The 57,671-nt window shown below is 43.8% G+C and carries 30 protein-coding genes and 8 pseudogenes (1 of these 38 running past the window's edge); 30 read left to right on the forward strand and 8 right to left on the reverse strand.

The genetic code is table 11. The features are described from left to right. The 6 genes from JCM10512_RS09120 to JCM10512_RS09145 all read left to right on the forward strand — a co-directional run. The coding region (locus tag JCM10512_RS09120; protein WP_044162407.1) for a family 43 glycosylhydrolase at positions 1-505 on the forward strand (505 nt) is incomplete at its 5' end. A gap of 41 nt (positions 506-546) precedes the next feature. After that, complete coding sequence (locus tag JCM10512_RS09125; RefSeq protein ID WP_044162408.1) at positions 547-1,941, forward strand: IPT/TIG domain-containing protein; 1,395 nt, start codon at positions 547-549, stop codon at positions 1,939-1,941. 21 nt (positions 1,942-1,962) lie between these two features. Beyond that, complete coding sequence (locus JCM10512_RS09130; RefSeq protein ID WP_044162412.1) at positions 1,963-5,067, forward strand: SusC/RagA family TonB-linked outer membrane protein; 3,105 nt, start codon at positions 1,963-1,965, stop codon at positions 5,065-5,067. A gap of 14 nt (positions 5,068-5,081) precedes the next feature. Next, positions 5,082-7,184 carry a RagB/SusD family nutrient uptake outer membrane protein gene (locus JCM10512_RS09135; RefSeq protein WP_044162414.1) on the forward strand — a complete coding sequence of 701 codons (2,103 nt, stop codon included), beginning with the start codon at positions 5,082-5,084 and terminating at the stop codon, positions 7,182-7,184. Between the two features lie 18 nt (positions 7,185-7,202). Then, positions 7,203-8,219: a DUF4973 domain-containing protein gene (locus tag JCM10512_RS09140; RefSeq protein WP_044162416.1), complete on the forward strand. Its 1,017-nt coding sequence runs from the start codon at positions 7,203-7,205 to the stop codon at positions 8,217-8,219. A gap of 555 nt (positions 8,220-8,774) precedes the next feature. Next, positions 8,775-9,692 carry a glycoside hydrolase family 43 protein gene (locus JCM10512_RS09145; protein ID WP_044162529.1) on the forward strand — a complete coding sequence of 306 codons (918 nt, stop codon included), beginning with the start codon at positions 8,775-8,777 and terminating at the stop codon, positions 9,690-9,692. Between the two features lie 812 nt (positions 9,693-10,504). On the opposite strand, the gene JCM10512_RS09150 is transcribed toward JCM10512_RS09145, so the two are convergent. Next, positions 10,505-12,325 (reverse strand): glycoside hydrolase family 2 protein, encoded by a 1,821-nt coding sequence (locus JCM10512_RS09150; protein ID WP_044162419.1) that lies wholly within the window; start codon positions 12,323-12,325, stop codon positions 10,505-10,507. 243 nt (positions 12,326-12,568) lie between these two features. Here JCM10512_RS09150 and JCM10512_RS09155 point away from each other — a divergent pair. The 19 genes and pseudogenes from JCM10512_RS09155 to JCM10512_RS09250 all read left to right on the forward strand — a co-directional run bounded on the left by JCM10512_RS09155 (position 12,569) and on the right by JCM10512_RS09250 (position 41,626). Further along, positions 12,569-14,247 (forward strand): annotated as a pseudogene (locus JCM10512_RS09155) (arylsulfatase). A 67-nt stretch (positions 14,248-14,314) separates the two neighbouring features. After that, positions 14,315-15,865: a sulfatase family protein gene (locus tag JCM10512_RS09160; RefSeq protein WP_044162421.1), complete on the forward strand. Its 1,551-nt coding sequence runs from the start codon at positions 14,315-14,317 to the stop codon at positions 15,863-15,865. Positions 15,866-17,528: 1,663 nt separating this feature from the next. Beyond that, a complete protein-coding gene (locus JCM10512_RS09165) occupies positions 17,529-18,533 on the forward strand; it encodes a family 43 glycosylhydrolase (protein WP_081741265.1) in 1,005 nt (334 codons plus the stop codon). Between the two features lie 397 nt (positions 18,534-18,930). After that, positions 18,931-20,186: pseudogene (locus JCM10512_RS09170) on the forward strand (glycoside hydrolase family 76 protein). A 77-nt stretch (positions 20,187-20,263) separates the two neighbouring features. Then, positions 20,264-22,429, forward strand: a complete 2,166-nt coding sequence (locus tag JCM10512_RS09175) for a hypothetical protein (protein ID WP_044162423.1) — start codon at positions 20,264-20,266, stop codon at positions 22,427-22,429. A gap of 22 nt (positions 22,430-22,451) precedes the next feature. Next, a pseudogene (locus tag JCM10512_RS09180) lies at positions 22,452-24,928 on the forward strand (glutaminase domain-containing protein). Between the two features lie 12 nt (positions 24,929-24,940). Further along, positions 24,941-27,225, forward strand: a pseudogene (locus JCM10512_RS09185) (GH92 family glycosyl hydrolase). 5 nt (positions 27,226-27,230) lie between these two features. Next, complete coding sequence (locus JCM10512_RS09190; protein ID WP_148298338.1) at positions 27,231-28,691, forward strand: glycoside hydrolase family 125 protein; 1,461 nt, start codon at positions 27,231-27,233, stop codon at positions 28,689-28,691. A 12-nt stretch (positions 28,692-28,703) separates the two neighbouring features. Continuing rightward, positions 28,704-30,707 carry a GH92 family glycosyl hydrolase gene (locus tag JCM10512_RS09195; protein WP_044162428.1) on the forward strand — a complete coding sequence of 668 codons (2,004 nt, stop codon included), beginning with the start codon at positions 28,704-28,706 and terminating at the stop codon, positions 30,705-30,707. A 470-nt stretch (positions 30,708-31,177) separates the two neighbouring features. Then, a pseudogene (locus JCM10512_RS09200) lies at positions 31,178-32,183 on the forward strand (glycoside hydrolase family 43 protein). A gap of 37 nt (positions 32,184-32,220) precedes the next feature. Next, a pseudogene (locus JCM10512_RS09205) lies at positions 32,221-33,350 on the forward strand (aldose epimerase family protein). A gap of 2 nt (positions 33,351-33,352) precedes the next feature. Then, positions 33,353-35,408: pseudogene (locus JCM10512_RS09210) on the forward strand (beta-L-arabinofuranosidase domain-containing protein). A gap of 241 nt (positions 35,409-35,649) precedes the next feature. Beyond that, positions 35,650-36,444 (forward strand): hypothetical protein, encoded by a 795-nt coding sequence (locus tag JCM10512_RS09215; protein WP_044162429.1) that lies wholly within the window; start codon positions 35,650-35,652, stop codon positions 36,442-36,444. Positions 36,445-36,772: 328 nt separating this feature from the next. Continuing rightward, positions 36,773-37,213 (forward strand): DUF4369 domain-containing protein, encoded by a 441-nt coding sequence (locus JCM10512_RS23720; protein WP_244437065.1) that lies wholly within the window; start codon positions 36,773-36,775, stop codon positions 37,211-37,213. Next, positions 37,206-37,598 carry a hypothetical protein gene (locus tag JCM10512_RS23725; RefSeq protein WP_044162431.1) on the forward strand — a complete coding sequence of 131 codons (393 nt, stop codon included), beginning with the start codon at positions 37,206-37,208 and terminating at the stop codon, positions 37,596-37,598. The genes JCM10512_RS23720 and JCM10512_RS23725 overlap by 8 nt, the downstream gene beginning before the upstream one ends. A 191-nt stretch (positions 37,599-37,789) precedes the next feature. Then, a complete protein-coding gene (locus JCM10512_RS09230) occupies positions 37,790-38,287 on the forward strand; it encodes a hypothetical protein (RefSeq protein ID WP_148298341.1) in 498 nt (165 codons plus the stop codon). A 35-nt stretch (positions 38,288-38,322) separates the two neighbouring features. Next, entirely contained in the window at positions 38,323-38,988 is a 666-nt protein-coding gene (locus JCM10512_RS09235) for a hypothetical protein (RefSeq protein WP_044162435.1), read from the forward strand. A gap of 904 nt (positions 38,989-39,892) precedes the next feature. Further along, positions 39,893-40,351: pseudogene (locus JCM10512_RS09245) on the forward strand (DUF2059 domain-containing protein); the annotation flags it as partial. Positions 40,352-40,435: 84 nt separating this feature from the next. Next, positions 40,436-41,626, forward strand: coding sequence for a TlpA disulfide reductase family protein (locus JCM10512_RS09250; RefSeq protein ID WP_244437066.1), 1,191 nt, complete (start codon positions 40,436-40,438; stop codon positions 41,624-41,626). A gap of 79 nt (positions 41,627-41,705) precedes the next feature. On the opposite strand, the gene JCM10512_RS09255 is transcribed toward JCM10512_RS09250, so the two are convergent. Continuing rightward, positions 41,706-42,773: a M20 family metallo-hydrolase gene (locus tag JCM10512_RS09255; protein ID WP_044162443.1), complete on the reverse strand. Its 1,068-nt coding sequence runs from the start codon at positions 42,771-42,773 to the stop codon at positions 41,706-41,708. 114 nt (positions 42,774-42,887) lie between these two features. On the opposite strand from JCM10512_RS09255, the gene JCM10512_RS09260 reads away from it, so the two are divergent. From JCM10512_RS09260 to JCM10512_RS09285, 5 genes are all read left to right on the forward strand, one after another. Continuing rightward, positions 42,888-44,693 (forward strand): AMP-dependent synthetase/ligase, encoded by a 1,806-nt coding sequence (locus tag JCM10512_RS09260; RefSeq protein WP_044162446.1) that lies wholly within the window; start codon positions 42,888-42,890, stop codon positions 44,691-44,693. Positions 44,694-44,764: 71 nt separating this feature from the next. Then, a protein-coding gene (prfB, locus tag JCM10512_RS09265; RefSeq protein WP_148298343.1) for a peptide chain release factor 2 occupies positions 44,765-45,881 on the forward strand; the annotation gives its coding sequence in 2 pieces (ribosomal slippage) (positions 44,765-44,827 and positions 44,829-45,881; 1,116 coding nt in all). Positions 45,882-46,268: 387 nt separating this feature from the next. Then, a complete protein-coding gene (locus JCM10512_RS09275; protein WP_044162449.1) occupies positions 46,269-47,321 on the forward strand; it encodes a porin in 1,053 nt (350 codons plus the stop codon). A gap of 394 nt (positions 47,322-47,715) precedes the next feature. Continuing rightward, a complete protein-coding gene (locus tag JCM10512_RS09280) occupies positions 47,716-48,195 on the forward strand; it encodes a CYTH domain-containing protein (RefSeq protein WP_044162451.1) in 480 nt (159 codons plus the stop codon). A gap of 35 nt (positions 48,196-48,230) precedes the next feature. Beyond that, positions 48,231-49,526, forward strand: a complete 1,296-nt coding sequence (locus tag JCM10512_RS09285; protein WP_044162454.1) for an MgtC/SapB family protein — start codon at positions 48,231-48,233, stop codon at positions 49,524-49,526. Between the two features lie 593 nt (positions 49,527-50,119). On the opposite strand, the gene JCM10512_RS09290 is transcribed toward JCM10512_RS09285, so the two are convergent. The 6 genes from JCM10512_RS09290 to JCM10512_RS09315 all read right to left on the reverse strand — a co-directional run. Then, positions 50,120-51,319, reverse strand: a complete 1,200-nt coding sequence (locus JCM10512_RS09290; protein WP_044162456.1) for a DNA/RNA non-specific endonuclease — start codon at positions 51,317-51,319, stop codon at positions 50,120-50,122. A 130-nt stretch (positions 51,320-51,449) separates the two neighbouring features. Further along, a complete protein-coding gene (locus tag JCM10512_RS09295; protein WP_044162458.1) occupies positions 51,450-52,457 on the reverse strand; it encodes a DUF5689 domain-containing protein in 1,008 nt (335 codons plus the stop codon). Positions 52,458-52,483: 26 nt separating this feature from the next. Beyond that, positions 52,484-55,231 (reverse strand): carboxypeptidase-like regulatory domain-containing protein, encoded by a 2,748-nt coding sequence (locus JCM10512_RS09300; protein WP_044162460.1) that lies wholly within the window; start codon positions 55,229-55,231, stop codon positions 52,484-52,486. Positions 55,232-55,248: 17 nt separating this feature from the next. Further along, positions 55,249-56,283: an endonuclease/exonuclease/phosphatase family protein gene (locus JCM10512_RS09305; RefSeq protein ID WP_044162461.1), complete on the reverse strand. Its 1,035-nt coding sequence runs from the start codon at positions 56,281-56,283 to the stop codon at positions 55,249-55,251. Between the two features lie 11 nt (positions 56,284-56,294). After that, on the reverse strand, positions 56,295-57,461 hold the full coding sequence (locus tag JCM10512_RS09310; RefSeq protein ID WP_244437068.1) for a DNA/RNA non-specific endonuclease: 1,167 nt from the start codon (positions 57,459-57,461) through the stop codon (positions 56,295-56,297). 121 nt (positions 57,462-57,582) lie between these two features. After that, positions 57,583-57,671, reverse strand: partial view of a DUF5689 domain-containing protein gene (locus JCM10512_RS09315; RefSeq protein WP_052517158.1) — the 3' portion only. Its footprint extends 2,557 nt past the window's final position; 89 of the gene's 2,646 nt are visible here — the last part of the coding sequence; the start codon falls outside the window, past its right edge; it ends in the stop codon at positions 57,583-57,585.

Below are 57,671 nucleotides of genomic sequence, written 5' to 3' on the forward strand. Positions count from 1 at the left end.
GGGAATCTATGTGACGGAACTCACCGATGACGGACTGAGCGTCAAACGAAATGAGAGTGGACTCCCTACCTTGAAGAAGAAAATCTGTGGTAACGCTTTCGAGGGTACCAATATTTATAAGAAGAATGGCTACTACTATTTGTTCGCTTCCATTGGCAGTTGCTGCAACGGCGTTAACAGCAGTTATAAAGTCGTAGTGGGACGTTCTACCGATCTACTTGGCCCGTACGTTGACAAGAAAGGAAAAGGAATGCTTGATAATAGTTGGGAATTAGTTCTGGAAGGCAATATGCAGAAATGGATAGGCCCCGGGCATAACTCGACTATTATCCAGGATGATCAAGGTACGGATTGGATGATTTATCATAGCTATCTGAAAACAGGCAATGAAGTCGGAGGCCGCCTGGGAATGCTGGATCGTGTACAATGGACAGATGACGCATGGCCATACATCAAGAACTGTATACCATCCAATTCAGATTTGATACCCGTGTTTAATAACTAAAAAATAAAGCATATTAATTAATCTTTTAAAATCCATGTATTATGAAATTAAAAACAAGAAGTGATGGATGGCGTATCCAATGGATATTGTTCGCATTGGTCACCCTGTGCTTTGCAAGCTGCAAAGATGATGACGGGCAGGCGGAACCTGCTTTCGATCCAAGCAAACCGATTGTTATAACAGACTTTACACCTAAAGAAGGTGGATTAGGTAGCCGTTTAGTGGTGTATGGAGATAATTTTGGAAATGATATTTCTAAGATCAGAGTAACCATTGGCGGGCAAAAGGCAAATGTAATTGGAATTAAGAATCAAAGTTTATATTGTTTTGTTCCGGCAAGAGCTTATGATGGAGGAATTGAAGTGAGCATTGTTGGAGATGAAGGAGAAGAAGTTGCTTATACAGAAGCAGAGGAGAAATTTGTCTATAAGAAAAAGATGTTAGTAACAACTCTTCTAGGAGTAACAAAGCCGGAAATAACAGACGAAAATTCAAATTTTGATGTGAAGAATGGTCCATGGACCGATTGTGGTGGACTAGAAAAAATGGAATGGATGGTTTTTGATCCCAACAACAAAAATCGATTGTACGTTTGTGGTGGAGCGAAATCGCATCGAATAGTTGATTTTGATGAAGAAACATTGGGGACGATCTCTTTTAGTGGGGGAGCTTCTGGAAATGCTAATATTTTGAGTTTCACAAACGATGGTCAGTTAATTGTTGTTCGGGATATAGCCAATGAGACGACCAATGCTCTATTTTTCTTTTCACCCGAATCTAATTTTACAGCACAAACAAAAGCCATGACTGCCCGTGGGTGCAGAGCGGCGATTCCTCATCCTGTCAATGGAGAAATCTATACATCCAGGTATGATAAAGGATGGATAGGCAGATATGATCCGGTAACAGGAGAGAACGAACCCAGTAAGATACAAATGTATCGTGCGAGTATCGAATTGTTTGTAGCAATCCATCCGACAGGAAACTATATGTATATCATGGTGAGAAACCGGCACGTCATCTATCGGGCTGATTATAACTGGGAGACAAAAACATTTGGTACTCCTTACCTGGCATCTGGAAAAGATGGTGAAACTGGTTGCGTAGACGGAGTGGGTAGTATGGTTCGGATGAACCAGCCGCAGCAGGGATGCTTCGCCCCAAATCCCGACTATGCAGGACAGGCGGATGAGTATGACTTCTATTTCGTAGACAAACAGAATCAATGTGTTCGAGTCATGACACCGGCGGGAAAAGTTACCGTATATGCCGGACGTCCGAATGGTGATGGCGCGAAAGGTTTTAATGACGGCGATTTGCGTACACAAGCTCGTTTTAATTATCCGGCAAGCATCGTGTATGATGAAGTGAGAGGATGGCTTTTGGTGGGAGATTCCAATAATCACCGCATCCGTAAAATTGCTTATGAAGAATAATTAATGATAAACACACATAATATGATTAGAAAATTTTTATCAACATGTTTGTTATTACTGGGATTCTCTGTCTGCGTTCTTGCCCAAGAGAATATCGTAGTAACAGGTATTGTGACTGACACAAATAAAGAGCCCATTATTGGTGTGAATGTGTCTATTGCAGATATGCCGGGCTTGGGAGCTATTACGGATATATATGGAAAATATATGCTTAAAATGCCACCTTACCATAAGCTGATTTTCACTTCTATTGGATATGATAAACTGGAAGTTTTGGTAAAAGAACAGCGGGTGGTCAACGTTGTTATGAAAGAATCTGAGGCTACAAGTCTTGACGAAGTCGTAATTACAGGTACCGGTGTGCAAAGGAAAATAGCCGTAACAGGTGCAATTACCAATGTAGATGTCGAGGAGTTGAAGAGTACACCTAGTTCATCCATGGCAGATGCTTTGGCTGGTGTTGTACCCGGCATTCAGGCGATGCAGAGCAATGGACGTCCGGGTACGGTATCCGAATTCTGGATACGCAGTATTTCTACTTTTGGAGCCAACAGTTCGGCTTTGGTTTTGGTTGATGGTTTTGAGCGCGACCTAAATGAAGTAAACGTAGAGGACGTAGAATCTTTTAGTGTATTGAAAGATGCGTCTGCTACTGCTATTTATGGTAGCAAAGGTGCCAATGGGGTTATTTTGATCAATACTCGCAGAGGTAAAGAGGGCAAAATAAACATTAACGCCAAGATCGAAGGCTTTTACAGTATGCCTACTAAACTCCCCGATTTTGCGAATGGATATACGTACGCATCTATGGCAAATGAGGCAAAAATAGCCCGTAATCAGGAGCCACTCTATCAGCAAGAGGAACTGGACGTTTTCCGCTTGGGGCTTGATCCCGATATATATCCCGATGTAGATTGGATGGATTTAATGTTACGCAAAACTTCTCAGAGTTCTCGGGCTTCATTGAATATGACCGGAGGAGGTAAAACTGCGCGTTACTACGTAGGAGGTAGCTACCAAAATCAACAAGGTATATACAAAACAGATAAGTCATTAAAAGATTATAATACCAATGCCAATTTCCAGAAATGGACTTATCGTATGAATGTAGATATCGATATTACCCAATCAACCCTTTTGCAAGTTGGTGTTTCCGGTTCGTTGCGGAAGCAAAATGACCCCGGAGTTGGTACAAATGCTATTTGGACAGCACTTATGGGAATTAATCCCATTTTGATGCCAATAGAGTATTCGAATGGATATATACCAGCTAACAAGGATAATGATGATAATAATGATAACGATATCGATCGTTTTAACCCCTATACTCAGGCCACGCAAACTGGTTACAACGAAAGCTGGCAAAACAATATCCAGACCAATGTTACACTCGAGCAAAAACTGGATTTTATAACCAAAGGGCTTAAGTTTATCGGCAGATTCGGATATGATACGGAGAACTCAAACTGGATTAAACGCGTGAAATGGCCGGAGATGTGGACTGCCCGTAGCTATCGTGAGTCTGATGGAACATTGAACTTTGACCGTGCCAAGGAGGAACAAAAAATGACGCAATCATCTGGCTCGAATGGATTGAGAAACGAGTTTTTCGAATGGGAAATGCACTATAATCGTGGTTTTAAAGATCATCATACCGGAGCTGTGATAAAATATACACAATCGTCGAAAGTATTCAATCAGGGTATCGGTACAGACCTGAAAAATGGCGTTGCTCGTCGTAATCAAGGTTTGGCAGGACGTGTTAACTATAATTGGATGTATCGCTATTTTATTGACTTCAATTTTGGATATACCGGTTCGGAGAACTTTCACAGAGACAACCGTTTTGGCTTTTTTCCTGCCGTATCCGGAGCATGGAACGTAGCGGAAGAATCTTTCATCAAGAATAATCTGAAATGGGTCAATATGTTTAAGATCCGCTATTCCTGGGGGAAAACAGGTAATGACAATTTAGGAGACATCCGTTTCCCTTACCTATATACCATCGAAACAATGATGACGGATGAGACTACGCCTAAACCCACGGGAGGCTACCAATTTGCGGACCCTGGCTACGACAGATACTATGGTGGTATGCGCTATTCTAATGTAGCTTCAGCCAATGTCTCTTGGGAGATTTCCACCAAGCAGGATTTGGGTATTGATTTTTCACTTTTCGACGATAAACTGACCGGTGAAGTTGATTATTATAAGGAAAAAAGAGAAGGTATCTATTTGGGGCGTGACTATCTACCTTGGATCACAGGTTTGGAAAGCACTCCATCTGCTAATGTGGGTATCGTGAAAACTGAGGGATTTGATGGTCGTTTCTCGTTTAAGCATAAGCTTGATAAGGTAAATCTGACGATACGAGGCAACGTGACTTATGGTAAAAACGAAATTGTGGAACGCGATGAAGAAAATAGTATCTACTGGTATAAGAAGCAAGCAGGTCATCGTGTGAATCAAGCTATGGGATTGGTAGCGTTGGGCTTATTCAAAGATTATGAAGAGATTCGTAACTGGCCGTCACAATTCGGAGAACTAATGCCGGGGGATATTAAGTATAAAGATATTAATGGAGATGGCGTGATCGATGATAATGACAGGGTGGCTATTGGAGCTACTACGAAACCTAACTTTACGTATGGTTTCGGTATATCTGCCCAATGGAAAGGATTGGACGTGAACGTACACTTCCAAGGAGTCGGCAAATCATCTTATTTTATAAATGGCTCTACGGTTTATATGTTCTCATCAGGTGACTGGGGAAATATTATGCAAGAAATGGCGGAAGGCAACCGATGGATTCTAGGTGTAAATGAAGATCCGAATGCCGATTACCCCCGGTTGACTTATGGGAATAACAGTAACAATAACCGTGCTTCTACCTTCTGGCTTAGAGATGGAGCTTATCTCCGTCTAAAAACGTTGGATGTTGGTTATTCACTCCCGAAATCTTTGGTTCGCAAGGCCCATATGAATACAGTACGCTTTTTCTTTACCGGTACCAACCTGTTAACTTTCTCCAAGTTTAAACTTTGGGACCCGGAAATGGGAAGCTCGACCGGAAAGACATATCCGCTTACCAAAACCCTATCCTTGGGTGTGTCTGTTAATTTATAAAAAGAAATACACATATGAAAAAGATAATAGCGATTTTATCCTTTGCAGCAGGACTTGTTTCCTTGACAGGGTGCTCTGACTATTTGGACTCAGACTATATTTTTGATGAGCGCATGTCCATAGAGGATGTATTCAGTAACAAAGATTACACCAATGAGTGGTTGGCGCGAGGCTATGCCTTTCTGTCCAACGGTTACTTGCAGGATGTAAGTAGCAAAAAATTTGTACCTTTCAATTTTGCAGATGATATGTATTATTGGGAAGATGGTGGCGCCGATGGTTACAGAAAGTGGAAAAGTGGTCAATACAATGAAAACGGAGTATACGGTTCAAGTCAGGGCATCTGGCAGAATGCGTATAAAGGTATTCGCCAAGTGTCTGTCTTTCTGAACTACATCGATATGAACAAGGAGTTCACACCGGAAGAAATAACCGACTTTAAAGGTCAGGCACATTTCTTGAGAGCTTATTTCTATTGGTTGATGCTTCGTGCATACGGTCCGATACCTCTAATTCCGAACGAAGGGATCGACTATACCAAAGAATACGCTGAGATAGCATATCCACGTGGCTCATACGATGAATGTGTGGAATATATCACCGGTGAATTGTTGATGGCAGCTAATGCCTTGCCATCTAGCTATCAACGTGCGGTACAGGATATCAACCGTCCCACGAAGGGAGCTGCGCTTGCCCTGCGTGCCAAAGTACTTTTGTATGCAGCCAGTCCGTTGTTTAACGGTAAGGCGCCCGAAATGGTTGCCTCGGCTTTGGTCAACAAAGATGGAAAACGTCTGTTACCGGCTACTTATGACGAGTCGAAATGGGCAAAAGCTGCTGCGGCTGCTAAAGATGTAATGGATCTAGGTGAATATCATTTGCATGTAGCCAATTATAATGCTAATATAGGTGATGTGGCTTACCCCCATACAATTACGCCACCGGTTGACAACGATTTCTCTGAGCAGGATTGGCCGAATGGTTGGAGAAACATAGACCCGTTCCAATCATATCGTGAGTTGTTCGATGGCTCGATCATTGCCAGTAACAACGAAGAATTGATTTTTACCCGCGGTACAAATCAAGGTAGCGAAGGGGTAGGTGTTATGGTGCTTCATCAATTACCCCGCAGCGGTGGAGGAGGATACGGCTCGCATGGTATGACACAAAAGCAATGTGATGCGTATTACATGAACGATGGTACGGACTGTCCGGGTATGAATAGCATGTATCAGGGCTATGCCGGATATGAAGGACGCTACAATACAGAACCAAGACCCGCCGGATATGTGACGGCTACTGAGCTTGCCCAATATCCGGAACTTGGACCTATCGGTACGGATGTATCCAAGCAATACGTACAACGCGAACCACGTTTCTACGCCTCGGTAGCTTATAACGGAAGTACATGGCATTTGCTGAATGCATCACTGGACGCAAGTGAGGCTAAAAACATTCCGATATTCTATTATCGGGGTGGATATAAGGGATACAACAACGGATATACAAGTGGTTATAGCCTGCAAACCGGTATTGGGGTGAAGAAGTATGTGCATCCGGATGACATTAGTAACACGGAGAAAACGTCTTATGACCAGAGCCGCATAGAAAAAAAGGTTGATCCGGCCATTCGCTATGCAGAGATTCTGCTAATCTACGCAGAAGCTTTGAATGAGTTAACGGGAACCTATGAAATACCTTCATGGGATGGAAGCAAAACACATACTGTCAGTCGTGATGCCAACGAGATGAAGAAAGGCATCCGCCCGATTCGTTGCCGTGCCGGAGTGCCCGATTATAGCATGGACGTGTACAGCAATCAAGATCAATTCCGTATCAAGGTGAAGCGCGAATGGCAGATCGAGTTCTTTGCCGAAGGACATCGTTACTTTGATCTTCGTCGTTGGATGGATGCTCCGGTGGAAGAGGCTGTTCCGGTATACGGATGTAATATGTTAGCTTCCGAAGCAATGAAAGACCAGTTCCATATTCCGTCGATGACTACTACATTGCCTACAATCTTTGCCAACAAGATGTGGTTGTGGCCAATCAACCATAGCGAGTTGAAGCATAACGAAAATCTGGTTCAGAACCCGGGATGGACAAACCCTGAATAACCCTTTAGAAACCGAAAAATGAAGAATATACACTATTTATTTTTAGGCTTGGTGGCCGCAATAGGCCTTACAGCCTGCAACAATGAGTGGGAAGACGAACAGTATTTGCAGCAGGCGTCTTTCAAAGCGAATGTAAATGATCAAGGAGTGACAACGACTTATGTTCGTTTCAGACCCGGTGGAGTCGTCAAGTATGACCTGCCGATCCTGATGAGCGGGTCGACTGTAAATAAGCAGAACCGTATCATTCATGTCGGTCTAGACCCCGATACTTTGGCTATACTGAATAAGGAACAGTATGGACATCGGGAGGAACTCTATTTCCGGCAACTGTCCGAGCAATACTATAATATGCCGGAAACTGCTGAAATGCGAGCAGGAGAATCCGTGACAGTATTCCCCATCGAGTTCACGCTAGACGAAACGCTGGATCAATCGGACAAATGGGTGTTACCGTTGCAGATATTGGAAGACCCGTCTTATGGCTATCAGGCTAATCCCCGCAAATATTACCGAAGAGCGATGCTGCGCCTACTTCCGTTTAACGACTATTCGGGTACGTACGATGCGAGTCAGTACAAATGTTATCTTGAAGGTGACAAAGCGAAACCGTTAACTGTGACATCACAGCGGGCATTTGTGGTAGACGACCATACTATCTTCGTCTATGCAGGAACAAGAGACATTGACTTCCTCGACCGCAAGCAATACAAAATATTCATCCGCTTCACAGACGAAATTGTCGATTTACAGACTAAGAAACTTGAGATATGGACGGACAACCCTAATATCAGTTTTAATACGAAGGATGCTGACGGCAAGGAGTGGGTACAGAGCTACTCTATGAGTGAGAGCATGGACCCATTGAAGGTCTACCTGAAGAAGATCTTTATCAGTCTCAATCTGCACTACACTTTCAAGGACATTACGCAGATCCCCGGACAGAAGATCAATTACGAAGTAGAAGGCTCGTTATCTATGGAGCGTAAGATCAATACATTGATCCCGGATGAAGACCAGCAGATCGAGTGGTAATGGAAATTTCGCTCTAAGTCTGAAATACTCTAAAATAAAGTCTTACCCTTTTTTATAGGGGGATTATACAATTGAGCTTTTTGACAATTAGATCATAACAAAACTCAGGAGAGTGCCCATTCCGGAGCACTCTCTTGTAATTTTAAAAGAAGACAGATGAAAAGAAAAATGATACAAATGATTCAGAGAATAGGCTTCGTTGCAGGCGTTGTTTGCCTGATGGCATGCGGAGGAAGCGACGACTCATTGCCAACCGGCGAAGAACCGGATAAGGGAGAGCCGGTACCTACGATCGCAGAACCGGTCACTAACCTTACGGCCAGAGAGACTGCCAAGGCCAATGAATTACAGTTAGGATGGAAGAACCCATCCGGTACGGCAGCCGTGGAGATCACCTACGTGTCGGAGGTTGAAAATAGTACTCCCACAACCCTCTATGCACGCACGAACGGAGCGGGAAGCATGACCTACCTACTCAAACTGCCGACCTACGAAATCTACCGGATCGATGTTGTAGCCATTGATAACCGCGGGAAACGGTCTGAAAAGACAACTATCACAGGGAAACCAGCCAAAGAAGATGCGATAGATCCTAGTGTAATAGTAGATTATACATTGCCGATTGCCGATCCCTTTGTGTTGTATCATGGGGGTAAATATTATGCTTATGGTACTCGTGTCAACGGTTTCGAAGTGTATATCTCCAAAGACCTGAAGCAGTGGAAGCGGAATGACATAAAGGCTTTATCGCCCGAAAACTCTTGGGGTACAAGATGGTATTGGGCTCCAGAAGTGTACTATGTAAAATCAAAGAATCTGTTTTATATGTTCTATTCTGTTGACGAGCATATCTGCGTAGCTACCGCAATAAGCCCCGAAGGCCCTTTTGTTCAGAGCATAAAGAAGCCTATCGTTGAGAATGAGAAAGGCATCGACACCTCGCTCTTTATAGATGATGACGGAACAGCTTACCTCTACTATGTACGCTTCACGAGTGGAAACGTTATATGGGTGGCCGAAATGAATGATGATTTACAAAGCATTAAAACCGAAACGTTGACCAAATGTATCAGCGTGGAAAGCCCTTGGGAAAAAATACAAGGAACCATTGCCGAGGGTCCTTCCTTACTTAAAAGAGGAAGCACGTACTACCTGATCTATTCGGCCAACCACTATGAGAGTCAGGACTATGCTGTGGGATATGCCACGTCAAGTTCACCTAAAGGTCCATGGAAGAAATATACGGGTAATCCGATTCTGCGAAGAGACAAACCTGCTGCTTCCGGACTAGTCGGTACCGGGCATGGGGCGCCGTTCATTTGTGCAGACGGAAGTTATAAATACATTTATCATGCGCATGGCAGCACCACCAGTGTGGGACCGCGTACCTCTTATATCAATGACTTCAATTTCTCGGAGAATGGCACAATCAGCATCAGTGGTGAAGCCATCAAGCCTGTAGTAGTCAAGTGAGAGAACTCGCATTCTTGTGCTATTCCTTCTGAAGGAATTCAGGTAGCACGAGGTGGGAGATAGACAAGCCTTTGGTATTGCGGTACAGCCCTCTATACAAAGGTTTGTTTTTTGCTTTCAGCCTTCAGTTTCTTGTGCAAGTAGTTGTTGCTCAGTGAGATGAGGCTGAAGCCCGGGCTGAAGGTAAAAAGCCCGGCTTCAGCCTTAACCTTTTATGTACTAGTCGATTAATGTGAAAGCTGAAACCTGAAAGACAAAATCGGAACTTCGTTTTTGGGGCTGTTTTTGCCCAGCGTCTCCGAGGAGATTATTTCATTTTCTTGTTTGTGAAAGCAAGATTGCTTGTAATACTGAGGGGTGGAGGGTGTGAAAAACAGCATTCAGAAGAGAGATTCGAGAGCTGTTTCTCCTAATTTTTTTTCAGAGTAAGTTCTATTTTGAATAAAATAAAGCGGTTGTTTGAATGAAATACCCCTGATTCTCTGGAAGTATAACACTGTCTATTTGGAAAGGAACTCAGACAACATGGGAGTGCCCCGCTACTCGATTCAAAAGCCCTGGGCAATGACATGAAACGCCCTGGGCATTCGAGTGGAATGCCCAGCCCATTTGAGACCAATGCCCAGGGCATTTAAACCAAGTCGAGCGAAGAGTGACTTTACCTGCATTATCTTATCTCCTGAAAGGTAACCTAACCGGCGAGAATTGGATGCATGTTGGGTAAAAAGGGCAGTGGAAAACAAAAAGACAAACAGCGCTCCCCATGGAAAAAAGAGCACTGTCTGTCGAGATTCAACAAGGAAAAGAGTTTCTTATCTATTCAAAGAATGGCAGACCTTTTGATTGATTGCTTTAATTTTCGCTTCATCTACTTTGATTACTTTCCGGTCGTATGTAAGCAAGCCATTCACTTCCTCTTCTACATCCGTAATTTGCGTATAAACGGCGGCTGAAAACCCTTTTTCGATTAACTCCAATAGATGTTCTGCGTATTTTATATATTCGGCGGTCACTTCTTCCGGTGTATTGAACTTTACATACCCCCAGTTCTTGTCCGGCATCCATAAATGATCTTTTAGCGCCATACCGATTCCTCCGTATTCGCCGAGTACTGTGGCGCGTACAGGATCATAAAGGTAAAGGTTTGGTCCCGGATAGTTGTGTAAGTCTAAGATATCACCACAAGTATAATGATTGCCGCCACTAGCCGGATTCACCAGACGGCTCGGGTCGTACTCCTTTGTCCAAGCGGTGATCTCCGGAGTTTTGAACTGTCCCCATGACTCGTTGAAAGGGACCCACACGCCAATGCTCGGGTAAGAATAAAGGAAATCGATAATTTCTTTCCACTCTTTGCGGTAATTGGCTTCCGAAGCAGCCGATCGGATTGCATCTGCACCGTCATAGTATTTCCCACCTTGCCATTCGGCCGGTCCGCGTCCTCCGTTTGGCATATCTTGCCAAACAATCAATCCGAGCTGATCACAATAAGTATACCAACGTGCCGGCTCAACTTTCACATGCTTGCGTACCATATTGTAACCGAAATCTTTGATCTTCTTCAAGTCATATACTAATGCTTCATCGGTAGGAGCAGTGTATAGACCGTCGGGCCACCAACCTTGATCAAGAGGGCCGAATTGAAAGTAATCTTGGTTGTTTAGTTGCAGGCGAGTGATGCCATTTTTGTCTTTATGCGTTGAGAACTTGCGAAGCGCTGTATAGCTTTTCACTTGATCGACTTGCTTACCATCTTTGTAGAGAGTAACCTCCATGTTGTAGAGAAAGGGAGATTCCGGCGACCATAGCTTGGCATCTGCCGGCATACCCAGATCAACAGCCACTCCATTGAGTGCTGCTCCCTTGGCAACCTGTGTTTTCCCGTCGAAGAGTCTCACTTCGATCTTATCTGTCGAGTTCGTGTTTGCTGTTGTGACTTCTACTTTAATTGTTTTCTTGTCAATGTCGGGAGTCGTTTTAAGGTGAGCGATATGCTGAGTCATTACTGGTTCCAACCAGACTGTTTGCCAAATACCTGTGACGGGCGTATACCAGATACCTCCGGGCCTTTCCACTTGCTTTCCTCTCGGCTGCTCTCCCCGGTCGGCAGGGTCCCATACTTTTACGACAACCTGATTGTTTCCTTTTTTGTTTAAAACCGAAGTAATGTTGAACGAGAATGGGGTGAACCCACCTGTATGTTCGCCTACTTTGATGTCGTTTACCCAGACATCGGCTTTCCAGTCGACCGCACCGAAATACAACAGGATTTCTTTATTGTGCCAACCGGATGGAATATCAAAGGTGCGTTGATACCATAACTCTTGCTGTTCGCTCACAGTTTTGCCGACTCCGGACAAGCCCGACTCAATGGCAAACGGAACTAATATTTCCCCCTGATAGCTAGCAGGAGCAAATGTGCCTTTCGGAGTAATGGCATACTTCCAACTTCCGTTTAGGTTTTTCCATTCGCTACGTTCCATGATTGGACGCGGGTATTCGGGTAATACATTCTTAGGATTCAATTGGTCGGCCCACGAAGTCTTTATTTTGTCACCGGCTGGGCTCCATTGAGCGAGTAACGGACTGCATAGGGCTAATGCAAATAGCATTGTCAGAAAGTTCTTTTTCATGGTAATGTTTATATAATGAATAAAAGCTTATAAAAGTCTGCTGCAAAGAAAGGGCTAACGGGGGTGAAGAATTGAAATTTACTGGTCAATAAAAAGCAATATTTCGCCTTATTTATGTCGTTTGTGTGCTATTAAAAGGCTAATGGTCAGTTTTTGTTATTTATTGAATAGACACTTTTATTCGGTGTCGACTATTTTCCAGATTTTTGTGAGGTAAGGATCTACTATTAAAATCTAATATTCATGAACTCAAAGCTTCTTCTTTTTCCGGCGGCTTTGATCGCTACAGGTACTTCCGCAATGAGTAGGAAGGATCGAACGACCGATAAACGGCCTAATATACTTGTAATTCTAGCTGATGATTTAGGGTATTCGGACCTAGGTTGTTACGGGAGTGAGATACACACACCGAACTTAGACAAACTTGCTCAACACGGGGTTCGTTTCAATCATTTCTACAACGCCGGGCGCAGTTGCCCAACCCGTGCTTCGTTACTGACCGGGCTTTATCAGCACCAAGCCGGTATCGGACGCATGACCTTCGACGAACATCTGCCTGGCTATCGCGGTACACTTTCTCGCGATGCCGTGACCATAGCCGAGGTCTTAAAAGAAAGTGGCTACATCACCAGTATGATTGGCAAATGGCATGTCGCTGAAACCCCTTTGCGTGAAGATCAGCGGGAGTGGTTGGCGCATCATGTGTCTCATGAAACCTATTCCGACCTTTGTAATTACCCTGTCAATCGTGGCTTCGATTCCCATTACGGAACGATTTACGGTGTAGTAGATTACTTCGATCCATTTAGTCTCGTCGAAGGTGAAGTACCTGTCAAAGAAGTTCCCAAGGGTTATTATATCACCCAGGCACTCTCTGATCGAGCGGTTAAAGAGGTAAATGAATATGCTCAAAGGAGTAAGCCATTCTTTATGTATCTGGCATATACCGCTCCTCATTGGCCCCTTCAGGCATTACCTGAGGATATTGAAAAATATAAAGATACCTATCAAATTGGTTGGGAGGCAATTCGGGAAGCTCGTTATAAACGCCAGCAACAATTGGGGATATTCCCCGGTATGCGTAATTATCTCTCGGATCGCCAGTTTCAGGATAAATGGGAGGAGAATCCCGATGCGGAATGGGATGCTCGCGCGATGGCTGTTCATGCGGCTATGATCGATCGTATGGATCAGGGAATTGGACAGGTTATCGCTGCTTTAGAGCGCAATGGGCAATTGGACAATACGCTGATTCTTTTTCTATCGGATAACGGCTGCAGCAACGAGGATTGCCAAAACTACTCGCCGGGTGAAAACGATCGTCCCGACATGACCCGTTCGGGTGAAAAGATCGTCTATCTTCGGCAGAAGAAAGTACTTCCGGGGTCTCAAACAACGTATGCTTCCATAGGAGCCCGTTGGGCAAATGTAGCCAATACCCCTTTTCGCTTTTGGAAAGCAAAGGCGTATGAAGGAGGTATTTGTACACCTATGATTGCACATTGGCCGAGAGGAATAAAGAAGAATCTGGGTAAAACGACATCTGAGATAGGCCATGTGATGGATATCATGGCAACGTGCGTCGATCTGGCTGAAGCTCGGTATCCGCAAACTTATAAAGGGCATACTATCATTCCTTTGGAGGGTGAGAGTCTGGTTCCGATTTTAAAACCGGCAACCGACAAGGCCACAATTACTTGGGCTTTGAGCATTTCAATGAGCGGGCTTTTCTCTCGAAAGATGGTTGGAAATTGGTCCGTCCGGGCGAGCGTGCTCCTTGGGAACTCTATAATTTGGCAGAAGATCGGAGCGAGTGTCACAATCTGGCTGAACAGTACCCGGAAAAGGGTTCAGAAATGGTGAAGGCCTATGAGAACTGGGCAAAACGTTGTATGGTTGAACCGTATCCCGGACAGAAGTGATAGGCTCTTTTCTGCTCCATTTATAGTTATCAAGAAAAAGATTAAGCTTTTTACAAAACATCATCGTATGAACAAAAATATATATTTATCCTTATCGGCACTATCCGGTGCACTGGGTGTTGTTTCCGTATCGGCTCAAACGAGTAAGCCGAATGTAATCATCATCATGACCGATCAGCAGCGGGCCGATCTCTGCGGTCGCGAAGGTTTCCCAATGGCTGTTACTCCTTTTGCCGATTCGCTGGCGTTGCACAATGTCTGGTTCGACAAGGCGTATACGGTTGCCCCCGCCAGTACGCCGGCTCGCTGTTCCATGTTTACCGGCCGCTATCCTTCGGCCACCCATGTGCGTACAAATCACAATATGAAAGATATCTATTACACGAAAGATATGTTAGAAGTGTTTAAGGAACAAGGATATAAAACGGCTTTGGTGGGTAAGAACCATGCACATGTCAAGGAGAACGATTTCGACTATTACGACGAATATTCCCATTGGGGAAGAAATCGGCGTGATACGAAGCAAGATAAGGATTTTGCCTCTTTCCTGAACGATGAGGCTCGCGGACAGTATTTGGAGGCAGCTCCTTTCACAGCTGAGGAGCAGAACCCGGTGCAGATTGTCAATAAGGCTTTGTCTTGGGCCAAGCAACAGAAGGATTCCGCTTTCTTTATGTGGATCTCGATGCCCGAACCTCACAATCCGTATCAGGTTTCGGAACCATACTTCTCGATGTTCTCCCCAGATAAACTACCTGCCACTCTGACTAGCCGGAAAGATTTGCATAAGAAAGGAAAGAAGTATGAGATATTGGCCGAATTGGAAGATCAATCTTGTCCTAATCTTCAGGAAGAACTTCCCCGCTTACGTGGAAATTACTTAGGAATGATTCGTTTGATAGATGATCAAATGAAGCGTTTGGTAAGGGAATTGCAAGCTTCCGGGCGCTATGAGAATACAATTTTTGTGATTCTATCAGATCATGGAGATTATTGTGGAGAATATGGTTTGATTCGCAAAGGGGCAGGAGTGGCTGAGTGTCTAACTCGTATTCCAATGATCTGGGCGGGAGGAGGAGTTCAACCGCATACAGGTGCTATGGATGCGCATGTGTCGATAGCCGATATTTTCCCGACTCTTTGCACAGCCATTGGTGCTGACATACCTTTAGGTGTGCAAGGGCGCAGCCTATGGCCCATGTTGACAGGGAAACCTTATCCGCGGAAAGAGTTCTCGAGTATAATGGTACAGCAAGGGTTTGGTGGCGAAGACTTTACTCGGGATGAAACGTTGACTTTTTCTGAAGAAGGCGCATTGACTCCGAATAAAATCGCTCACTTTGATGAGCTGAACACTTGGACGCAAAGTGGAATGCTGCGTATGGTTCGACAAGGAGACTGGAAGTTGGTGCTCGATAGTTACGGTCGCGGCGAACTCTATAACCTAAAAGCTGACCCTTCCGAGATCAACAATCTATATAACAATAAAAAACAAGCTGCCAGACAAATGGAATTATTGGCTGAGTTAATGACTTGGGAATTGCGGGTGCAAGATCCGTTACCGGTGCCGAGATCGCGTTATCACTTCAAACGGAATCCATACAACTATCATTTTTAGCATATAGATCGGAAAGAATAAAGGTTTGTGTAATAGTCAGAAAACAGTACAGCTATTCTGTGTTCCTAATTTCATCATCGGGGCTTGACAGAAGCACTTTGCACAATGATACAATACGCTCATGACTAAATCACTTTTTCGCATATTATTCAGTAGATCAGTTAATTGCAATGCGCCTTCTTTTTTGCAATCACTTTATTCTAATGAGCGATAGTTATTGCTTATTTTCTTTAAAAACCGAGTTCTCAATTCATCAAATAAGTCCTTTTATGAACCGTATTGTGCGCAACTATTCGTGGATTTAAATAGTCTTTGTTTATATTTATTCCCTACTTTTTCCTGTTTCACATTATGTGCGACGCCTGTTCCACATTATGTGCAACAGCTGTTCCACAATAGTGAGTCAGCCGTTCCACATCTGTGGAACAGGAAATACAATGGACAAAAATGTCTTTAACTAGTTGTTTTCTAACACTTAATGGGACGTTTTTGCTAAGTACTCAGTCTTTGGAAATCGGTATTATCTATTGAGTATATCAGTATGAGAAAAGTGGACGCAATATATCAAATTATCAATCAGCTGTTTACGGCAAAAAGTGACTATGACGAGATGTCGTTTGCATTTTGTTACTCGCTTCAATTTCATGTTTTATCGGTTACTTAGTTTATAGATACAGGCTATTTTCCTATATCTCAGGTTGATTTCAGTTAAGGGGAATAATGAATATCCTCTTATTATTGTATGGATTAACGAAGATATAGGCATAATTCCTATAGTTTTGCAGGTGATCCACCTTTTGGGGTTTGCATAGTAATCTTGCAGAAGGCGAGTAGCGTATTATGTGCCATTCACCGTTTTTATAAATTAGCTTTCGCTTGTCTCGTGGATTGTCTTATAGATTGCATACTAGCAAGTCAAGTGCTAAGATGTACTGTGTAGCAAGGCAACAGATTTGTGAAAGCTAAAACACTGTCACAAACTCTCTGCGAAAATAAAGCCCTGTCTAAGGCAGAATACAGCTAAAAAGAATGAGAGATCCCTCAAAAATGATGAGAGATACGTCCAAAAAGGGGTGAAAATGCGGGAAAATGATGAGAGATCCCGTATTTTAAAAGTATCTCTCATTGTGTAAAGTATTGATTTGTTAGCCGTTAGGTGGAAGACAATGAGAGCATGAGAGATGAAATATTTTTTCTTGTATGTAGAGAGGAGGGAAGTATGATTTCAAATGAGTGATCAATACATCCGAATACCCTCGAAAATTATCTCTTTTGAGAAAACAGGCTTGCACCTAAATTGACGAGAAACAAAGCAACTTCTAAGAGAGGAAGATGAATGGAATATGCTCATAAATCGGTATGTGATTTTTATTTGGAACCCTAGATGTATATAGCAGACCGACAAATGTGTTTCGAATAGGCTTTATTACTTGCAAAGGAAAGTAGTCACCGGGTTTTGCGAGTGCTCGGCAATACTCCTTTCTTTTATATTTTTGCTTTTTAAAAGGATGAAAGGATAGTCTAAGAAATACATAAAAAACTAATAAAGGAGCCAATTGTTGGTAGAATGAACAGTTATTATTATTAATTGAATGGCAATTGCGGGTACATTCAACTGCATTTGCGCATCTTTGCAAGATAGAAACATAAAATAAATCAAATCATGAGACTCGCCCATTTTATTTTTGCAGTGTTGATTAGTTGTTCGACAGTTATCTTAGCTCAATCCAGTGGCATTACTAAAGAAACCCTATTAAAAAACTCATATCGCAATCCGGTAATTGACCAGAGCCTTCCCGATCCTTCCATCATCAAAGGAGATGATGGGTTTTATTATCTGTACGCAACCGAAGATATCAGAAATCTCCCTATTCATCGATCAAAAGACTTAGTTCATTGGGATTTTGTAGGGACTGCTTTTACGAAGGAAACCCGTCCGAGTTTTGAACCCAAAGGAGGTTTATGGGCACCCGATATCAATAAGATTGGTGATAAATATGTCCTTTATTACTCGATGTCCGTTTGGGGAGGCGAATGGACTTGTGGTATCGGAGTAGCCACAGCCGATAAACCGGAGGGGCCTTTCACCGATCAGGGGAAAATGTTTCGAAGCAATGAAATTAAAGTACAGAATAGCATTGATCCGTTCTATATAGAAGATGGTGGTAAGAGATACCTGTTTTGGGGAAGTTTCCGCGGCATTTATGGAGTTGAGCTGACATCGGACGGACTTTCATTGAAAGAGGGAGCAACACCGGTTCAGGTAGTTGGTACGGCTTACGAAGGAACTTATATTCATAAGCGCGGAGGATACTATTACCTGTTTGCCTCTATTGGAAGTTGTTGTGAAGGCTTGAAGAGTACCTATACGACGGTGGTCGGACGCTCGAAGAAACTATTTGGGCCTTATTTGAATAAACAGGGGCAGTCAATGTCTGACAACCACCACGAAGTTCTGATTAAGAAGAATGAAGCATTTGTTGGAACCGGGCATAACTCGGAAATTGTAACCGATAAGAAGGGAGGCGACTGGATGTTATATCATGCAGTGAGTGTGGCCAATCCCGGTGGGCGTGTCTTAATGTTAGATCGTATCCATTGGAAGAAAGGATGGCCCAGTGTAGAAGGAGGTACCCCCTCATTAGAGTCAGCAGCTCCCCGTTTCTGATAATCTATCACTATTTTATAGGCTCTAAGTAGATACGAAGGAGTTGTGGAAAGAGATACATCTTCTACAAAGGATGGATTCATCTCTTTTCGCAACTTTTTCTATATAAGCATATGGTAATATAAGCCTGCTTCCATACTCGAATTGAGATTTAGACGCACCTCTCATGGCTATCTACGATTGTGATGGTAGGGGTAAATAGATACTTGTCTGGGGAAATACGTCTGGATGTGAGTCGTAACTATAATTCGTAACAGCAGGAGCACATTCTGTTCAGTAGGGTTCAAAAAGATAATTTGGTCTGTTTTTTTTCTTTATTGAATAGGAATTAACATCAGCTTTCGTTTATTTCTGCAATCTTTGTAACAAGTAAATTTTTAAAATTAGGTCAACTATAATGAAAAGCAAGAAACATTTGGCAATCATGTCAATACTACTCCTGTCAACTTCCGCCTGGGGGGTGAAAGGTTCTGAAAAAACGGTACAGTCAACCTTTAGTTACACAAACAACGATGTATGGACTGCCTATGATGGTTTTAATCGCACTTTTCTGGATGTTGGGAAATATATTTATAAAACGAACTCTTCTTATCAACAAGCTGTCGACCGTCACAACGGAGCAGCAGCCATTTGGTGCCAACCGATTTATTGGGATATGGCAATGAACGCTTATAAGCTGGCCAAGACTCAGAAGGATAAACAGAAAAGAGAGTATTGCAAAGAACTTTGCGAGAAGATTTTCGCCGGAAATAAGGCTCAATATGCCGGATTCGATTTTGATGACAACAATGAGAATACCGGATGGTTTATCTATGACGATATCATGTGGTGGACAATATCACTTGCCCGTGCTTACGAATTGTTTGGAGAGCAAGAGTACTTAAAGTTGTCGAAAGCAAGTTTCAGCCGTGTGTGGTATGGTTCGAAGAAAGTAGGTGATACAGGTTCTTATGACAAGGAGTATGGAGGTATGTTTTGGCAATGGCAACCGATACGTAACCCAAATCCGAATAAGTTTGGCGATGGGAAGATGGCTTGTATCAACTTTCCGGTAGCAGTTGCCGCCCTGACTCTTTACAACAACGTTCCGAAAAAGAGGAAAGCGTCTACCGAGACATCACCCGGTTACCAGACACGCGAGCAATACCTGGCCAAAGGGAAAGAAATTTATGAATGGGGCGTAGAGAACTTGTTGGAGAAGAAAACCGGACGAATAGCGATAGTCGGCATGGGAACGGTAATCCGGCATGGAAAGCTCATGTTTATAACCAAGCAACTTTTATAGGTGCTTCTATTTTGCTTTATAAAGCGACCGGTGAACGCCATTATTTGGATAATGCTATTCTAGGAACAGATTATACAGTAAATGAGATGTCGGCTGCGCACAATCTGCTGCCTTTTGAAAGCGGCATTGAGCAAGGAATCTATACGGCAATCTTTGCTCAGTATGTTGCCATGTTGGTATATGACTGCGGTCAGACACAATATTTGCCTTTCCTGAAGCGGAACATCGAGGTAGGCTGGAGTAACAGAGATAAGACACGTAATATTTGTGGGGGAGAATACGAGAAGGCACTGCCTGCTGATGCGGTAGTAGACAGTTATACTGCTTCCGGTATTCCGGCATTGATGCTTTTGTTTCCCGCCAACTGATAAAAAGGCTTTTCCGGGAAAGAGTCCCGAAATGTTCTCAATGGGATTAGTTAACTATAAATGTAGATACGAACGAAATGAAGAATAGACAAACGGTGCTTATATGTAGTCTCTTATTGGCCTATGGCAGTAGCGTGTATGGTCAGAAGTCACCATATGTGGAGGCGAAAACTACTTTTCAAACAGCTGAACCGTGGAAGCCGGAAACAGATGTGCGCGCTGATGCCACGATGGTATATGGCACATTGGATAAGCATGGCGTCTCTTTCGAGGAACGTGTTCGTTCGTGGAAAGCGAGGGGATATCAGACTCAGTTCATGACCGGAGTGGCTTGGGGAGATTACCAGGACTACTTTCTCGGTAAGTGGGACGGTGTGGACGGTCATTTAAAGGAGGGGCAGCGCGACCGCAACGGTCATGAAATAGCTCATGGACATTTGATTCCCTACATTGTGCCGACCGAGAGTTTCATCCGTTATATGCAAGAGATGCAGATAAAGCGGGTAATTGATGCAGGGATCACCTCTATTTATTTGGAAGAACCGGAGTTCTGGATGCGTGGCGGGTATAGTGAAGCATTCAAATCCGAGTGGCAGAAATACTACAACTTCCCTTGGAAGGCGCAGCATGAATCACCCGAGAACACTTATCTGTCGAATAAACTCAAATATTACTTATACTACAACGCACTGGATAAGATATTCACCTATGCTAAAGAGTATGGCAAGTCGAAAGGATTGAATATCAAATGTTATGTTCCAACTCACTCGCTGATAAACTACACCTCCTGGCAGATCGTCAGTCCGGAAGCAAGTCTTGCTTCACTCGATTGCATCGATGGGTATATCGCACAAGTATGGACGGGGACAGCCCGGGAACCGAATTACTACAATGGCGTTCGCAAGGAGCGTGTTTTTGAGAATGCTTTTCTGGAATACGGCTGTATGAAGTCAATGACGGCTCCCCTGAACAGGACCATGTATTTCCTGACCGATCCGATCGAAGACCGGGCTAAAGACTGGGACGACTATAAAGTGAATTATCAGGCGACCTTTGCCGCGCAATTAATGTATCCAACGATAGATACGTATGAAGTAATGCCTTGGCCCGACCGCATCTACCAAGGATTGTACCAAGTGGCAGGTACGGATCGGAAAGAACGGATTCCCCGTTCGTACTCTACCCAGATGCAGGTAATGATTAATACACTTAATGACATACGCACGTCACAAAAGCAAATCACAGGGACACACGGCATTGGGGTGTTGATGGCGAACTCGTTGATGTTTCAGCGGTTCCCCAATCATAACGGTTACGATGATCCTCAGTTCTCTAGCTTCTACGGGCAGACACTTCCTTTGCTCAAAAGAGGTGTCCCGGTGGAACTGGTTCACATGGAGAATGCTCCATTTCAACAGACATTCAAGGGTTTGCAGGTACTTGTCATGTCCTATTCCAACATGAAGCCGATGAAGCCCGAATATCATAATTATCTCGCTGCATGGGTAAAGCAAGGCGGCGTTTTATTGTATTGTGGCGAAGATGTAGACCCTTATCAAACGGTGTTGGAGTGGTGGAACTCGGATGGGAATACCTACAAGGCTCCTTCGGAGCATTTGTTTGAGAAGATGGGGCTAGCACGCGTTCCCACTGCGGGAACATACCGCTTCGGTAAGGGGAAGGTAATTGTGATGCGTGAAGATCCGAAGCAGTTTGTGCTACAAGGCGGAAACGACCGGACTTATTTCGAGACGATTGCTTCTGCCTATCGCCAAAAGACAGGTAAGGAGATAGAAACCAAAAACAGCTTTGTCGTAGAGCGTGGCCCTTATACCATTGCAGCAGTTATGGACGAGGGTGTATCGCAGGAATCGTTGAGTTTATCGGGGCTTTATATCGATTTATTCGACAAAGACTTGCCTGTGCTGACTGTTAAACAGGTGAATCCCGGTGAGCAGAGTTATTTATATGACTTGCGTAAACTGTCGGGTAACGTGAAGGCTAAAGTCCTTTGCGGTGCTTCTCGTATCTACGAAGAAAAGGTAAGCAAGCGCAATTATTCATTTGTAGCCAAAAGCCCGCTCAATACCACCAATGTGTCTCGGGTGTTGTTACCTCGACAGCCCGTAAAGATTTTGGTGAACGGGCAAACGGAGAAAGGAATGTGGGATGAAAGGTCGAAGACACTTCTGCTGTCTTTCGAAAATCAGCCCGATGGCGTTAATGTATCGATAGAATGGTAATAAAATATATAAAGATTTGATTATGAAACAACAACTGATGATGCTGTTGCTGGGGACGGCTTCTGTTTTTTGTAGCTGTAGCCCCGGAGTAGAGCAGCACGACAAAAATGAATTACGGGCACCTGCCTATCCGTTGGTGACGATCGATCCTTACACAAGTGCATGGTCGTTTACGGATAAACTTTATGACGGCTCAGTGAGACACTGGACCGGTAAAGAGTTCCCACTGATTGGTGTAGCCAAAGTAGACGGACAAACTTATCGCTTTCTGGGAACAGAAGAGCTTGAGTTACGTCCTTTGGTGAAAACTTCCGAGCAAGGAAGCTGGATAGGCAAATACACCACCCAGCAACCGGCTGACGGTTGGCAGAATGTCGGCTTCGAGGATGCTGCCTGGAAAGAAGGAGAGGGTGCTTTCGGTACGAAAGAGAATGAGCTACTGCGAAAACGCAATGGGGAGAAGAATATATCTGGGTGCGTCGGACAGCCGATATTCAGGAAGACCTGACTGGTAAAAGCATCTATCTGGAGTATTCGCATGACGATGATGTGACAATCTATATCAATGGTATCAAGGTGGTCGATACGGGAAATGCGTGCAATAAAAATGTATTGTTGAAACTATCCGATGAAGTAGTGGCTTCGTTGAAGCCGGGCGACAACCTGATTGCTGCCTATTGCCACAATCGGGTAGGCAATGGTTTGTTGGATTTCGGCTTGTTGGTTGAGCTAGAAGATAACCGCTATTTCTTCCAAACCGCTGAACAAACATCGGTAGAAGTACAGCCTACGCAGACGTATTATGAGTTTACCTGCGGGCCTGTTGACTTGAAACTCAAATTTACCGCACCCCTGTTGCCCACCGATCTTGATTTAATATCGATGCCGGTTAATTACATCTCCTATGAAGTCTCTTCCAACGATGGGCAGAAGCATCAGGTGGAACTTTATTTTGAAGCTTCTCCACAGTGGGCACTCGATCTGCCTCATCAGGAATCTATTGCCGATAGTTTCACGGACGGCAATTTGTTATTCTTGCGTACGGGAAGCCGCAACCAGGAAATCCTGAAGAAGAAGGGAGATAATGTACGCATTGATTGGGGACACTTCTATCTGGCTGCTGAAAAAGAAAATACAATCTCAGCCATTGGTGATGGGAAGTTGCTACGTAAGAGTTTTGTCGAAAATAAGCTGGAAGCACCTGCGACGAATGGGTATGATAAACTGGCTTTGGTGCATTCGCTCGGAGAAACCAAGAAAGCGGACGGTTATTTGCTTATCGGTTATGACGATATTTACTCCATCCAATATTTTGAAGAGAACCTGCGCCCGTATTGGAATCGTACGGGAGATGAGACCATTGTAACGCAATTCCATAAAGCCGAGAAGGAACACAAAACATTGATGGAGAGCTGTGCGGCTTTCGATCGCAAGATGATGGAAGAAGCGACAGCTGCCGGTGGACGCAAATACGCAGAACTTTGTGCGCTTGCTTACCGGCAGGCAATGGCTGCGCATAAACTGGTTCAGGCTCCGAATGGAGATCTGTTGTTTCTCTCGAAAGAGAACTTCAGCAACGGTTCGATCGGAACGGTGGATATAACATATCCTTCTTCTCCTATGTTTCTATATTACAATCCGGAGCTGGTCAAAGGTTTGCTCAATCATATATTCTATTACAGCGAGAGCGGTAAGTGGACGAAACCTTTTGCTGCCCATGATGTGGGTACTTATCCGTTGGCAAACGGTCAGACCTACGGAGGCGATATGCCGATAGAAGAGTCGGGCAATATGTTGGTAGTGACAGCTGCCATTGCTGCCGTAGAAGGAAATGCGAATTACGCGTTGAAGCATTGGAAAACTCTGACTACATGGACTGATTACTTGGTGGAACACGGGCTTGATCCGGATACTCAACTTTGCACCGATGACTTTGCGGGACACTTTGCACACAATGCCAATCTATCGATTAAAGCGATTCTGGGTATCGCTTCCTACGGCTATCTGGCCGAACAACTGGGCAAGAAAGACGTGGCTGAGAAATATACACAGAAAGCCCGAGAGATGGCGAACGAATGGGTATCAATGGCAGATGATGGCGATCATTATCGCCTGACATTCGATAAGCCGGGAACGTGGAGTCAGAAGTATAACCTGGTGTGGGATAAGCTGATGAAGTTGCAGATTTTCCCCGAAAAGGTTGCCGAGACCGAAATAGCTTATTATCTTACCAAACAAAATAAGTACGGACTTCCGCTGGATAACCGCGAAACATATACCAAGCTCGATTGGATTATGTGGACGGCTACGCTAGCTAAAGATAAAGCTACTTTTGAACGGTTTATCGAGCCTGTCTATCTGTTTGTGAATGAGACACCTCACCGAGTGCCGATGTCTGACTGGGTATTTACGGATAGTCCGAACCAGCGAGGATTCCAAGCACGTTCGGTCGTAGGCGGATACTTTATTAAGATGCTCGAAGATAAACTAACGAAATAACAACGACACACCATGAAAAGAATAACTTTAGTCGTTTTTACACTTTTTACTGTATGGGGTTTGCATGCTAAAACTGTAACCGGCCCGGTGGACTATGTCAGTCCGCTGGTCGGTACGCAGTCAAAGCACTCCCTATCTACAGGCAACACATATCCTGCCATTGCTCTCCCTTGGGGAATGAACTTCTGGGTTCCGCAAACCGGTAAGATGGGAGATGGTTGGGCATACACGTATGATGCTGAGAAGATCAGGGGATTTAAACAAACCCATCAACCCAGTCCGTGGATCAACGATTACGGACAGTTTTCCATCATGCCGGTGACCGGTAAGGCGGTATTCGATCAGGATCAACGCGCCAGTTGGTTCTCGCATAAAGCCGAAGTGGCTACTCCTTATTATTATAAAGTATATCTTGCCGATCATGACGTGGTAACAGAGATCGCTCCCACTGAGCGGGCGGCTGCTTTCCGCTTCACATTTCCTGAGAACGACCATTCGTATGTGGTGATAGATGCTTTCGACAAAGGATCATTCATCAAGGTTATCCCTTCGGAAAATAAGGTGATTGGTTATACAACCCGTAACAGCGGTGGCGTACCAGCCAATTTCAAGAACTACTTTGTGTTGGTGTTCGATAAACCTTTTACGTATACAGCCGCTGTAACCAATGGAACGATCGATACTGAGAAATTGGAAGCGAAAGAAAATCATGCCGGTGCATTGGTTGGGTTTAAAACGCGTCGGGGTGAACAGGTGAATGTACGTGTGGCTTCTTCTTTCATCAGTCCGGAGCAGGCTGAACAGAATCTAAAAGAACTGGGCAGCGATAATGTTGACCGGATTGCAGCAAAAGGACGAAAGGTGTGGAACGATGTACTGGAACGCATCGAAGTGCAGGATGACGATATCGATCATCTGCGTACTTTCTACTCCTGTCTTTATCGTTCGGTTCTTTTCCCGAGAAGCTTTTACGAGATCAATTCCAAAGGTGACGCTGTGCATTACAGCCCTTACAACGGTGAAGTTCTTCCGGGCTATATGTTTACCGATACAGGCTTTTGGGATACTTTCCGTTGCCTGTTTCCGTTCGTGAACCTAGTGTATCCTTCCATGAGTGCCAAGATGCAAGAAGGTTGGTCAATACCTATAAAGAGAGTGGATTCTTGCCGGAGTGGGCAAGTCCGGGACACAGGGGCTGCATGGTGGGTAATAACTCCGCTTCTGTAGTGGCCGATGCTTACCTGAAAGGAATACGGGGCTATGACATTTCCACCTTGTGGGCAGCAGTCGAACACGGAGCTAATGCTGTGCATCCGCAAGTGCGTTCTACCGGGCGCCTAGGCTACGAGCAATACAATAAACTAGGCTATGTTCCCTATAACGTCGGTATCAATGAGAGTGCTGCCCGTACATTGGAGTACGCCTACGATGATTGGTGCATTTACCAGTTGGGTAAAGCTTTGAAGAAACCCCAGGAAGAGATTGAAGTCTATGCCAAGCGAGCTATGAACTACAAAAACCTGTATGACTCCGAACATAAACTGATGCGTGGTAAGAATGAAGACGGAACTTTCCAATCGCCTTTCAATCCCTTGAAGTGGGGAGATGCTTTCACGGAAGGCAATAGCTGGCATTACACTTGGTCGGTATTCCATGATCCGCAGGGACTGATCGATCTAATGGGTGGAAAGGATGATTTCAACCAGATGATGGACTCTGTGTTTATTTTACCTCCTGTGTTCGACGAAAGCTATTACGGTGGGGTGATTCATGAAATACGTGAGATGCAGATCATGAACATGGGTAACTATGCACATGGTAACCAGCCTATCCAACACATGATCTACCTTTATAACTACTCCGGACAGCCTTGGAAAACGCAGTATTGGATTCGCGAGGTGATGGACAAACTTTATACGCCTGCACCCGATGGTTATTGCGGGGATGAAGACAACGGACAGACTTCTGCCTGGTATGTATTCTCAGCGATGGGCTTCTATCCCGTATGTCCGGGAACCGACCAGTATATTCTGGGTACTCCTTACTTCAAGCAGATGAAACTTCATTTAGAAAACGGAAAGACGGTGACGATCGCTGCCCCTGGCAATAACGACAGTAAACGTTATATATCCGGTATGACGCTTAACGGCAAGACGTATACCAAGAACTACCTGACGCACGAGGACTTGCTGAAAGGAGCTACCATCTCGTACACCATGGGGACAACGCCTAATAAACAAAGAGGCACGAAGGTGACGGACTTTCCTTACTCATTCTCCGGCGAACTTAAAAAGTAATGATCATGAAGAAACAAGTTAAATATATCAGTGCTACCATGTTGGCCGCTATGTTCCTGAATGGGGGAGATATGCATGCCGCTCTCCGCTCGACGGGTGAGCACGTCTGTGTGGCTGATGCCATTCAGCAAGATAACCGTCCCGAAGTAGCTAAACGATTATTCCGCTCGGACGCAGTGGAGCGGGAGATTGTGCGTGTGCAGGGATTGCTGAAGAATGCTAAACTGGCGTGGATGTTTACCAACTGCTTCCCTAATACGCTGGACACAACCGTGCATTTCCGTACAGGCAAAGACGGCAAGCCGGATACGTTTGTCTACACTGGCGATATTCACGCCATGTGGTTGCGGGATTCCGGTGCTCAGGTATGGCCCTATGTACAATTGGCTAATTCCGATCCGGAGTTGAAAAAGATGCTGGCAGGAGTCATTCTTCGCCAGTTTAAATGTATCAACATCGATCCCTATGCCAATGCTTTCAACGATGGTGCTATTGCTGACGGTCACTGGATGACCGACCTGACTGATATGAAACCGGAACTGCACGAGCGCAAATGGGAGATCGACTCCCTTTGTTATCCCTTACGCCTGGCCTATCATTATTGGAAAAGGACGGGCGACGCCAGTATATTTACTTCGGAGTGGATACAGGCCATTGGTAATGTGCTGAAAACTTTCAAAGAACAACAACGCAAGGAAGGCGTAGGACCTTATAAATTCCAGCGTAAGACGGAACGTGCGCTCGACACCTTGAATAATGACGGACTCGGAGCACCGGTCAATCCGGTCGGGCTGATCGTATCCTGTTTCCGTCCTTCCGATGATGCTACTACATTGCAGTTCTTGGTTCCGTCCAACTTCTTTGCTGTCTCTTCTCTGCGTAAAGCTGCCGAAATTCTTGAAGCGGTCAATAAAGAAAAGGGACTGGCTACCGAATGCAAGACACTGGCTTCTGAAGTTGAAAGCGCATTGAAGAAGTATGCTGTCTACAATCACCCCAAATATGGTAAGATATACGCTTTCGAAGTGGATGGTTTTGGCAATCACTTCTTGATGGATGACGCCAATGTACCGAGTCTGCTTGCTATGCCTTACTTAGGCGATGTAGATGTGAAAGATCCGATTTATCAGAATACCCGCCGTTTTGTATGGAGCAAGGACAATCCTTACTTCTTTCAAGGGAAAGCGGGTGAAGGTATTGGCGGTCCGCACATCGGTTATGACATGGTGTGGCCGATGAGCATCATGATGAAAGCATTTACCAGCAGAGACGATGCGGAAATTAAAACCTGCATCAAGATGCTGATGGATACCGATGCCGGTACAGGATTTATGCACGAATCATTTCATAAAGACGATCCGAAGAATTTCACCCGGGAGTGGTTTGCTTGGCAAAATACACTTTTCGGAGAATTGATTCTCAAACTGGTCAATGAAGGTAAGATCGATTTGCTTAATAGTATTTAATAGGTTGTAACTATGAAAAGGAACAGTAGCTTTTTACTCTTTTGGTTGTTGTGTACGGCAGTAGCTGTTGGGCAAAACACCAAGTATGTGAATCTGTTTATGGGGACTTCCGGCGATAACGGCCAGGTTGCCCCGGGGGCTGCTGTTCCTTTTGGCATGGTCTGTGTTTGTCCAGACAACGATCCGCGCAGTCATGCCGGCTATGATTATGCGGTGACCAAGGTGAGCGGAATATCTGTCAATCGGCTTTCTGGAGTGGGATGCAGTGGTGGTGGCGGAAATCTACAAGTCCGTCCGGTGGCTCCTTCGGAGGAACTGCATATTCGGAAATCGCACGAGAAGGCCGTCCCGGGATATTATGCCACAGTCTTTACCAACGGAGTTAAAGCCGAGATGACCGCTACCCAAGCCATGGCAGTGGAGCGCTACAAGTTTCCGATCGGAATGCCTGCCGGATTGTGGATCGATTTCGCTTCTACATTCGAGGATGTGGCTACCTGTGAGTACAAACGCATATCGGACACATGTATCGAGGGCTATGTGCAAGCGAAGAACGTTTGCGGACATGGACGTTATAAACTCTATTTCTCGCTGAATACCGATCAGCCGTTTCAGTTGCAGGAGAATAAAGCGACTACCGCCTGCCTCACTTTCGGAAAGCGGGTAAAGCGAGTGGAAGTGCGCATCGGCCTTTCTGCACTGAGTGCCGAACTAGCCGGGTGGGAGTGTTCCCGTTGGGAGGGTCTGACGTTTGATGAACTCAGGGGACAAGCCAACCGCGCTTGGGAGAAACAATTGGCTATGATCGATGTAAAAGGCGGTAAAAAGGATGACCGGACTATTTTCTATACCTCACTTTACCGCACTTATCTAAGTCCGGCTGATGTAAGCTCGCCCGATGGGGCTTATCTGGGTACGGATGGAAAAGTGTATGTTACCGAAGACTTCCGTTATTATAGCAATTGGTCGCTCTGGGATACTTTTCGTACGAAATTCCCTTTATTAGTCTTGACCGAACCTAAAAAAATGCGTGATATGGCTACGTCACTTATTCATCTATATGCTACAGGGAAGAAAGACTGGTCAACCGGATTCGAATCGACTCCTACCGTCCGTACCGAACATGCCGTAATCTTGCTGCTAGACGCTTACCGGAAAGGCATTACCGATTTGGACTTTCGCAAGGGATATGCCGGAATGAAGGAGGAGATGGAACGGCTGCCGATGCGTTCGCCGGATCAGAAGATGGAGTCGGCCTACGATCTCTGGGCGATGGCCCAAATCTCCGAAATACTCGATGAAAAGGGAGATTCTGAACGATACAGTCAACGCTCTATAGCCTTATTTGAGGAAACTTGGAAGAAAGAGTTCATGCAGGTAACTCCCGCTTTTGGGGTAATGAAGAACAACGGACTTTACCAAGGGACTCGCTGGCAATACCGATGGGCGGCTCCGCAGTACATTGATAAAATGATTGAATGGGTGGGAAAAGACTCTTTGCTCTCTCAGCTGACCTATTTCTTCGACAATCACTTGTATAATCAGGGTAACGAACCGGATATCCATGTGCCTTATCTGTTTAACCGCTTCGGAGCACCGGCAAAGACCCAGCAGCTTGTGCGTAGCCTGTTGACTGAATCGATGGTTCATAAATACGGAGGTAACTCCGAGTTTACAACTCCTTATGTTGGTAAAGCATTCAAGAATGATCCTGTGGGCTATAGCCCGGAGATGGATGAAGACGACGGAACCATGAGTGCTTGGTACGTATTTGGTGCTATGGGCTTTTATCCGCTGCTGGTAGGTGATGCATACTACGAATTAACTTCTCCGCTTTTCGACTCAATTACTCTGCATTTACTCAATGGAAACACATTGGCAATCCTCGTCCAAGGGCGGAAGAAACGCAGTGATTTTATCAAAAATGCCCATTTCAACGGGGCTTTACTCGATGATTACCGCATCTCTCACACCGATTTGCTTCAAGGAGGCGAACTTGTGTTTTCCTATAGATAAGTCCTAAAACTGAATTGGAAACTGGTATCACATGAAAGCTTCCATCAATCGATGGAATGTGCTTTTTCCTTCTCTTTCAATTGTAGTAAACTGAGTACTTGTTTGTCGTAAATCAAGTATTTGACAAAAGTTACCTTGGTACTGACCGTCTTACACCCGAGTTGGCGAAGAGATCGAATAACTGTCCGCGAGTAGAAGCGTAAAAAGAAATCCTACAAATAATTAGAGCCTTTATCTGAATCCGGCTTGGCTAATTTAGAGACAAAGTATAGACATTTCTCCCTGTTTCGCTTGAGTTCTTGTGGCCTCCGGTTATCTCGTTTATAAATGCAGCAAACTGACCAAACCTACGCAGAGATGTTTACTTTCAATGAAATGACTAAATCCTTTTGTTTATTGGTCAGTAATTAGCTCTTAAAGAAAAAGACTTTCGCTACGTTTGTAACGTAAACTTTATAAAATGGACAAACATGAAATTGAAGCATTTACTTTTTTCAGTTGCAGTTGGTTGCTGTTCGGTTTCTTTATTCGCTCAGCCTATTGTTGGTCAAAAGAAAACTAGTGGAAATCCTGTTTTTGAAGGCTGGTATGCCGATCCCGAAGCTGTGGTTTATAATGGAGAATACTGGATATTCCCAACCTATTCCGCCCCTTACGGTGAGCAGCTCCATATGGACGCTTTCTCTTCGCAAGACCTGGTGAATTGGACTAAACACCCGAAGGTTCTTTCTGTTGAAAACATTAGTTGGCTAAGGTATGCACTGTGGCTCCTGCGTGATACAGGCCAATAAGAAATATTATCTTTTCTTTGGCGCAAACGATATTAAAACTAACGATGAATTGGGCGGAATTGGCGTATCTGTAGCCGATCGTCCGGAAGGCCCGTATAAGGATGCCTTGGGTAAACCGTTGATTGGCCAAATTATAAACGGTGCGCAGCCGATCGACCAGTTTGTGTTCAAAGATGATGACGGACAGCATTATATGTACTACGGCGGTTGGCGACATTGCAATATGGTAAAGATGGCACCTGATTTGCTTAGCATTGTTCCTTTTGACGACGGAACGACCTATAAGGAGGTGACTCCTGAAAACTATGTAGAAGGTCCGTTCATGCTCAAACATCACGGAAAGTATTACTTCATGTGGTCGGAAGGCGGATGGACCGGGCCTGATTATTGTGTGGCCTACGCCATAGCCGATTCACCTTTCGGGCCGTTTAAGCGAATCGGAAAGATTCTGGAACAAGAAAAAGACATTGCGACCGGTGCGGGACATCACTCTGTAATCAAAGGGGCAGGTAAGGATGAATGGTATATTGTATATCACCGTCGTCCTTTAGGCGAAACCGATGGTAACTGTCGCGTCACTTGCATCGACCGCATGTATTTCGATAAAGACGGCTTTATCAAACCTGTGAAAATGACCTTTGATGGGGTAAAGCCAAGTCCGCAGGGGAAAACGAAATTGAAATAAAGGATATACCATTGAATAACATAACTTAATATCGATCATGAAAAAATTAGCACTAGGGGCAGTAGCCGCCCTACTGATGGCTGCATGTACTTCGAATGTAGAGCAGCTACAGAGTCGGGCTTGTTGAAAACAAATTTCCAGACTGAGGTGAATGGAAAGAAAACAGATTTGTATATCCTCCGCAACAAGAACAATATGGAGGTGTGTGTGACGAACTTCGGCGGACGAATTGTTTCGATCATGGTACCCGATAAAGAGGGGAAAATGCAAGATGTCGTGTTGGGATTTGACTCGATTCAGGATTATATCAGCAAACCGACCGACTTCGGCGCAACGATCGGACGGTATGCCAACCGCATCAATCAAGGGAAGTTCGTATTGGATAATGTGGAATATCAACTTCCTCGTAATAATTACGGGCATTGCTTACATGGTGGTCCGCAAGGTTACCAATACCAGGTTTTCGATGCTGTACAAGTAAGTCCGCAAGAACTGAAACTAGCTTATTTGTCTAAAGACGGTGAAGAAGGATTTCCCGGGAATCTGACTTGCCGGGTAGTAATGAGGCTGACCGACGATAACGCGATTGATATTCAATATGAGGCGGAGACCGATAAACCGACCATTGTAAACTTGACGAATCACTCTTATTTCAACCTTGACGGAGATGCCGGACACAATTCCGAACACCTGTTGACGGTCGATGCGGACTATTATACCCCAGTGGATAGTACGTTTATGACTACCGGAGAAATTGTTCCCGTGGAAGGTACACCGATGGATTTCCGTACATCCGTAGCCGTGGGTGCACGCATCAATGAGTACGATTTTGTGCAATTGAAAAATGGAAACGGATACGACCACAACTGGGTGCTTAACTCCAAAGGAGATGTAAACCGGAAGGCTGCTTCTCTGAGATCACCCAAAACCGGAATTACCTTGGATGTATATACCAATGAACCGGGTATACAGGTATATGCGGGAAACTTCCTCGATGGTTCTTTGACCGGCAAACAGGGACGTGTATATAACCAGCGTGCTTCTGTATGCCTCGAAACTCAGAAATACCCCGATACACCGAATAAACCGGATTGGCCATCGGCTGTGTTGCGTCCGGGAGAGAAATATATGAGTCAGTGTATCTTTAAATTCTCTGTAGACAAATGAGCATGCCTCTTAACTTGAAAAACAATCTTGCGGTCGTTTCGATTCTCTTAGCGTCTTTCGCTTATCCCGTTCTGGCTAGTGCAGCTCCCGAGCAGGTGCGAGTCGTAGACCGCCCCGAACTGAAAACGCTCAATTCAAACTACGTGAGTTTTCGTGCTCCGCTTCTTCCGCAGAGCTTTATCAAACTTCCCGTCGGAAGTATTCAGCCCGAAGGATGGGTGCGGAAGTATCTCGAGTTGCAGCAAGACGGACTGACCGGACACCTGGGAGAAATCAGTGCCTGGCTGGAAAAGAAGAACAATGCCTGGCTTACAACCGGAGGAGATCACGGTTGGGAAGAAGTGCCCTATTGGCTGAAAGGCTACGGCAACTTGGCTTATATGTTGAACGACCCGAAGATGATAGCCGAAACGAAGGTCTGGATAGAAGGAGCATTTGCGAGCAGGCAGCCCGATGGCTATTTCGGTCCCATAAACGAACGGGATGGCCGGCGGGAGTTGTGGGCACAGATGATTATGCTCTGGTGCTTGCAGTCCTACTATGAGTATTCGCACGACCAGCGTGTGATTGACTTGATGACGAATTATTTCAAGTGGCAGATGACTGTGCCCGACAATCAACTCTTGAAAGATTACTGGGAAAACAGTCGCGGGGGTGACAACCTGATTAGTATTTATTGGCTCTACAACCGTACGGGAGACTCTTTTCTGCTTAAATTGGCTGAGAAGATTCACCGGAATACGGCCAACTGGACTCAACCAACTTCATTGCCCAACTGGCACAACGTGAATATTGCCCAATGTTTCCGCGAACCGGCTACGTATTATATGCAAACCGGCGATTCTGCATTGCTTAAAGCGTCCTATAACGTGCATCATTTGATTCGCCGGACCTTTGGACAGGTGCCGGGTGGTATGTTTGGCGCCGATGAAAACGCCCGTTTGGGTTATATCGATCCCCGACAGGGCGTAGAGACTTGCGGATTGGTCGAACAGATGGCTTCGGACGAACTGATGCTTTGCATGACGGGTGATCCGTTGTGGGCGGAACACTGTGAAGAGGTGGCATTCAACTCCTATCCGGCTGCTGTGATGCCCGACTTCAAAGCGTTGCGCTACATCACTTGCCCGAACCATACGATTAGTGATTCGGAGAATCATCATCGGTATTGATAATCGGGGACCGTTCCTCTCCATGAATCCATTTAGCAGTCGTTGTTGTCAGCACAACCATGCACAAGGCTGGCCGTACTTTGCCGAACATTTGTTGCTGGCTACTCCCGATAATGGAATTGCGGCAGCTATTTATGCAGCGAACAAAGCGACGGTGAAAGTTGGAAACGGCAAAGAGATCAGGCTTCATGAAGAAACCAACTATCCTTTTGAAGAAACAATCAAATTCACCGTTTCTACCGATGAAAAGGTCACTTTTCCGTTCTACCTTCGCATTCCTTCATGGACTGATAAGGCTGAAATCCGGGTGAATGGAAAGAAAGTGCGGGTGCAACCGGTTGCCGGAAAATATGTTTGTATCGATCGTGAATGGGTAAACGGAGATAACGTCGAACTCGTTCTGCCAATGTCTCTCTCCATGCGTACCTGGCAAGTCAATAAAAATAGTGTAAGTGTAGACTACGGTCCACTGACCTTGTCGCTCCGCATCAATGAAAAGTATGTAGAGAAAGACAGTCGGGCAACGGCTATTGGTGATTCTAAATGGCAGAAAGGGGCTGATCCTCAGAAATGGCCGACAACGGAGATCTACTCCGATAGTCCTTGGAACTACTCCTTGGTGCTGGATAAGAAAGACCCGCTGAAGAGTTTCACAGTGGTGCGTAAGGCTTGGCCGGCGGATAACTTCCCGTTCACCGTTGGTAGTGTTCCTTTGGAAGTGAAAGCTATCGGGCGTTTGGTTCCTGAATGGAAGATTGACGAAACCGGACTCTGTGGGGTTCTTCCTGAGGAAGATGCACTGAAAGGTCAGAAAGAAGCGATCACACTGATTCCGATGGGAGCTGCTCGTCTGAGAATCTCGGCATTCCCCAATACGCGGGAATAAATAAAGAACAAAGGGTTGGCTTCCTAGCAGAAAACGAGGAAGTCAACCTTGCTAACAGGCACACTGCTGCTGCTTGACCTACCAGCAAGTACGGTATCTTTTCCACGTCATCCTTGTATAAAGGATGATGTGGAAAACTGTCGTTTTGTAGATACTCTATATGAACAAAGAAGACTTTTCTAAGTGAAGGGGATCTAATTATGTAATATTTATGATTTAAGCACATGAGATAAAGAGTGAGATGAAATCATTGACTTATTCTTTTAAGCAATTGCTATCAGGAGGGTTATTCTGCTGTTTAATTCTCTTGGCAGCCTATCTGTTTCGGCTACTATTTCCTGCAATGCACGGTGATACTTTCTCCTCTTCTATCTGTTTCTTGATGTGGCTTATCCTCTTTGTAGGTGCATTGTTGTGGGCATTTCATGCAAAGGGTGGGCGTGCAAGCTTCTCTAGAATACTAGATTGGCAGTTCATAACCGCTTTTATTTTGGTTATAGCAAATCAGATTTATATCATCATGTCCAAAGAGTTTCATACGGAGCTAGCGCCGTTATGGGCTGATTATGCTTTTCCGGTCTTAGTCGTTGTTGGAATAATGGTAGCCGGCGCTATTAAAATCTCTATCGCGCTATGTCGGAGAATGGCGGTCGAACGGAGACGAGCTACTCTACTAACTCAAAAGATGCAGCAAATACTGAATTCTCCTCCGGCAGAACAAAAAGGTGTTTCTTTCCTACGTATGCTTATAGAAAATAAATCGATCGCCCAGTTCTCTGCCGCAGACTATCTTTTGCTGGTAGAAGGATGTCAAATAATTGATCCTGTCTTTTTTGTCTGGTTGAAGAACAAAGGTTGTCAACTTCCATCACGAGATATTGTGTTATGCGTACTGATCCGAATGCATAAAACAAAAGAAGAGATACTAACTATATTCTGTATTAGCGATGGTTCCTATCGTACAATGCGGTCTCGTGCCCGAAAGCGTCTGGAGATTGAGGATACGGATATGGAGACCTTCTTGCACATGCTCTGATGAAAGCTTTGTTCTTGCTGCTTCCCCTCCAAAGATCATATGAATAAATAAAATTAAAGCTACTTTTTATCCAAGAAAAGGATTTGATCGTATTTATTATGTTACAATGTAGGTGGAGAATAAAAGAAAATCGGCTCATAAAGCCTGTTTGAGAGGATATGGATGGGATTGGAGTGTAACGCGATCTTGGCTTATGGTGAAATTATTTGTAAGTTTGTGAAGCGGCTCTTACTAACTGTAGGGCTAGCTGTAATGAATCTTTGTTTTATGTAGGGGAAAATGTATCAGGTTATATGCTAAATAGCTTAAACAAAAAATAGTGTGGATTATGAAAATGAAATATAATATATTGATATTTGTCATATTTGCTTCCATTGCTCAATTATCTTGTGCACAAGGGAAATATGTAATCAAAGGTGAACTACCAGATCATCTTTTTGATAATGAATATATATTGTTGTATAATAATGTGGCTCTTATAGAGGAGCCTCAGCGTATGAAGCAAACCTTTATTGATAGTATAAAAGTGATTGATGGAAAGTTCTGTTACGAAGGGGTGCTTAGTCAACAACCCTTCCTTGCTTATCTTTCTTGTGATAAAGGTCTACGTTTTCGGTATACTACCTCTTTTATAGTGGAACAAGGTGAAATTCAGTTACATTTTGTAGATTGGGTTAATGAGGCCAATGTTTCCGGTACTCCTATAAATGATGATTATAATGTGCTTTTCATTGAATCGGAAAAAAGTATCGCAGCAAATAGTGGATGAGCGAAGGATAGCATTTGAGAATGTAGCAAACAACAATTATGATAAGCGCAGAATAGATTCTCTTCACAATGTGTATGTGCAGAATAAAGAGAAGCGATTCCGGTTCTTGGAAAAATATGCTCGATATCCTAATGTTGTTCGAGTACAATTGGCAATGCTTATAGATCCTGTAATGTCGCAAGATCCCGAATTGGAGCGTGCTTTGCATATCGTAGATTTAATGCCTAAGGTAGAACGGGACATTCTTTTAGCTTGGCGGGAGTATAGAGTCAAGTTGATAGAACATATGGCAAAGGTTAAGGCTTTGAAAGATAGTTTGGATGCCAATAAGCCTCGGTTTGTCGAAACGATACCTAATACCTCATTATCAACAGTGGAAGAATGAATAGATTTATAGGGCTTATTATCATTCTGATGATGTATTCATGTAAGCAAAATAGGAAGGCAGAGTTGGTCTCAAAGAAGAATTAATAATAATCAATGCGAATACAGACTCTCTCTTCTATATATTGCAAATCAAAGCAACTATTCGGTGATGATGACTTAAATTATTCTAACTTACAAAATTAAGGAGATATGAAAAGAAAGATATTTATAGTTTTGACTTTGTTGTTAATTGTCGCTGTCCCTTCCTTTGGAGAAGAAGTACAAAGAGATTGTAACTGGAAGAAGCAATTGGAGGAAATAAAAAAAAATGAAATATTGAAAGATAAAGGGTATCCTCAACTAGTAAAATACACCTATCAAGACGAGGTGAAAACTATGGATGAAGTGAAACAACTCAAGGAACAACTTTTATCCTATACAGACAATTACTTACCGGTTTCTAGCAAAGACAATACTAGCGTGAGGCTTTTGAATTTGGAAGAGATTCAGCAGACAGAAGGTGAAAGTACTGTTGCTACCTCAGTAAAGTCTTTGACGGAATATTTAAATTATGTGATTCAAACGGGAGTGCATACTGTAAAATTGACATGGGAATTTCAGGCTAAAACGTATGAGAGCTTATGTGTTGTATCCAATAATGGGATTGTGTACGACCCTGTTGTCATGAACCTGATGATTATCGAATGAGGAATCCAAGCGTATAAAATTTAATAGATGCAGAAATGAAGTGTAATCGTATATTGCCAATTATCGTATTTGTTTCTATTGCTCAGTTGTTTTATGGGCAAGAAAGATCAGTAATCAGAGGTGAATATCCAGATCACCCCTTAGATAATGAATTATTTAGTAGCCGGGATAGCCTTTCAACTGTTCAAGTAAATCTGTTTACTTATGGAAGAATTGGGATTGAAGCTAGTGAAATTAATTTTAGAAATTTGTTTAGAAACTTTCCGATTTATGTAGATAATGCAAAAGACATAGAGTTGATGTATTATCATTATGTCGGTGTAATTGAAAACCGGAAGCAGATAAAAAGATATGTAAAAAGGAATTTTCCGCCTTATGTACCTGCTTGGGGAACATCGGGAAATAGTGGGTGGAAATCTGACACTGGTAAGTTCTCTACTTGGCGGTTCACTATTGAACAAGACCCCTTTCGAATAGAAGATAAAGACTTTATTCACAAAGTAGAGCAAAAGATACAATTAGGTGATGAAGTTTGGGAGGTTGTGTTTAAATTATGGGATACAACTTATCATTACTATGTGTTTGTAGACAGTAAAACCTACGAGGTCGTAAGGTACGGGAATATGTTTGGGAGAACTATTCCACAAAACCATATTGATTACGTAAACAGTAAGAACTTCTCGAATGGCGACATTCGGTAAGTGACGAGTCTCAATTTCTGACTGAATATATTATCTTATTCAGAGTTAGTGAACTACTAAACAGACGAATTGCTGAAAGAATCATGAGTGTAACAAAATATTGTGCTATATTTGTGAAAATAAGTGCTTTGTTGATCGAGAGTACGCTGAAAAATATTATAGCAACGATTACGCTAATACCCATGGGCCTGCCCGTTTGAGAGTATTGGCATTCGCAAATACGCCGGAATAAGTTAAGAACAGCGACTGGCTAGCAGATAAATGTCTAAACATATATATCAATTGTTGGAAACTAATAAATAAAAGTTGAGTATGTGGAAGGTAATAGATGAAGTCTCTTGGGCGTTAGCCTTGTTGTATATTCTAGCTGCGGGTTTTTTGACACGGAATTATCCGCAGTATACTAATTGTATGAAAGTGATTCTAATCGCTTTGGTACTTATGCTTATTATTCTTTTTACAATAAAACTATGCAAAGGCATAAAGACAAAACAGTGGAGGTACGTTATTACTACTGCATGTTTGCTTGTCCTCTATTTCTTGTGTTTTTAGTAAATGAAGTCTCAGGGCTGAATAATGAACTACTATCCGGACGAATTATTGAAAGGTTCGTGATAGTAGCGGAATATTGTGCTTGAGAATAAATGCTTTATTAATCTATAATCCGAATTGTATGAATAAATTTTTCTTTTCAATGATGGTATGCCTAGTTCTAATGCTAGCACCTACATCATCGGCCTTAGCTCAAAAAAAGACTCAGAATATTTACACGTGTAAACTGGTAAGAGAGGCGAGAAGTAAGACACCGACTATGTATGCGTCTACTTATCAGACGCAAAAGAGCGACTTGAAAAAGAATGTTGCTCAACGAAAGCGTACTCGTGATCAGAAGTTAAACGATGAAGCTTATGTAGTCCCCAAAGACAGCATCGCAATCTCCGAACGTGCTTATCGACGTGGGATGGGCACAAAACCTCTTTTATACTCGATCGAAAGAAGGAAAAAAGACACAAAGGTGACCTTTCTGCAACCTATTTATTATAGTTCGCAGTGGCTGCATTATAGTCAAGGATTTAAGATTGTCGATCAGAAGAGTGGAGATGAATATCACGTGCGGGGGTATGATGGTGGCGCATCTTTCGGGAAGTTGATGATTGTGAAAGGATGCAACTCCAAGTATGTGTATGTGAGCCTTTTGTTTCCTAAGCTGAAGAAACGTGTTCGAAAGATCGATATTCTGGAATTACCTCATAAAACAGATGCCTTACCCTCTAACGACGACGGTATTCCGAAATCATACTTTAATATAAAAGTGGAAGATTATCTTGTCACTTCTCAGAAAAATAAGAAGATCTATTATTAGTTTAACTGATTATCAGAATTTGAAATGATAATAGTAGGTCTATGAACATGCGTATTAACTGTTTTTGATATAAATTTATTCCATATGAGAAATCGAATTATGATTCTATGCACTTTCTGTGCTATTGCTATATTTTCTTCGGCCCAAGAGAGATTCTCTATCCGAGGTATTGCTAATGAGGAATTGAATAATCAATTGTTGTATTTATGCCTGATGGAAGATGGAAAGAAAGCTAAAGAAGTTGTTTTGGACAGTGTGACAGTGAAAAAAGGTAAGTTCTCTTTTTCCGGTGTACATCAGATGCCGGATATTGCAATCCTCAAGGATATGGATGGAGAAACCTATCCGTTGATTCTCGAAAAAGGAAAAATCTCAGTGAATATTGCTGCGAATGAGAGAGGAGGAACACCTTTAAATGACTCATTGAATATAGCTTTAAATCGTATGCAGCTTATAATGGATAATATGGTAAAAACATCAGAGGAAATTTATAAGTTTGTGACTGGAATGAAATCTGAGGAATTTGCTGATAAGATGATGAATGATACTGCATTTAGAGCAAGACATAATAAGATAGAGAAGAAGTTTTTTGCACAAATGGATTCAGTATCACATTGTATAAAGGACTATAAGAATAGTATAGTAGGTATATACCTTTTCTCAATTGGAGGTATAGTGATGCCTTTTGAGGATATGAAGATTTTGATGAAAGAAGCTTCGCCTATGTTTACACAAAATAATTTGGTGAGAAACGTTGTAGAAAAGAAGACCCAAGCACAGTTGCGTATGAAGGCGGAAGTTGAAGAGACAATGTCCAAAGAGCAAATGGAAGAACAAAAAAAACGGCAGGATATGGATGCTAAGATAAAGGTTGGTGAACGTTTCCCAGATGCTAAAGTGAAAGATAATGCAGATGGAATGAAACTTTTGTCTGATTATGTGGGTAAGGGAAAATATGTATTGATTGACTTTTGGGCTTCATGGTGTGGACCTTGCCGGCATGAAATGCCCCATGTGAAAGCTGCCTATGAAAAATATACTTCTAAGGGATTTGAGGTGATTAGCATATCTACAGATCGGAAACTGAAACCTTGGAGGGCTGCTATTGAAGAACTTGGAATGAATTGGGTACAATTGTTGGATGTGGATGCTGCTGATATATATGGCATCTATGCGATACCCAGTACTTTTCTTGTAGATCCTACGGGGATTGTTATAGACAGAAATTTAAGGGGTGAAAAGCTGGAGGAAGCTTTATCGAAGTTGTTTGAATAATCGTTGGTTTGTTTTTACTGTATTGGTGAATTGATAACTATTAGTAGGGTAACAACTATCAATTCACCAATGACTTTTATTAGAGTTGCAGTCCGTCCAGCAAATCCAGATACAGTTCGATAGCCTCTTCGATCTCTTTCAACATAATATACTCATCGGCGGTATGCGAGCGGGAAGAACGTCCCGGACCTATTTTGACCGATGGAAAGGACATTAATGCCTGATCCGACAGCGTGGGCGAGCCATAAGGGATACGTCCCATTTTTACGGCTTCCCGCACGAAAGGATGCTGCTCATCGATGCGCGAAGAGTTGAGACGGAAAGAGCGAGCTTGCGCATGGCAGGAGATATGCTTTTGGATTTCAGCAAATAACTCCTCGTTCGTATAGAGTTCGTTACTCCGGATATCGACCACAAACGTGCATTTATCGGGAACGACATTGTGTTGTGTCCCGGCATTGATCACCGTTACGCTCATTTTAACCGGTCCCAACAAAGGAGATTCTTTCTCAAAACGATACTCACTGAACCATTTGATATCGTCCAGCGCTTTATAGATCGCATTGATTCCCTCTTCCCGGGCAGCGTGTCCCGCTTTGCCTGTGGCGGTAACGTCGAGCACCATCAATCCTTTTTCGGCAATGGCAGGTTGCATTTCGGTCGGTTCGCCTACGATGGCAAAGGAAACCGGAGGAAGTCCCGGCAATACACTTTCGATTCCATCTTTGCCCGATACCTCTTCTTCGCAGGAAGCCAGATAAATCAGGTTGTAGCTTTGTGAGGTCTTACATAGTTGCAGAAACACCTGTAGGAGAGACACTACACTGGCGCCTGCATCGTTGCTGCCCAAGCCATATAGCTTTCCATTCTCTTCGCGTGGTGTGAAGGGATCTTTGCGCCATCCGTTCACCGGTTTGACCGTGTCGATGTGCGAGTTAAGCAGAATTGTAGGCTTCTTCAAGTCGAACATCGGGCTGAAACACCACACATTGTTACCTTTACGGCCCGTCTGCATACCTTCTGTTTCGATATAGTTTTGCAGGAAATCGGCGGCCTGCACCTCTTCCCGGCTCAGCGAAGGGATGCTAATCAGCGTCTTGAGTAAGCTTACAGCTTCTGTACTCATAGTGGGAATATCATATTTCATGGTGAGTCCTTTATTTAATACTTCATCTTAATATTTGCACAAAGATAACCGTTTTGCATATTAGTTTCAAATAAAACTAATACCTTTGCGCCATATTCACTAATACTACAAAGTATGAGTTACCACCATCTATCTGTCTTGGTTCATCGCCAGGCTGAAAAATACGGCGACAAGATAGCATTGAAATACCGTAATTATGAGACTGCCCAGTGGATTCCTATTTCATGGAACCAGTTCTCGCAGACTGTACGGCAAGCGGCTAGTGCCTTCGTTGCTTTAGGAGTCAAGGAGCAAGAAAGTATAGGCATTTTCTCGCAAAACAAACCGGAATGGTTTTATACCGATTTCGCAGCTTTTGCCAACCGGGCTATCACTATCCCATTTTATGCAACCAGCTCACCCGCGCAGGCGCAGTACATTATCAACGATGCCGAGATTCGTTTTCTGTTTGTCGGTGAGCAGTATCAGTACGATGCTGCTTTTAATGTTTTCGGACTTTGTGCTTCGTTGCAGCAATTGATCATCTTCGATCGGTCCGTGGTGAAAGATCCGCGTGACGTATCATCTATCTATTTCGATGAGTTCATGGCTTTAGGCGAAGGACTGCCTCATAATGACGAGGTAGAAGAACGTACTTCGCGTGCGTCATACGACGATTTGGCAAACATCCTTTATACTTCCGGAACAACGGGCGAGCCCAAGGGAGTAATGCTTCATCACTCCTGTTACCTGGAGCAGTTCTATGCGCATGACGAACGGTTAACGACCATGACCGACAAAGATGTATCGATCAACTTCCTGCCGTTGACCCATGTGTTCGAGAAGGCTTGGTGTTATCTTTGTATTCACAAGGGAGTGCAAATCTGCATTAACCTGATTCCGGCTGATATCCAAATGACGATCAAAGAGATACGTCCGACACTGATGTGCAGTGTTCCGCGTTTCTGGGAGAAAGTGTATGCCGGTGTACAGGAAAAGATTAATGAAACGACCGGCTTCAAGAAAACCCTCATGCAGGATGCTATTAAAATAGGTCGGATTCATAATATCGACTATCTGCGTTTGGGGAAAACTCCGCCACTAATGATTCACCTGAAATATAAGTTCTACGAGAAGACAGTCTACCAACTATTGAAAAAGACAGTCGGTATTGAGAACGGGAACTTCTTCCCGACTGCCGGTGCCGCTGTACCCGATGAGATCAACGAATTCGTGCACTCTGTGGGGATTAATATGATCGTTGGCTACGGACTGACCGAATCTACCGCTACCGTGTCATGTACACTTCCGGTTGGTTACGATATCGGTTCGGTGGGTGTTATCATGCCCGGCGTGGAAGTTAAGATCGGAGAAAATGATGAGATCTTACTTCGTGGTAAGAGCATCACGAAAGGATATTATAAGAAAGCGGAAGCTACGGCAGCCGCATTCGATGCCGATGGATGGTTCCGTACGGGTGATGCCGGATATTTTAAAAACGGACAACTCTATTTGACCGAGCGCATCAAAGACCTGTTCAAAACATCGAACGGTAAATACGTTGCACCGCAAGCCTTGGAGACTAAGTTGGTGATCGACCGATACATTGACCAGATTGCCATCATAGCCGACCAACGCAAGTTTGTGTCTGCGCTGATTGTACCCGTGTATGGCTTTGTGAAAGAGTATGCCAAGGAAAAAGGTATTGAATATACGGATATGGCCGAACTGTTGCAGCATCCCAAGATCGTCGGACTTTTCCGTGCCCGTATTGACACCTTGCAACAGCAGTTTGCTCACTACGAACAGATCAAACGCTTCACACTGCTGACCGAACCGTTCAGCATGGAACGTGGCGAGTTGACTAATACATTGAAGCTGAAACGCTCGGTTGTTAATCGTAACTATGCCGAGGTGATCGATAAAATGTATGCAGAGTAAAAGTTTTTTTAGTCTTTTACCTATCTTTGCAGGCAAATTGTGAAACTATTAATTGAAAACAGGAAAATAGAATGATTACTATTGAACAGCTTAAAGACGTGAAAGAGCGCACCGATGCGCTGAGGAGGTACCTTTGACGTCGACGGAAAGAAAATTCAAGTCGAAGAAGAACAACTAAGAACCCAGGCCCCCGGGTTTTGGGAAGATCAGAAGAAAGCAGAGGCGCAGATGAAACTGGTGAAAGATCTGCAAAAATGGATTGATGGATATAATGAGATCAAGACATTGGCGGATGAACTGGCACTGTCGTTTGACTTTTATAAAGAAGAACTCGTAACGGAGGAAGATGTAGATGCGGCTTATGCCAAAGCTGTCGAAAAGTTAGACTCGCTCGAACTAAAGAATATGCTTCGCGAAGAAGCCGATTCGATGGACTGCGTGCTAAAGATCAACTCCGGAGCCGGTGGTACGGAGAGCCAGGATTGGGCGTCGATGCTGATGCGTATGTATCTGCATTATGCCGAAGCAAACGGCTATAAAGCAACCATTGCTAATCTTCAGGAAGGAGACGAGGCAGGCATCAAGACCTGTACCATCAATATCGAAGGTGATTTCGCTTACGGTTATTTGAAGGGAGAGAACGGCGTACACCGTTTGGTTCGTGTGTCGCCTTACAACGCACAGGGAAAGCGTATGACTTCGTTTGCTTCTGTATTTGTTTCTCCACTTGTGGACGACAGTATCGAAGTCAACATCGAAACAGCACGCATCTCATGGGATACGTTCCGAAGCGGTGGAGCCGGCGGACAGAACGTGAACAAGGTAGAATCGGGTGTTCGTCTTCGGTATCAGTACAAAGATCCGTATTCAGGTGAAGAAGAAGAAATCCTGATTGAGAATACCGAAACGCGTGACCAACCCAAGAACCGCGATAACGCTATGCGCCAGTTACGCTCTATCTTATATGATAAAGAGTTGCAGCATCGTATGGCCGAACAGGCGAAAGTGGAAGCGGGTAAGAAGAAAATCGAATGGGGATCACAAATCCGTAGCTATGTGTTCGACGACCGTCGCGTAAAGGATCACCGTACGAATTTCCAAACCTCCGATGTTAACGGCGTGATGGACGGGGAGATAGAGGGTTTTATCAAGGCCTATCTAATGGAATTCTCGTCGCAGGAGAACTAAAATAAGATTTAGTTAGCTTTATTCTTGGAAAGTTAAAATATTTACTCTTATTTTGTTAGTGTTGAACTTAAAGCTAGCAATTATGAGTAAAGGCAAGAAGAAAAAATCACAGAGTAAAAAGGAAGAAGAACAGGCTCACAAAATAGTTAAAGTCTTATTCGTGACATTGATTGTTCTGGGCCTAATCATGTTGATTGGAATTTCCGTTTTAAACTAATTGATTCACCACAGATTTCACCGATTCACTCGAATGGTGTATGCTGTGGTGAATTCTTTTTTATTGTAATCGTTTTGTAATCCGACTGTCATTTTACTGTATTCGCAATGTAATCTCATTGTCGTTCATATGTATTACTTTTGCTCCAAATTTAGTAGCAAATGATTCACATGGACAGAGTTAAAGTAATATTTATTACATTTTGGTTAACTACAGCGGCCTACGGGCAGGTACATGAAAGCGCCGGAGACGGAAAGAAATTAGATAAGGAAGTGATGGAGGTGAAGGATTATCTTCCCGAAATTCACGGAACGATCCGCGGAAAGTATGAACTCCAGACAGAAGAGCAGGAGAGCCGTTTCGAAGTGCGTAACGCACGATTCAGTGTATCCGGTAATGTGCACCCGGCTGTAGCTTATAAAGCGGAGGTCGATCTGTCGGATGAAGGATCGATCAAGATGCTTGATGCCTATGCACGTGTCTTCCCGGTAGAGAATCTGGACTTTACCATTGGCCAAATGCGTGTTCCTTTCACGATCGATGCGCACCGCTCGCCGCATCAACAATACTTTGCCAATCGTTCTTTCATTGCTAAACAAGTGGGTAACGTCCGCGATGTCGGGTTTACTACCGGCTATAAGCAAAATGGAGGACTCCCGTTCATCTTCGAAGGCGGACTGTTCAATGGCTCCGGGCTGACGAATCAGAAGGAATGGCATAAAACGCTGAACTACTCAATCAAAATGCAAATGCTTCCCAGTAAGAACTGGAATATAACGCTCAGTACACAGTTGATAAAACCGGGTGAGGTGCGTATTAATATGTATGACGCAGGCGTATATTACCAGACCGATCGTTTCCATGTGGAAGCCGAATACCTCTATAAGATGTATGGACATGGTGCTTTTAAAGATGTACATGCGCTGAATAGCTTTGTCAATTACGATTTGCCGTTGCCCAAAGTCTTTCGGAAGATCTCCTTTCTGGCGCGTTACGATATGATGACCGACCATAGCGATGGGTTAGGAAGTGGTGATACAGGTGCTCTGAAAATAAATGACTATGCTCGTCATCGGGTAACTGGTGGGGTAACGCTCAGCCTCTCCAAAGCTTTTATAGCGGATCTTCGACTCAACTTTGAAAAGTATTTCTATAAGCAGGCGGGTGTTCCTAAAGAATCAGAACGTGATAAAATCGTTATCGAGTTCATGACGCGATTCTAACCGTCGTGCTGCAATTGTTTGCGTAACTATCTGCCAACTGAATGTCGACATCGGGCTAAGACGAGTCAAACGAATGCGGAGATAAGACCAAACAGCGGCAGGAAAAAGCAAAAGGATATAACTGTCATGGCTGTGCCATCGGTGTGACACAGTTGTGCCATCGGTGTGTCACAGTTGTGCCATCGGCTTGTCACAGTTGTGCCACCTACTTGTCACAGTTGTGACACTGCGTTGGCACGAGTGTTTTCCCGGTATGGCAGAATCGTTTTGCTCGCTTGGTAAAGTCAAATTCTACGGATGTTTGCTTCGGACTCTTACTACTTGCTAGGCGCCCGCCTCGCTATTTTTCCACCGATTGCATACTTCTTTCAGTTTTTTGCTCTATTTTTGTGATATGGCACAAGAAATCGAACGTAAATTTTTAGTTGCCGGCGAGTACAAGTCACAGGCTTTTGCTCAAAGCCGGATTAAGCAGGGATATATCTGTAGTGCGCACGGACGGACGGTACGCGTGCGTATTCGTGATAATCAAGGCTTCTTGACAATCAAAGGGGCTTCCGATGCTTCAGGAATCAGTCGGTACGAGTGGGAGAAAGAAATTTCGCTCCCGGAGGCCGAAGAACTGATGAAGCTTTGCGAACCGGGTATGATCGACAAGACCCGCTATTTGGTCCGCAGTGGTGCACACATCTTTGAAGTCGATGAATTCTATGGCGAAAACGAAGGGCTGGTCGTTGCTGAGGTTGAACTTGGAACGATTGAAGAGAGCTACGTAAAGCCTATTTTTCTGGGCGAAGAGGTGACGGGAGACAGTCGGTATTACAACTCGCATCTCATGAAAAAACCCTATAAGAACTGGGAACTTAATAAATAAGCTGTATATTTGTTCTTATACTAAATGAGTAGCATATGGAGCAATTGTATAATTATTTACCCCGTGAGTTGGTTACTTTCATCCTCGTAACCTTATTCTCTTTACTCATCGGGCTTTCCCAACGGCGCATCAGTTTGAAGCGTGAAGGAGAAATAACCCTTTTCGGAACCGACCGCACATTTACTTTTATCGGTATTTTGGGGTATCTGCTCTATATACTCGATCCTGTGGAACTGCGCTTGTTTATGGGAGGAGGAGCTGTACTTGGTATCCTGCTCGGACTGAATTATTATGTAAAACAGTCGCAGTTTCATGTTTTCGGGGTGACTACCATAATCATTGCGCTGATCACTTACTGCATGGCTCCGATTGTCATCACCCAGCCTTCGTGGTTTTATATCATGATCATTGTAACCGTGTTGTTATTGACCGAGCTCAAACACACCTTTACCGAGTTGGCGCAACGGATGAAGAATGATGAAATGATTACGCTTGCCAAGTTCTTGGCTATCAGCGGCATCATTCTACCTATGCTTCCGAATGAGAATCTGATACCTAACATCAATCTGACTCCGTATTCCATCTGGTTGGCTACGGTGGTCGTGTCCGGTATCTCCTATCTGTCTTATTTACTCAAACGATATGTGTTTCAGGAGTCAGGGGTACTTGTTTCCGGTATTATCGGTGGGTTATATAGCAGTACGGCTACTATCTCGGTGCTTGCCCGTAAAAGTCGGAAAGCGCCTGAGCAGGAAGCCGGCGAATATGTAGCTGCCATGCTTTTGGCTGTCAGTATGATGTTCCTGCGTTTCATGGTGCTCATCCTGATCTTTAGCTGGAGTACGTTCTTAACCATTTATCCGTTCCTGTTGATTATGGCTTTTTCTACCGCCACGGTAGGCTGGGTTATCCATTCCCGGCAGCAACGCTTGCACGATCAGTCGACAGAACCCGAGGACGATGACAGCAGCAATCCGTTGGAGTTCAAAGTCGCCTTGATCTTTGCCATCTTATTTGTGATCTTTACCATCCTGACCCATTATACGCTGGTCTATGCCGGAACAGGCGGTTTGAATCTGCTCTCTTTCGTTTCCGGTTTCAGTGACATCACTCCGTTTATCTTGAACCTTTTGCAAAATAGCGGAAGTGTAGCCGTCCTGACTATTGCTGCCTGTTCGATGCAAGCAATTATAAGTAACATCATGATCAATATGTGTTATGCACTCTTCTTCTCCGGAAGAGGGAGTAAGCTACGTCCTTGGATTTTGCGAGGGTTCGGCACGGTAATAGGAATCAACCTTCTAGTCCTGATTGTGTTTTATCTTCTGTAGTTGTTTTGCTAATTGAGGAACTTTGTAAGTACTCATATATTATCTCTTATAGAAAAGACTCCCGATTCACTGACACAGGGAATTGCCGGATGTGTTAAGCAGAAATGGTTGGAAAAGAATTGGACACAAAAGGTGCTTGCTGCAAAAGCGGGGCTCTCTTTATAGGCTTGAATAACTGAAGAAATTGCTGCATAATGGATGAGAGATAACTCAAAAAGAATGAGAGATAGGCCGAAAAAGAGGTGAAAATGCGAGAAAATAATGAGAGATCCCGCTTTCTAAAAGTATCTCTCATTGTGTATTGTGTTGATTAGGTGGGTGTTATATTTGAAATGATGAGACTATGAGAGATGAAACTTTTTTTCCTTCTTGTAGAGAGGGACGTTTGAATGTTAACTATCCAGTTTCTTATATTATTCCCGGATATGAGTTGCCTATAAGAAGTGAGGCATAGGAAAGAAGCGGAAATAAAATATCCCCTTATCTTACTCTATACGGGTATATCCGAAAGAGTAAAATAAGGGGATCATCTTTTTGATACGTGAGTTTAATTCACAACGCTTTATCTTTTATTAGGAGCTAACCGCTGCATTCTACCAACTCCAGTCACTGGCTTGATAATTCGCTTCTACGGCTGCTTCGGTACTCTTGTCGAGGTTGTGGAAGAAGTCGATTCCCGTCTTGGCTTCCAATTCATCAATGGACATCGCAAACTGTTTCAGGTCTTTGGATGTGTTTGCTTTGTGCTCTACGTAGAACGCCATTCCCTTATATTGCTTGTTCTTGTAGGAAAGAATCGTCATGAAGTAATACTTCGGTACGGCTACTCCGGAACTTGTCCATTCGCGTATGTCACTGTCTTTGTCAATTGTGCCGCCTTTCACTACGTAAAGTGTATCACTGGCGTTGGTAATCTGGCTCCACGCTTGAACTTTATCTTCAATGTTATTCCATACTCCACCTCCTGAATTGAACCCGGTTGATTGCTGTGGACTCATATTCGAGTAATAGAACGTTTGTTTGTTTGCCGCCGTGCTGTATACTCTATCGCTGGACGCTACCAAATGTCCTCGGGTGAAAGCTGGATTGTAATCGCTCTTCGACGTTCTGTATTGTGCGGGGATATTAGGGTCGGTACTCCAGGCATCACTTCTTTTCACTTTGGACTGGCAGGTCAGATTGTCGAACGTAAAGGCAACCCAGCGGGTGTGCTTCTTGGTGCAGTCATATTCATAGCTGTACGTAATAACCTTTTTGCCATTTTGGTTGTCGGCAAGGAATGTGTGGAATATATTCAGTGCACCACCTTTCAACTTCGGAATCTCAATTCTATTAGCATATCCTTCGGGAGTAGGAGTTGGGTCCGGATCTTCCGGATCGGGATCTTCTGGATCTGGATTCTCCGGGTCTGGGTCTTCCGGATCAGGATCTGTTGAATTACCGTCTCTTTTCGTCTGCGTAAGAACAATGCTTTGAGTCTCACCGTTGGAGGTAACCAGAATTGTTGCCGTGCGTGCTTCACCGTTGTTTACGGCTACCACTCCAATGACAGAACCACTTCCGATTCCTTCATTCTTAGAAAGCTTGCACCACGACTCTTTGATTGTGGCTGTCCATGTACCGGTGGTGTTAACTTGTAACGAAAAGGGTCCTCCGTCTCCGGATATTTCGTTGTTAGCTCGGTCTAATGCGATGCTGAATCCCTTATTGTCATCCGTGTTGTTATCACTGCATGACATGAATAGAAACATTGTTAAGAGTGCTAACAATGCCCCATTGTATTTTTGCTTCATTGTGGGGGTATAAGTTTTTAGGTGAATATTAGTGCATTGGTGTAATCTCATTGGATTGGAATTACTCAATTGTAAGGGGTAAAAAAGAGGGACACTTGATTCAACAAATGTCCCTCTTGTCTTTTCTTACTTAAAACTGAACATCATTGATGCTGTTAAGCAGCAACTGGTATTTAATAAATCCTCCACTCTTCGAAGAGTATTTGGTATAAATAGCTGTGATGTTTCCCTTAGTGGGGTTATCGACTGTACCTACCTCAGGCAGTGGCTGAAGTGCAAAGTTGGAATATCCGCTTACACGCAGGATATAGTTGCCCTTGGTGGTATCAGTTCCTCCGTAGGAGAACCAAGATGAGCCATAATAACGATTGCCGTTGTAGCTATAGGCGTAGGTCGGAATCAAACCTTCGTCCTTAAAGTATTTATTCTCATATACGGCTGTAGTCGAACCATTCGGATACGTTGTTTCCAGGTATTGAGGATATCTGTCGGAATCAAAAGTTCCTTCTTTATAAGTCACGCCTTCGAAACGAACCAAGCGTCCCAAAGCATCATCATTAAGAGCGGTTGCATAGTTGCTTGAATTAACGACCAATGTGTCGGCAGCAGTCAAGCTGCCGCGTTCGCCACTGAAGATATGCTGGCTGATAAGTAAGTTGCTTTCCAAATTGCGGTTCGCATAGCCTTTGGTTATGTCTTCAGCAGTCGGCATACCACCTACACTTAGCATATAACGGTAGCTTCCGATGGCAAGTCCTTTTGTTTTCACATAAAGAGTCTGTCCAATGGGGAAGTATACGTAATTGCTAACCATCAATTTTAGTTCGATACCCGATTTCGATGATTCGTCGTAGATGTATACAGACTTATATACGTTACCCGCCTGATCACTTGAGATAACTTTTCCACTGATAACATAGTCTTCTGTTATTTCCAGCGTTTTACCTAAACTGGAAGCAGCATTGCCATATTTAGCATAGAAAAGCTGCTTAAAATCCTTGACGGATATAAACTGGCTCTCTGCAAAATCCTCTTTCGTCCAGACCTTTGCCGGAGTGGGATCTTCAAATTCATTGTAGCAGCTGCTAAAACTGAGTACGGCAGCTACAAGCATACATAATTTCAATATCTTGTTCATAACATTCTTTTTTACTGGTGACATCCTTAGAAACGGAAATAAATGTTCATGTAATAAGTTGTACCGAACATATAGAAATATTTAGAATCAAACGGTTCGTACGTTTGGTAGCTCTCGTCCTTGTTCTTAAGCAGACGAATCTGTTCGTAACCTCCGGTTTTGATATCCTGGTTGTTGAGCAGGTTCTTTACTTCCAAGCTAAAACCAAGTGTATATTTACGGTCGATAAACCAGTTCTTACCTATGCTTGCATTCAGTACAGTAGCTGCACTGAATTTCTCCTGATTACGCAGATTAGCGATGTCTTCCGGAGTCATACCCGGTGTTAGAACCGCATCTGTACGGTATAGCGGACTCATAGACAAGTACATGTTGTTGTAGTGGTTCATGTCTAACGAAGCAAAAACATTGTTCCGGCTGCGGTAAGACAGACCTACGTTGAGAGCAGTCTGAGGAGTACTTTCTACACGGAAGTTTTTCCAGTATACTTTTCCCTGATTCTTGATCTCTCCACTATTGTCTTGTATCTGTACGTAGTTGGGATTGTTATCATACGTAAACTGTCCCCAGCTGATTGCACCGTTCAATGAGATGCCTGCATAGATAGGCACAGTTGCCGCTGCTTCCAAACCAAAGTGACGTTTCTGGATGCCGCTGATCGCGAAGTTAGAGAAAGTCGCTTCTACGTCATCGTAGTAAGAAATAACTTTCGACTGATCCGTAAACTTCGTGTAGTATCCCGAGATACGTGCCTTGATGTCACCAATACGCAAGTTGTAAGAAGCGTCTACGCCAAATACCTTTTCGGTTGTGATGCCCGGAGTAACTGAGTTACGGGTACGTGGCGATACAAAAGAAGATTGGAATGACGGTGCGTCTTGCATGTAGATGATGTTCGCATCGATCGAATGAGAAGCCGAGAACTTATAGTTGAAGTTTGCTTTCAGTTTGTATGTCAGGTACTTCTTCTTCTCCGAATCTCCCTGAGAGTTATTAAGGAACAAGCCTTTTTTCCAGATACCATGACGCCATACGGTGCTATGTCCCAGTTCACCTCCGAGGTTCATTCCGAAGTTACCGAAGTTTACATTGTATTGCGCCCATCCACGAGCACTGAGTGTGTTACCATAATAGTCGTACCCATACTTGTCACCTTTCTTAGCAGCTTGTGCATGGCCATATTTCTCATAATACTCCATGTTGTTCTGATATTTAATCGGATCCAGACCACCCATATCGCGTTCTGCGAACTTGTCTACATCTACCCAGTAGTCACCACCCAGTAAGTCTTTCACTTCGCTATAATATTCCGTACGGTTGCGACGGAGGTTCACTCCTCCATTGATCTTCGAGTTATTGCGGAAGATATGAGAGAACTGCGTATAGAAGTTCCAGTCTAGTTGGTCTGTGTGGCGTTCTTCAACCATGTTAATTGCACGGCGTCCAGGACCATAAGTGGAATTTTCCGGTTGGTTCTGGTTGATGTTATACAGATTGTCCCAATTAATGTGACGAATGTTATCGGTATTTGACATCCATGCTTCATACAGTTCAGCACCTACATACGTACCGTCATAAAAGCTAGGTAAATAACGGTAATAGTCAGGACGTGGGTCCGGGCCGCCATACCAAGTAAGAGCCGAGTAACCATTCTGTCCGAAACGTAGCGAAGAAGCTACATTCAACTGAGTACGTTCGTTAATATCGAATGTATAGTTCAACATCGTGACCGGTTCGTGGTAGCTACGTACACGTGAGTTTACGCGTTTGCCGTTCAACCATCCCCAGTTCGGGTTGTAGTAGTTGTTTCCTACCAAATCATATACTTCCTGTGTAGAAGCCTGTTGCGCACCACGTTCAGTAGGAGCACCTAGCACGGTTAGCCCCAAGCGGTGTTGTTTGTTGAATTGCTTTTCAACCGCAGCAAAGTAACCGAATGCATTGTAGTAAACACCATCTACATACGAGTTTCCTCCTTGGCGGGTCGATAGCGAAAATGCATACGACCATCCATTATCCTGTACACCGGATGAGTAAGTCAACATGCCACGGAAACGATACATCGAGTTACCGTTTACTACACTTGCGCGTAGTCCTTTACGCATTTGAGAAGGACGCGTATTGATATTGGTCGTACCGGCAATTCCTCCTAAACCAACATCTCCCATGTTCAGGGCAGAAGTGATCTCCTGGTTACGTGTTGCGTCATTCAAACCACTCCACAAAGACCAAGGCGTATAGCCAGTCATTGCGTCATTCAGTTGAATACCATTCATATAAACGTCCGAGTACTGAGAATCATAACCACGAACATTGAAACGCATTTCACTGAACTTGTACGAAGCGATGTTGTTGAACACGTCTTTAGAAGCGGATAGAGAAGAAGGAAGAGACTGGGCGTCGCCCAATGTTTCCGTATCAAACTCCGCAAAAATCGCATCATCTAAAGTCGGAGCAATTATATTCGATATCATCACGACGTTATTGATGTCTCTTACTTGTTTGTCTACGCGAACAGCAAGCGTAAGCGGTTCAAATTCTGCCGCCTCAAATGTAAGCGTATATTCCCCTTTCCCCAGATTCTCGATAAGGAAGTTACCCGCCATATCGGTTGTTGTTGTTACATCTCCCGGAGTCAATGTCACTTTTACGCCATCTATGGCCGCACGTGTTGTACGGGAGATGACTTTACCCTTAACGCCACCGTTGCTCTGCGCAAACGCAGCAAGTGACATCAAAGATAATACCATGAATAGGACTGTTTTGATTTTCATATATAAACTAATTAATTTTATTTGCCGATATAGATATAAACCGGGAAGTGGTCACTGTAACCTCCCTGGAAATTATTGCCTACATATGTACGCAACGGGTAGCCTTTATACTGTCCTTCTTTCTGCAACATATAATGCTGCTTGAAGATGTTTCCGTAGAATTTAGATCCCGGAGCCTGCTCCAGCTTTAATTTACCGGTTGAGCCTTTGGCCAGATTCTCTGAAACTACGATGTTGTCGAATATGTTCCAGGCATCACCATAGGCTAGTGTGCCGTAACCTGCTTTCAGCATGTCGGCATACGGGTTGTAAAGATCACCTGCTTTTAGATCTTTCAGTTTGAATTTGACCTTTAGTCCTTGCGTGAAGCTCTTGTCAGTCGGGTCATCATTGAAGTCACCCATCATCACAACTTTAGTTGCAGGGTTTGCCTGCAACACCGAGTCAGCGATGCTACGCATCTGTTGTCCTACAGCAATACGCTTGGACTCAGAAGCCTCTTTACCTCCCAGACGGGATGGCCAGTGAATTACCATAAAGAAGAAAGGTTCGTTCTCAATAGTTCCCCACATGGTTAGAATATCACGAGTTTTGAAATCGGGTATCGTAGGAATAACCGTTCTTACGGCCCGCTCTCCCTCTATCTTGAACACATCCGGTCGATACATAAAAGCTACATCGACACCGCGTGCTTCGGGAGAATCGAAATGGGAGATTCGATAGTTTGCCGGAGCCAGCTTCGGAGTGGCTACGATATCTTCCAATACGTTGCGGTTTTCCACTTCTGACACACCGATAACTACCGGATAATCTTTGTTGATAGACGCTATATCGAAGAACACACGCTCGATATTGGCAAGTTTTTTATAATATTTCGCTGAATTCCACTTTTTGGGTGCTTCCGGTGTGAATTCATCGTCCTTTACTTCCGGATCATTGATTGTATCGAAAAAGTTTTCTATGTTATAGAAAACGACTTTGTACGGTTTCTGGGCAAAGCTGAAAGAAATCAGCAGTGCAAAGAATACGGTTGCTAATACTAGTTTTTTCATAAGCCTGCTTATTAGTTAATCCCCCATGTTGTGAGGTCTCTTTGTTGTTTTACACTATTGGATACTTGCGGGAAAAATTTAAAGCCTGTTTTCGATTCAATATCAGCCACGGTCGTGCAAACGCTGGACGGTGGTTCTATATTCCCGTACGACTTATGGTCAACCCAGAAGCCGATTGAGATCAGTTCATCGTCTGAACAGTCTTTGACTGCTTTTCCAGTTTTACCGGATTTTGTACGTAGCAGTACTTTGTAGTAGCTCGTAGGAAGCGGTACTGTGTTTCCTTTTCCGTCAGTAGTTGTTGTACTGGATCCAGGAGCAAAGTATGCGCCGGTTACTACAAATAACGTGTCAGAGCAGTTGTAAGTACGAACTTTATTCTCGAGTCTGGCCCACATGTCCTGATTCAGACGATTCAGCTGCGGAGTCATATTCGTCATATAGAATGTCTGGGCATTCATCTCGTCAGTGCCTAAGCGGTCGGCTGATGCTATTTGATGTCCACGATCGTAGTTTCCTCCATAAGATCTATCCACACAGTTTGCTTGATTGTTGCTGGGAACAATGGGGTCGAAAGCCCAAAGATCGGTACGTCCTCCCGTTCCTTTTAAATAAGCGGTATGGATAGGATAAGCCACCCATAAAGCAGCCTTCTTCGATTTATCAAAGCAAATCGAATAGTTGCGAATCGTCTTATTGTTCAAGGGAACATAATGAGTTACATATTGATAGTTGGCATTTTCTTTGAACTCAGGTATCTCAGCCCATGCCTTGAATTCCGGCAGGTTTTGTTGCGACTCGGATAGTTGTATCAGGTCAAACGTTTTCGCTTCTTGTCCGGCAAATTGGAATGAAACTTTAGCTGGACGTTGTTCCTTTCCTGTATTAGCTTTATAATATACGTATAGTACATTAAGACCGTCTTTGATTTCCCCTGTTTTGGAAGAGGAATTTACAAAGTCACTACTACTGAATGAACACCACGCACTACCTTCAGTTACTTCGGCGCTCCATTGAGTCCCCGGAGTCCCCGTTATGATAATGGCAGATGATCCTGCCGCTGAATTAACAGTGGAAGATATCTTCCAATAAGCCTCACCTGGTTGTGATGGACCTCCGTTAGAGTCATCATTGCTACATGCACTTATGCACAGCGTGATTGCTGCTAGCAAGAGCATTTGTAGAGCAGATGCTTTATGTTTAAAAAGTGATGTCATTTAGAAAAGTATAAATGTTTTAAGACAAGTAACTCTTGACAGGCTGAAACCTGCCAAGAGTTTATCTTTCTTGTTTATAATTTTAATACAATTGGAATCCACACATTATAGCGCGAGCATTACTGTTTGTAACTGCTGTTGTTCCAAAAGAATCATCTGTAGCAATTGTAA

The organism is Bacteroides reticulotermitis JCM 10512 (assembly GCF_000517545.1).
In the GTDB taxonomy this organism is placed as follows: Bacteria; Bacteroidota; Bacteroidia; order Bacteroidales; family Bacteroidaceae; genus Bacteroides; species Bacteroides reticulotermitis.

Coding starts and splice junctions, on each gene's coding strand:
- JCM10512_RS09125 (WP_044162408.1), top strand. CDS start 547: ATGAAATTAAAAACAAGAAGTGATGGATGGCGTATCCAATGGATATTG.
- JCM10512_RS09130 (WP_044162412.1), top strand. CDS start 1,963: ATGATTAGAAAATTTTTATCAACATGTTTGTTATTACTGGGATTCTCT.
- JCM10512_RS09135 (WP_044162414.1), top strand. CDS start 5,082: ATGAAAAAGATAATAGCGATTTTATCCTTTGCAGCAGGACTTGTTTCC.
- JCM10512_RS09140 (WP_044162416.1), top strand. CDS start 7,203: ATGAAGAATATACACTATTTATTTTTAGGCTTGGTGGCCGCAATAGGC.
- JCM10512_RS09150 (WP_044162419.1), bottom strand. CDS start 12,325: ATGAAAAAGAACTTTCTGACAATGCTATTTGCATTAGCCCTATGCAGT.
- JCM10512_RS09160 (WP_044162421.1), top strand. CDS start 14,315: ATGAACAAAAATATATATTTATCCTTATCGGCACTATCCGGTGCACTG.
- JCM10512_RS09165 (WP_081741265.1), top strand. CDS start 17,529: ATGAGACTCGCCCATTTTATTTTTGCAGTGTTGATTAGTTGTTCGACA.
- JCM10512_RS09175 (WP_044162423.1), top strand. CDS start 20,264: ATGAAGAATAGACAAACGGTGCTTATATGTAGTCTCTTATTGGCCTAT.
- JCM10512_RS09190 (WP_148298338.1), top strand. CDS start 27,231: ATGAAGAAACAAGTTAAATATATCAGTGCTACCATGTTGGCCGCTATG.
- JCM10512_RS09195 (WP_044162428.1), top strand. CDS start 28,704: ATGAAAAGGAACAGTAGCTTTTTACTCTTTTGGTTGTTGTGTACGGCA.
- JCM10512_RS09215 (WP_044162429.1), top strand. CDS start 35,650: ATGAAATCATTGACTTATTCTTTTAAGCAATTGCTATCAGGAGGGTTA.
- JCM10512_RS23720 (WP_244437065.1), top strand. CDS start 36,773: ATGAAAATGAAATATAATATATTGATATTTGTCATATTTGCTTCCATT.
- JCM10512_RS09230 (WP_148298341.1), top strand. CDS start 37,790: ATGAAAAGAAAGATATTTATAGTTTTGACTTTGTTGTTAATTGTCGCT.
- JCM10512_RS09235 (WP_044162435.1), top strand. CDS start 38,323: ATGAAGTGTAATCGTATATTGCCAATTATCGTATTTGTTTCTATTGCT.
- JCM10512_RS09250 (WP_244437066.1), top strand. CDS start 40,436: ATGAGAAATCGAATTATGATTCTATGCACTTTCTGTGCTATTGCTATA.
- JCM10512_RS09255 (WP_044162443.1), bottom strand. CDS start 42,773: ATGAAATATGATATTCCCACTATGAGTACAGAAGCTGTAAGCTTACTC.
- JCM10512_RS09260 (WP_044162446.1), top strand. CDS start 42,888: ATGAGTTACCACCATCTATCTGTCTTGGTTCATCGCCAGGCTGAAAAA.
- JCM10512_RS09275 (WP_044162449.1), top strand. CDS start 46,269: ATGGACAGAGTTAAAGTAATATTTATTACATTTTGGTTAACTACAGCG.
- JCM10512_RS09280 (WP_044162451.1), top strand. CDS start 47,716: ATGGCACAAGAAATCGAACGTAAATTTTTAGTTGCCGGCGAGTACAAG.
- JCM10512_RS09285 (WP_044162454.1), top strand. CDS start 48,231: ATGGAGCAATTGTATAATTATTTACCCCGTGAGTTGGTTACTTTCATC.
- JCM10512_RS09290 (WP_044162456.1), bottom strand. CDS start 51,319: ATGAAGCAAAAATACAATGGGGCATTGTTAGCACTCTTAACAATGTTT.
- JCM10512_RS09295 (WP_044162458.1), bottom strand. CDS start 52,457: ATGAACAAGATATTGAAATTATGTATGCTTGTAGCTGCCGTACTCAGT.
- JCM10512_RS09300 (WP_044162460.1), bottom strand. CDS start 55,231: ATGAAAATCAAAACAGTCCTATTCATGGTATTATCTTTGATGTCACTT.
- JCM10512_RS09305 (WP_044162461.1), bottom strand. CDS start 56,283: ATGAAAAAACTAGTATTAGCAACCGTATTCTTTGCACTGCTGATTTCT.
- JCM10512_RS09310 (WP_244437068.1), bottom strand. CDS start 57,461: ATGCTCTTGCTAGCAGCAATCACGCTGTGCATAAGTGCATGTAGCAAT.